This is a genomic window from Brucella sp. TWI432 (genome assembly GCF_039674445.1).
Lineage (GTDB): Bacteria > Pseudomonadota > Alphaproteobacteria > Rhizobiales > Rhizobiaceae > Brucella > Brucella chromiisoli.
Genome location: NZ_JBDJNL010000024.1, coordinates 1 through 41,308, shown reverse-complemented (window position 1 = coordinate 41,308; position 41,308 = coordinate 1). Strand labels below are relative to the sequence as shown.

The window sequence follows — 41,308 nt, the reverse complement described above, 5'->3', positions numbered from 1 at the left end:
TCGCGTTCTGTAAGTTCATAGCGGCGACGTGACATCAAAGACCTCCAAATCCGAGACCTTTGAATCACTAATCCATTCAAATAGCTAGACTATTTATGAGTGCACGACCTAGATAAAATGGCGGAGAGGGTGGGATTCGAACCCACGGTGGAGTTACCCCCACGCCGCATTTCGAGTGCGGTACTTTCGACCACTCAGCCACCTCTCCGCATTGTGCACCACGGTAAAGCAATCTATAAAAACTGCGCCGTTGATAAGCATCTAAAGCGAATGCTAAGTGTGTAGCGGCTCAATAACGAGCCAAATGCAATTAGACAAGACCTAATTTGCATTCTGTTGTGAAAAATCTTGACTTTCCTGCAGCTTTCAACCTATAAGCACCTGACCTTAGGCGTGGGGTGATCCGCGCCTATTGTTTTGATTGCGAAATTTCGGGTTTCCGGAGTCGTTATCAAGGGCACAATGCCCACTCACCAACCGACTGATAAAAAGACGGCCCATCACTTCGGCGCAAATGTCGTGGAAATGAGAGCCGGACCGAACAACCGAAAGGACAACAAATGTTCGCAGTCATTAAGACCGGTGGCAAGCAGTATCGCGTTGCCGCAAATGACGTTATCAAGATTGAAAAAGTTGCTGGCGAAGCTGGCGACATCGTAGAATTCGCAGAAGTTTTGATGGTCGGTTCGACCGTTGGTGCGCCAGTTGTTGCAGGCGCTCTGGTAACGGCCGAAGTCGTTGAACAGGGCCGTGCACGCAAGGTTATCGCGTTCAAGAAGCGTCGCCGTCAGAATTCGAAGCGCACCCGCGGTCATCGTCAGGAACAGACGACGATCCGTATCTCGGAGATCCTTACCGACGGTGCAAAGCCATCGAAGAAGGCCGCTGAGAAGAAGGCTCCTAAGGCAGATGCCGCTGAAGGCGAAGCCGCAAAGCCAAAGAAGGCAGCGCCTAAGAAGGCTGCAGCCAAGGCCGAGTCGGCTGAGTAAGTAGAAGAGATTAAAGGAGAAATCCAATGGCACACAAAAAAGCTGGTGGTTCGTCGCGTAACGGTCGCGATTCAGAGTCGAAGCGCCTTGGCGTGAAGAAGTTCGGCGGCGAAGCTGTCGTTTCTGGCAACATCATCGTGCGCCAGCGCGGCACGAAGTGGCATCCTGGCGCCAATGTTGGCCTCGGTAAAGACCACACTATTTTTGCTACCACCAATGGTTCCGTTGCTTTCCGCACGAAAGCCAACGGCCGCACCTACGTATCGGTTAACCCGATCGCAGAAGCAGCAGAGTAAGCCGGGCACTCATAAATACCGGCGTCCCATTGGACCCGGTATATATGGCGACCAGCCAAAAGATCGAAGGGAAGATGGGACCACCATCTTCCCTTTTTGCATCTGGAGGACAGACAAATGGTCGTCGACGTTTTAGAAGAAGAATATTACGAGAGCTGTAGCGAGCGGGAGGCCAGTTATGCTGATCTCTCGCCCGGTTTAGATTGCCCCGTCCTCGTCACGGACAGGCTGGTTCTCCGCCCGCCACATACCGAAGACGTGGATGCAATTTCCTATCTTGCCAATAACGCCCGCGTCTCTGCTATGCTCGCCCGTATGCCTCATCCATACAGCCGCGAAAATGCCATCGATTTTGTAGAGCGCGTCCGAAAAGGCGAGATGGGCAATTGCATTTACGCGATTACCCAAGCTGAAACCGGAATCTTTATGGGGTGTTGTGGCATCCATCCGCATAGCCATGGCGAAGGTCTGGAGATTGGCTATTGGCTGGGCGAGCCTTATTGGGGGCATGGTTTTGCCACGGAAGCTGCCCACGCATTGATCGATCTTGCCTTTCGGGCCACGCCAATTGAGCGTCTGCATGTCTCATGCCACGCAAGCAATGTCGGTTCGCGTCGCGTGATTCATAAGTGTGGCTTTCAGTTCAGCAGCATGGGCATGGCGGATTCGCTCGCTTCGGGAAATGTCCCTGTCGAGCGCTATGTTCTTGATCGGCGGACCTGGATCGGCCTGAGAAGCTGGCAGGTATAATCAAAAGAGACGGCCCTGCTGAAAAGAGCAGGGCCGATAAACATCGGGGAATATAATGAACGATATTTATGCTGTAACCCGTGAAAGGGTTGTTGTTCGCGCATTGGATAAGGGAGACCTGCACCGGTTCCGCGCGATACGCCTGTCTGCATTGCAGCTGGCGCCGCAGGCTTTCGGGTCGACCTTTGAAGAAGAAAACGCCTATTCCGACAGCGTGTTTGCGCGCCGCTTGGAGCAGGTGAACGGCAATGTCATTTTCGGTGCCTTTGATGGTGAAAACCTGATGGGTATCGCTGGTTTACATCGCCATGAACGTCGATCCGAGCGTCACCGTGGTACGCTGGTCAGCGTCTATGTCGCGCCGGAAGCGCGGGGCTTGCGACTTGGCAGAGCACTTGTTGGGCAGATTATCGAACACGCGGCCCGGCATGTTGTGATATTGGATGCGAAAGTCGTGGCGACCAATGAGCCTGCAAAGCGTATCTATTATGGCCTCGGTTTCAAATCCTATGGTGTTGAGCCAAAGTCGCTTTATGTCAAAGGGCAATATCTGGATCAGGAATTGCTCTATATCGATTTCAGTGATTCCGCATGGAAACTGAATTTAGGCTGAAAACCTTATGCTTCTGCTGTTTGCAGGGCACAGGTTTTGCTGTAATTGCAAATCGGATTGCGCGAGATTGTGCGCAGTCCCAAGGTTTAAGACGCATCCAATCACGTTTCTATTGCGTCGCAAGAGGTAGGGTTCAATGAAATTTCTCGATCAGGCCAAGATCTATATCCGCTCCGGCAATGGTGGGGCGGGGGCCGTGTCGTTCCGCCGCGAGAAGTTTCTTGAATTCGGCGGTCCTGATGGCGGCGATGGCGGACGCGGTGGCGACGTCTGGGTGGAAGCCGTCAATGGCCTCAATACGCTGATTGACTACCGTTATCAGCAGCATTTCCGGGCCAAGACTGGCATGCATGGCATGGGCCGCAATATGACCGGCGGCAAAGGCGATGATGTCGTCCTCAAAGTGCCGGTCGGCACGCAGATTTTTGAAGAAGATGATGAAACGCTGATCTGCGACATCACCGAAATTGGTCAGCGTTATCGTTTGGCCAAGGGCGGCAATGGCGGCTTTGGCAATCTGCATTTCACGACTTCGACCAATCGCGCGCCACGTCGTGCCAATCTGGGGCAGGAAGGTATCGAGCGTACTATTCGGTTGCGGCTCAAGCTGATTGCTGATGCGGGTCTGGTCGGCCTGCCGAATGCGGGTAAATCGACATTCCTCGCAAGTGTGACGGCTGCAAAACCTAAGATTGCCGATTATCCTTTTACCACGTTGCACCCCAATCTCGGTGTTGCGCGCGTCGATGCACGTGAGTTTGTGATTGCGGATATTCCGGGTCTGATTGAAGGTGCAAGCGAAGGCATCGGCCTTGGCGACCGCTTCCTCGGTCACGTCGAGCGTACCCGCGTGCTTCTGCATTTGGTGTCTGCGCAGGAAGACGATGTGGCGAAGGCTTATCAGGTTATTCGCGGTGAGCTGGAGGCCTATGAGCATGGCCTTACCGAGAAACCTGAAATCGTGGCGCTGTCGCAGATCGATACGCTTGATCCGGATGCACGCAAGCAAAAGGTGAAGGCGCTCAAGAAGGCGTGTGGCCGCGATCCGCTGTTGCTTTCGGCCGTTAGCCATGAAGGCTTGAACGATGCGCTTCGCCAGCTGGCTGCCGTCATCGATAAAAGTCGTGCAGTTGAAGCCGGTGCGGCTGAAGAAGAATAACAGTTGAAGATGCGGCGCAGGAACTGAAGACATGCTCAAACAACTCAAAAACTACCGCCGCATCGTTATCAAAATCGGTTCCGCCCTTCTGGTGGACCGCGCGACCGGGCTCAAGCAAAACTGGCTTGAGAGCCTGGGTCAGGACATTGCGGCGCTTCATCATGTGGGCGTCGAAGTTCTGGTGGTTTCGTCCGGTGCTATAGCACTTGGACGTACTGTTCTTGGTTTGCCGAAAAAATCGCTCAAGCTGGAAGAAAGTCAGGCCGCCGCCGCCGCTGGGCAAATTGCGCTCGCAAAAGCCTATGCCGATGTGCTTGGTGGCCATGACATCAAGTCGGGGCAGATTCTGGTGACGCTTTCGGATACAGAAGAGCGTCGCCGTTATCTCAATGCGCGCGCAACGATTGAAACGCTTCTGAAGCTTGGCGCTGTGCCAATCATCAATGAGAATGATACGGTTGCGACAACCGAAATTCGTTATGGCGATAATGATCGCCTTGCAGCCCGTGTTGCCACCATGATGGGGGCTGATCTTCTGATCCTGCTCTCGGATATTGATGGGCTTTATACGGCACCGCCGCATAAGGACCCGAATGCGCAGTTTCTTCCGCTCGTTACAACAATCACACCCCAGATTGAGGCGATGGCAGGTGCTGCTGCTTCCGAGCTTTCGCGCGGTGGCATGAAGACCAAGCTTGACGCCGGCAAGATTGCCAATGCGGCAGGCACCGCGATGATTATCACCTCCGGTACACGGATGGGGCCGCTTTCGGCTATTGATCGTGGTGAGCGGGCGACATTGTTTGAGCCAGCGCGTGCGCCGGTGAATGCTTGGAAGACCTGGATTTCCGGCAATCTTGAGCCAGCTGGTCGTTTGAAAGTTGATGCTGGTGCAGCCAAAGCGCTGAAATCCGGCAAGTCGCTTTTGCCTGCCGGCGTGAGAGAGATTGAAGGCCAGTTTGAACGGGGCGATACGGTTGCGGTTTTCAATGAAGAAGGCCGGGAAATTGCGCGCGGCCTGATTGCTTATGATGCGGAAGATGCGCGAAAAATTGCCGGGCACAAAAGCGATGAGATCAGTGCCATTCTTGGCTATGATGCACGCAGCGCGATGATCCATCGGAATGATCTGGTGGTACGGGGTATGACCACCACCGAGACTGAAGAAGCATAAGGGGAAGAGGATGTTGAACAAAGTGGATGCCGGAACTGACATCGCAGCCATCATGGCAGAGGTTGGTCGTAAAGCCAGACAGGCAGCGGCTCCGCTATCCATCGCTTCGCCTCAACAGAAAAACAAAGCTCTGCTAGCTGCCGCAGATAGCATTCTTGCAAGCAAAGATGCCATTCTGAGAGCCAACAAGCTTGATCTTGCCAGTGCCGCCGAAAGCGGCATGGCGGCTTCGTTTGTTGATCGGCTGACACTGGATGACGGTCGTATTCAGGCGATTGCCGACGGCATTCGCGCTATTGCTGAATTGAATGACCCAGTCGGTGAAGTGATTGCCGAATGGGATCGTCCGAATGGTCTCCATATCGAGCGCGTTCGTACACCATTGGGCGTCATCGGTGTGATTTATGAAAGCCGTCCCAATGTGACGGCAGATGCTGGCGCGCTATGCCTTAAGGCTGGCAATGCGGTTATCCTGCGCGGCGGATCAGACTCCGCGCATTCGTCGGCAGCCATCCACAAGGCACTGGTTGCGGGACTGGAGGCAGCGCAATTGCCTGCCGATGCTATCCAGATCGTGCCGGTTACAGACCGTGCTGCGGTTGGCGAAATGCTCAAAGGTCTGAATGGCGCGATTGACGTGATTGTCCCTCGCGGCGGCAAAAGCCTCGTGGCGCGGGTGCAATCGGAAGCGCGCGTGCCGGTTTTCGCGCATCTTGAAGGCATCTGTCATCTCTATATCGACAAGTCGGCTGATCTCGACATGGCGCGTGCGATTGCGGTGAATGCCAAGATGCGCCGCACCGGCATTTGCGGTGCAACCGAAACCTTGCTTGTGGATCGCGGAGTGGCTCAAACGCATCTGGTGCCGGTTCTTGAAGATCTAGCTGCCAAGGGTTGTGAAATTCGCGGCAGGGACGAAGTGCGAGCACTGTATACAAGTGCCAAGCCTGCCAGCGAAGAAGACTGGTCGACCGAATATCTCGATGCGATTATTTCGGTGGCGCTGGTCGATGGTGTTTCGGGTGCGATTGAGCATATCAACCGTTACTCCTCGCACCACACCGAAGCGGTTGTGGCTGAGGATGCGGATGTCGTTATGCGCTTCTTCAACGAGATCGACTCGGCCATTCTTCTGCACAATGCCTCGACGCAGTTTGCAGATGGTGGTGAGTTCGGCATGGGCGCTGAAATTGGTATCGCAACGGGCAAGATGCACGCGCGTGGTCCGGTTGGGGTCGAACAGCTGACTTCCTTCAAATATCGTGTTCGTGGAAACGGACAGGTCAGAGGCTGATGCGTTTTGGCTTCGGGCTTCCCGCATTAAAAACGCGTTATCCGGGCGTCGATGCGCGTTATTTGCGTATGCCACATGTCGAAAAGGGCATGACGGTCGGCCTGTTTGGCGGCTCGTTCAACCCACCACATGGTGGCCATGCGCTGGTCGCTGAAATCGCTATTCGACGGCTAAAGCTTGATCAGCTTTGGTGGATGGTGACGCCCGGCAATCCGCTGAAGGATAAGCGCGAACTTGCACCGCTTTGTGAACGGTTGGAGCTGAGCGAGCATGTGGCCAGCGATCCGCGCATCAAGGTGACGGCACTGGAAGCAGCGTTTAATGTGCGCTACACAGCCGACACTCTGGCGCTGATTGCCAAGGCCAATCCCGGCGTGCATTTCGTTTGGGTTATGGGCGCAGACAATCTCGCATCGTTTCATCGCTGGCAGCGCTGGCGTGAGATTGCGCAGACGTTTCCGATCGCAGTTATTGACCGACCGGGTTCGACCTTGGCCTATCTGTCATCGCGGATGGCGCAGACCTTTTCCCGCAGCCGGTTGGATGAACATTACGCGCCAATTCTGGCGCGGCGCTCGCCACCGGCATGGACCTTTATTCACGGACCGCGATCATCGCTTTCGTCGACGGCGCTCCGCAAACAAAAACTGAAAAAGTGAATGGGCTTATCACCCCAAAAAGCTTGAAAGAATGCAAGGACTCTGCCTATCTTAGGCATGTGCGGTGCTTATAACTGCCGTACTGCGTTGTTCTTGACAGAAAGGAACTACACTGAGAACAGCAATTGAGAAGAAGGCTCACCACGCGCCTTCAGCGGTCGGGATGAACGAAACAGCTTTCGTGTCCCAGACCTTCGACGCGGCTTTGGCCAGTCTCGAAAACTCCAAAGCAGAATCTATTATTCCCATCGACATTCGCGGAAGATCTTCGATCGGCGATTTTATGATCGTCGCGTCTGGTCGTTCGCATCGTCATGTGACGGCTGTCGCTGACCATCTTTTGCAGGCGCTTCGCGAAATGGGCTGCAAAGATATGCGGGTCGAAGGACTCGAAGGTGGGGATTGGGTTCTCATCGATACTGGTGATATTGTCGTCCATATTTTCCGCCCGGAAATCCGTGATTTCTACAATCTGGAAAAAATCTGGATCAACGACGATTTCGAAGATCAGCGCGCATCGGGAACGGTGCACTGATTGGAGCGCATCCTGAAAAGTGTGAAACGGTTTTCGGATAAAGATGCGCGTTAAAAGAAAGAGTTAGAGCGTTGCTCTCTGTTTTTATGAGATCCAGATGCGCTCTAAGTCGTAAGAGGACGCGATGCGTGTGAGTGTGATGGCCGTGGGCCGGATGAAAGCCGGCCCCGAGCGGGAGTTGGTCGAGCGTTATTTTGACCGTTTTTCCAAGGCGGGCCCACCGCTTGGGCTCGAATTCGCCGGTGTGAGCGAAATTCCCGAAAGTCGCGGACAAACGGCTGAACTGCGCAAGGCCGAAGAAGCACAGCGTATCCATGAAGCACTGGATAATGGTGCTGCTCTTATCCTGCTTGATGAGCGCGGCAAGGCGCTTGGCTCGGAAGCTTTTGCTGAACGCATTGGCCGTATGCGTGATGCTGGTAAGCGTCAGCTGATTGTCGCCATTGGTGGCCCGGATGGACACGATCCCGCTTTGCGTTCGCGTGCCGATCTGGTTTTGGCGCTCGGTGAACTGACTTGGCCGCATCAGATAGCCCGCATTCTGGTTGCTGAACAATTATATCGCGCGGCGACGATTCTTGCGGGTCATCCCTATCATCGGTCCTAATTATTTCACGTTCTTCTAATAGCTAATGCGACGGGTCGGGTTTCGTAACTGCCTCGTGCATCATCTGAAGAATTACATGTCGCTTTCATCGACGAATAAAACGCTGCCGCAGATCGTCTTTGTGACCGATCACGGGTTTCTCAAACCCACACTTGTGGCGATGTGGGGCGTTCTGCGTCACTTGTCTGTCCCCGGCATCATCCATTTCTGGGGTGATGGACTAAGTGAGCAGGATTGGGAAGCTGTGCATCGGGTCGCTTCCACCAATCCGTCAGTTACGTTGAATAGCCTTTCTCTGACGAGCGCTGATCTTGAGGGCGCAAAGGGCCCAACGGCTTATATTTCGGCGGCATCCATGGGGCGTTTGCATATTCCGGCCCGAATTTCAGGGCGCGTTCTTTATATTGATGGCGACACGCAGGTGGTGGGTGATGTCGCCCCACTTTTCGGCCTTGATCTCAAAGGCTGCCCGATTGGCGCGGTGCGCGATTGTGTTGTGGCGAAATGGTCTTCACGTAGCCTCAAGGTGCGCGAAAAATGTTTGCCGCGTGTGCGTGAGTTACAGGAATTGATGCAGCAAAGCGATATATCGCGCTATTTCAATTCCGGCGTTCTGCTGCTTGATACGGATGCCATTCGGGCAGAGCCGGAACTACATCAGGCAATGCAAGATCTTGTTCGTGCGTCCGCGTGTCCATTGGGCGATCAGGACCATCTCAACAATGTTTTTCGGGATCGCGTACATCTGCTCAACCCGGCTTATAATTCTTCATGGAGCCGGGCTGCCAGGCAGCGGCGCCACATTGCCCGACTTGGTGGCGATGTCGAGGAAAGTAAATCTGTGCCGGATATCATTGTTCATTTCCATGGTCCGGAAAAGCCATGGAAGCGGCCACGCCGCGATCTTTGGAAACACCGCGCCCGCGCCGTCTGGCGCTATCGGCGTGAAATGCAACAATATGTGCAGAGTTACCCTGATCTTGCGCCGTAATTGCGCGCAGTTTCACCAGAAATGACGAATAGGACCAATGGCCGAGGCGAAATTTTTACGGATTGCTTATAGCTAACAATTCCTTAATGCTCTGCGGCTAGTTTTGGCCTTCTTTTTTCCTGATATAGCAGATCATGAGTTCTTGTCGCCTTTCAAAAATGCCTTTGCTGCCTGCATTCATGCGGGTGGGCTTTGTTGCGACTGCTCTTATGGCAGGCATGCCGCAGGTTTTCGCACAGGAAGCGCTGCAAGAGCAGCGTGAGAAGGCGGCGAGTGAATATGAGCAGCTTACCACCGAATTGTCGGTTACGGGCGATAAGCTCAAGCAGCTTGAAGGCGAAGTTGCAAACCTCAAAAAAGATCAGGTAACGATAACGGCGGCATTGATCCAGTCTGCCAAGACGGACAAGAAATTGCAGCAGGATATTGCTGATAGTGCTGATAAACTGGTTGCGCTGCGGGAGCAGGAAGAAGGAATTCGCATCTCTTTGCGGGCGCGGCGTAACGTTCTGTCTGAGGTTTTGGCCGCATTGCAGCGCATGGGCCTGAATCCGCCGCCTGCTATCCTCGTGCGGCCCGATGATGCTTTGGCATCGGTGCGTAGTGCTGTTTTGCTTGGCGCGGTGGTGCCGGAAATGCGTGGGCAGGTGGAGGAACTTGCGGGTGATCTCAAAGACATGCAGCGCGTGACTGCTTCTATCCAGCAGGAGCAGGAAAAATTGAAAACCACGCGCACTGCGCAGGCCGAAGAGCAGAAGCGGCAATCACTTCTTCTTGAAGAAAAAAAGAAATTGCAGGCCCAATCCGAGCAGGAAATGGATGCGCAGCGCAAGCGTTCGGAAGAACTTGCCGCAAAAGCGGGCAGCCTCAAGGAGTTGATCGACGGACTGGATAAGCAGATGGCTGGCGTGCGTGATGCAGCCGATGCAGCCCGCAAGGCCGAGGCCGAGCGTCTGGCGAAGGCCCGTGAAAAGGCCGGAGAAACAACGCCTGATGTTGGCCGTCTGGAGGCGCAGCTTGACTTTACATCCTTGCGTGGAAGGCTGATTTTGCCTGCTTCTGGCAAGTTGATCCGCCATTTTGGTGACAAGGATGGTGTCGGCGGCAACATGATGGGGCAGATTGTCGAAACTTTGCCTGCTGCCACGATTACGTCACCTTCCGATGGCGTAGTATTATATGCGGGTACATTCAGATCTTATGGGCAACTCTTGATCCTTGATGCTGGCAATGGCTATCATATCGTGATGGCAGGCATGGGCCGAATCGACGTGGCGCAAGGTCAGTTTGTTCTTGCCGGGGAGCCGGTCGGCGCGATGGGTGAAAAACTTCTCGCAAGTGTTGCACCCATTGAAGTGGGCAATGGCGCGCCATTGCTTTACATTGAGTTTCGAAAAGATGGAAAACCCGTTGATCCGGCCCCGTGGTGGTCCGAGCGGCTTTCTGGAAGGACACAAAATGATACGTAAACTGTCGCTGCTGTTCGCCGGAGCCCTTCTGGGGGCGTCAGCCATGGTGATGGTTCAGGGCGCGCCTGCTTCCACGGCCTTTGCGGCAGCGGGGAAAGACAGCGATGTCTATAAGGACCTGGCTCTCTTCGGTGATATTTTCGAGCGCGTGCGTCAGCAATATGTGACGCCCCCCGATGACAAGAAGCTGACGGAAAGCGCGATCAATGGCATGTTGACGTCGCTTGATCCGCATTCTTCCTATCTCAACCCGGAAGCCGCACAGGACATGCGCGTGCAGACCAAGGGCGAGTTCGGCGGGCTTGGCATCGAAGTCACCATGGATAATGACCTCGTGAAGGTCATCGCGCCCATTGATGATACGCCTGCTTCCAAAGCCGGCGTTCTTGCGGGTGATCTGATCAGCAAGATCGATGGACAGGAAGTCCGTGGTCTCAGCCTCGCTGATGCTGTTGAAAAGATGCGCGGTGAGGTCGGTTCCCCGATTGAACTCACGCTGATCCGTCAGGGTGCGGACAAGCCAATCACGCTTAAGATTGATCGCGCGGTGATCAAGGTGAAGGCTGTTCGTTCGCGTATCGAAAACGATGTCGGCTATCTGCGTGTGATTTCCTTTACCGAACAGACGTCGGATGATCTCAAGAAAGCGATCAAGGATATTCAGGAAAAGGTGCCTGCTGACAAGCTCAAGGGCTATGTGCTTGACTTGCGGCTTAATCCGGGTGGTCTACTTGATCAGGCGGTAGCTGTTTCTGACACCTTCCTTGACAAGGGTGAGATCGTTTCGACCCGTGGGCGTGATCCGCAGGATGTGACGCGCTTTGATGCCCATAAAGGTGATCTTACAAACGGCAAGCCACTGATTGTTTTGATCAATGGCGGCTCGGCCAGTGCGTCCGAAATCGTTGCCGGTGCGTTGCAGGATCATCGCCGTGCGACCGTGCTGGGTACGCAGTCCTTTGGTAAGGGTTCTGTGCAGACCATCATTCCGCTTGGTGAGAATGGCTCGTTGCGTCTGACGACCGCACTCTATTACACACCATCCGGCAAGTCGATTCAGGGCAAGGGTATTACCCCGGACATCAAGGTTGAACAGCCGCTGCCGCCTGAAATGCGTGGCGAAGATGTTGTGCGCGGCGAATCCGAACTGAAAGGCCATATCAAAGGCAATGAAGAAGATGATGCCGGTTCGGGATCTGCTGCTTATGTGCCGCTTGAGCCTAAGGACGATGTTCAGCTCAATGACGCGCTGAAGCTTTTGCGTGGTGAAGTTGCCAATGTAGCCTTCCCGCCAGACCCGAAAAAGAGCGTTCTGAACTAATCAGCAGTCACGCTTGAAGGAGAAATAAAGCGCGGGAGTTCAGGCTTCCGCGTTTTCTTTTTGTCGCAGTTCAATGCCATTGAAACGCTATGAATTGCCGCATAACACTTGATTTAAACGCATGCATACGGAGATACCATGTCGAAGCACAAAGGCCCTGTCGATCCTGAAAGCCTGCCATATCGTCCCTGTGTTGGGTTGATGGTGCTCAATAAAGCGGGTCTTGTCTGGGCCGGGCGACGCATTGTCATTCCGGGTGACGAAATGGATGGTGCAACGCAGCTCTGGCAAATGCCGCAGGGCGGCATTGACAAGGGCGAAGACCCAGCTGTGGCATCGCTGCGTGAGCTTTATGAAGAAACCGGCATGAAGTCTGTGTCACTGCTTGAAGAAGCGCCGAACTGGATCAATTACGACCTGCCAGCGCGTCTCGTTGGGCATGCGCTGAAAGGCAAATATCGCGGACAGACCCAGAAATGGTTTGCCTATCGTTTTGAGGGTGATGAGAGCGAAATCGCGATCAATCCGCCGCCCGGTGGCCATACGGCTGAGTTTGAGGAATGGGCGTGGAAGCCAATGCGGGAACTGCCGGAATTGATCGTGCCGTTCAAGCGCAAGGTTTACGAAGAAGTCGTCAGCGCTTTCCAGCATCTCGCGCCTTAGAATGCAAGCCTCTTGCCAGTAAGCCCGACTCATAGTCAACTCACCGCAAATGCGTCGTGGATGCGTTCTCAGAGGGAGAAATTCTTATGGATGGTATGAGTCTTCTTGTATTCCTGTTCGTTGGTCTTATTGCCGGCTGGCTGGCAGGCAAGGTCGTGCAGGGTGGTGGTTTTGGTGTTATCGGCAATATTATTGTGGGTGTGATCGGCGCCTTTTTTGCGGGTTGGCTGCTGCCGCGTCTTGGCTTTTCGGTTGGCGGCGGCGTGGTTGCCTCAATCGTCAATGCCTTTATCGGCGCTGCCATCCTTCTGATAATCCTGCGGATCGTCAAGCGCGTCTGACGACCTCGGATCACTGCGGTCGGATTGCGCTCTCTACCAATCATCATAATGGCCCGGTTTTAAGGACCGGCCAGCATCTTTCAAAGCTTAAGAAGAATGACACCGAATTCGAAGCTATCGCTTGGCTTGGCTCTGACTGCATCCGCTGGTTTCGTTGATGCAATTGCCTTCCTGCAACTGGGCGGTTTCTTTGCATCGTTCATGAGTGGCAACACCACGCAACTTGGGACTGCGATTGCCGGGCAGCCGGGCGTGCAGGGCGAGGTCCTGATCTGGTTTCCCGCTATCCTGATTGTCCTGTTTTTCCTGGGCGCTTTCTTCGGAACACTTGTCGTTCGCGCTTACGGTCGTGCGGGTAGTCTTTATGTGATGGCCAGTGTGGTAGCGATTTTATTGTTGGTTGGCGTTTTGCGGCGCGAAGGCGCAATGTTTATCCAGCCGGTCCTGCTGCTTGCCGCCGCAATGGGCGCGCAAAACGCGGCCGTGCAACCGATTGGCGCTGCCCGTCTGGGTGTAACTTACGTGACGGGCACGCTTTTTAATGCTGCTGCCGATCTTGCCTGTTCGCTGCGCGGTGAAACACCGAAGTGGCGGTGGTTGCAGCATGTCGCGGTTTGGCTGGCCTTGATGCTTGGCGCTGTCGGCGGTGGCCTCGGCCATTATTTTATTGGTCTTGATGCCTTGTTCGTACCCGCCGCGATGATTGTCGGGGCCATGGTTGTCTATATGAAGGTTAGCTAAAAAGCGATTTTTCGTTTTCGACCAGTTCTGAAATCAGCGCGGAAACTGCCGTTACGCGGCGAAGCGTGCGTGCGGATTCGTGATAGGTCAGCCAATAGGCGCGGCGGATGGTGCGATCAGGAAATAGCGGCACGAGATCGGAATCAGCACGTGCGATAAATGCATGAAGAATGCCGATACCTGCACCGGCCCGCACGGCTTCCACCTGACCCAGTGCGCTCGACACTTCAAAATCTGGTTTCCAGTCGCGGCAAATCTCCGATGCGTAGGCAAGTGATGGATTAACCACAAGGTCTTCAACATAACCGATCAGTCTGTGACCGCTCAACTCATCCGTGCTCTGCGGTGTCCCATGCTCTTCGAGATAGCTGCGATGGGCATAAAGACCAAGCGTATAATCCACCAGCCTGCGGGCAATCAGCCTGCCTTGCTCAGGTCTTTCAACGGTAATCGCGATATCGGCTTCACGCCGCGACAGCGAGAACGAACGCGGCACTGGAACCAGCTGAATGGTGAGATCGGGATATTGCTGCGTCAGGCGCGCAAGCCGGGGCGCAAGAAAATTGACCCCAAAGCCATCCGGCGCGCCAATCCGCACCGTGCCGGACACGGCAACATCGGCATTGCCAACCTGCGCGCGGGCGGAAAGCATCTCTGCTTCCATGCGTTCGGCTGCTAAGAGAAATTCTTCGCCTGCCTGTGTGAGTGTGGAGCCGTTGGTGCGGCGTGTCAGAAGGGTCGTTGAAAGTGCAGTTTCAAGAGCGGTCAGACGGCGTGCAACCGTGGTGTGGTTAAGGCCCAATCTTTTGGCCGCACCCAGAATCTGCCCCGAGCGTGCAACGGCGAGAAAAATACGAATATCATCCCAGTTCATGGCATTTTGCCTCCCTATGATTTTGTACTATAAAAAATGCACAACGGATACGCTTTTCAGTGCCTTGCAATCATGAATTTGCAGAGTCAGGATAGGCCTTAAGAAGGCGGTCTTTTGCCGCCTCAAGGGATAAACATAAGGGAGGCGTTTTCATGCGCACTGTAGGACATTTCATCGGCGGCAAGCATGTTGCTGGCAAAAGCGGTCGCACGGCTGATATTTATCAGCCGCTGGATGGCACGGTTCAGGGTACTGTGGCGCTGGCCACCAAAGATGAAGTGCGTGCGGCGGTCGAAAATGCCAAGGCAGCGCAACCAGCATGGGCTGCCACCAATCCGCAGCGCCGCGTGCGCATTCTGCGCAAGTTCCTCGAACTCGTTGAAGCAGAATATGACAGCCTTGCTGAATTGCTGGCGCGTGAACATGGCAAGACGATTGCTGACGCGAAGGGCGACATTCAGCGCGGTCTCGAAGTGGTGGAAGTCTGCCTCGGTTCCGCGCACATGCTCAAAGGCGAATTCACTGACAATGCAGGCACGGGCATCGACACCTATTCGATGCGTCAGCCGCTCGGTGTTGTAGCCGGTATCACGCCGTTCAACTTCCCGGCCATGATCCCACTGTGGAAAGCTGGCCCGGCGATTGCCTGCGGCAATGCTTTCGTGCTCAAGCCATCGGAACGTGATCCGGGTGTGCCGATGCGTCTGGCTGAACTGTTCATGGAAGCTGGCCTTCCGGCAGGCATTTTCAACGTCGTCAATGGCGACAAGGATGCGGTCGATGCGCTGCTCGACGATAAGGATGTTCAGGCCATCGGTTTCGTTGGTTCGACACCGATTGCACAATATATCTATGGTCGTGGCTGCTCAAACGGCAAGCGCGTTCAGTGCTTTGGCGGTGCCAAGAACCACATGCTGATCATGCCGGATGCCGATATCGATCAGACGGTCGATGCGCTGATTGGCGCTGGTTACGGTTCAGCAGGCGAACGCTGCATGGCGATCTCTGTTGCGGTTCCGGTTGGTGAAGACACTGCAAACCGTCTTATGGAAAAGCTGATTCCACGCGTTGAAGCGCTGAAAATTGGCCCATCAACGGACAATTCCGCCGATTTTGGTCCGGTTGTTACCAAGGCAGCACTTGAGCGCATTCGTGGCTATGTCGATCTCGGCGTTGAGGAAGGCGCAAAGCTCGTCGTTGATGGCCGTGGCTTCAAGATGCAGGGTTATGAGAACGGCTTCTATATGGGCGGCTGTCTGTTTGATCATGTAACGCCGGATATGCGCATCTATAAGGAAGAAATCTTCGGCCCGGTTCTTTCGGTTGTTCGCGCCAAGAACTACGAAGAAGCGCTCGCTCTGCCAAATGAACATGAATATGGCAATGGCGTTGCCATCTTCACCCGCGACGGTGATGCAGCGCGTGATTTTGCCAGCCGTGTTCAGGTCGGCATGGTCGGCATCAACGTGCCGATTCCGGTTCCGATTGCCTACTACACCTTTGGTGGCTGGAAGGCTTCGGGCTTCGGCGATCTCAACCAGCACGGCCCGGATGCATTCCGCTTCTACACCAAGACCAAGACAGTTACCTCGCGCTGGCCTTCCGGCGTGAAGGATGGTGCAGAGTTTGTCATCCCGACGATGAAATAACTCATTCTGTTTTCAAGTGAGAAAGCCCCGCCCATGACTTCTTTTCATGGGCGGGGTTTTCTTTTGTTGCGCAATCTTTGTGTCATGACATCCACTTTTCGCTTTTACGCGCTAATTAAAGGCATAGAGTTGTAGCGATTATCAGGAGTGAGATTTATGAGTGCAAAAACCAACCATCGTATTGTCCTTGCATCGCGTCCCGAAGGACGACCGACTGCGGAACACTTTCGACTTGAAACGGCAGAGATTCCTGCGTTGGGCGAAGGTCAGGTGTTGCTCAAAATCCGCTATCTCTCGCTTGATCCGTATATGCGTGGGCGCATGAGTGCGGCAAAATCCTATGCAGCGCCCGTTGAGATCGGTGCTGTCATGGAAGGCGGAACCGTTGGCGAAGTGGTAGAAAGTAAAAGCGCAGGCTTTGTTCCGGGCGATTTCGTTCTCTCTTATTCCGGTTGGCAGAGCTATGCGGTTGCCGAGGCATCCACATTGCGTAAACTCGATCCAAAGCAAGTGCCTGTCACGACGGCGCTCGGTGTTATGGGCATGCCAGGCTTCACCGCTTATTCCGGCCTGTTGACGATCGGGCAGCCGAAAGAGGGTGAAACAGTTGTGGTTGCAGCTGCGACCGGACCCGTCGGTTCTGCCGTGGGCCAGATTGCCAAGCTCAAAGGTGCGCGCGCAGTCGGTATCGCCGGTGGGCCGGACAAGTGCAAAGCACTGATTGATGATTTCGGCTTTGATGCAGCGCTTGATCATCGTTCCGATAATTTTGCGCAGGAACTGGCGTTGGCTTGCCCGAAAGGCATTGATGTTTACTTCGAGAATGTCGGCGGTAAGGTTTTTGATGCTGTGCTGCCGCTACTTAATCCCTTTGCACGTGTTCCGGTGTGTGGACTGATTGCACAATATAATCAGAGCGGCGCTTTTGACGGGCCGGACCGGCTGCCATTGCTCATGCGTGACATTCTCACCAAAAGCATGACAATTCGCGGCTTTATCGTGCGGGATTTTGCCGACCAAGGGCCAGCATTCCAGCGCGACATGGCAAAGTGGGTTGCTGATGGTCAAGTGCGTTACCGTGAGGATATTGTGGTCGGGCTTGAAAATGCGCCCAAAGCTTTCATTTCCATGCTGGAAGGCGGCAATTTTGGTAAGCTGATCGTAAAACTGAATTGATCAGACAATATTCTGCTTGCAGAACAGCAATCAGGACGTGATGTTGCATAGTGTGTCCACGATACGAGTCTTTTCTTGAGGGCAGGCAGATTATGGGTGAGCGCCAGCAGGCGGGCATAGGTGAGGGTGGCAGTCCGGGACGCGAGCGTCAGGACGAGGCGCAGCGCATTCTTGAACGTCTGGAGCGCGAGCAAACCGGCGCTGGAGGTATTGTTCGGCGCGGGTTTGCCCGTACCGCAAGCCATCTTGCTGCCAATGATGCCCCGGAGGATGACAAAATCGAACTCTGGGCTACCCGCGTCGGGCGCGGGCTGGGCCTTATCATCACGCTGGCGATTATCGTCTGGCTCATTTCTTACCTCATGCAAAGCCAGGTTTAACATGACGCTTTCTGCGCCTTCGGACGCGACAACCGTTCTTGTCATCTCAAGCCATGTCGTGCGCGGTTCTGTTGGAAACCGCGCTGCCGTTTTCGCTTTGGAAACGCTCGGATTTCCCGTCTGGGCGGTGCCCACAGTCGTGTTGCCGTGGCATCCCGGCCATGGTCCTGCCGGGCGTATCGTGCCGCCTGCCCAAGAGTTTGCAACACTGATGCAGGATCTTGAACGCGCGCCGTGGCTTGGTGAAGTGGGCGCGATCCTCACCGGTTATCTTGGCCATCCCGAACAGGCGGCAGCCGTGGCGGGGCTGGTAAAAAAGGTCAAAGAGCGCAATCCCAACGCGCTTTATCTTTGCGATCCGGTCATTGGCGATCAGAAAGGGCTGTATGTTCCGGAAGCGACAGCCGTCGGTATTCGCGATCACTTGATACCCCTTGCCGATATTGCAACGCCCAATCGCTTCGAGTTGTCATGGCTGACGGGTGTTGAACTTGAAGACAACAAAGCATTGATGGAAGCGGCCCTTGATACGGGGCCAGCAACCATGCTGGTGACATCGGCTTTTCCATTGATGAGTGGCAGTATCGGCAATATTCTGCTCACACCAACCCTTGCGCTGATGGCGGAGCATCGATGCGTCGATGGGCCGACCAATGGTCTGGGCGATCTGACATCAGCGGTGTTTCTCGCGCGCAGGCTTGCGGGCTTTTCAGAAGAAAAAACACTGCAAAGCACAACGGCGGCGGTGTTTGAGATCATGGCCCGTTCAGCAAAACGCGGCGCTGATGAATTGATGCTTGAAGCGGATGCTTCCAGTCTCGCAACGCCTATGGCAATGGTACAGATGAGGCGGCTCGTCCATCCGACCAAGGGATTGCGTGCATAGAACGGTTCAAATTTTGATTGCTCTGTGTTTTCGATAGGGATAATGGAAAGCCATGGCTGATATTCCAGATTCACTCCTCGCCGGTTACCAGACCTTTATGAGCGAGCATTTCGCGTCTGAAACGGCACGTTATAAAGAACTCGCTGAAAAAGGTCAGGCACCACAGACCCTTGTCATTGCCTGCTGCGATTCCCGTGCCGCTCCAGAAACAATTTTCAATACGGCACCGGGCGAAATTTTCGTTCTTCGGAATGTTGCCAATCTTATTCCGCCTTACGAGCCGGATGGTGAATTTCATGCGGCGTCTGCTGCACTCGAATTTGCAGTACAGAGCCTCAAGGTGAAGAACATCGTTGTCATGGGGCATGGCCGATGCGGCGGCATCAAGGCGGCCCTTGATACGCAAAGCGCACCACTTTCACCGAGTGATTTTATCGGAAAATGGATGAGCTTGATTGCGCCTGCGGCGGAAACGGTCAATGGCAATGATCTGATGACGCAGAGCGAGCGTCAGACAGCGCTTGAGCGTATTTCGATCCGCTATTCGCTCAATAATCTGCGCACATTTCCATGTGTCGATATTCTTGAGAAGAAGGGCAAGCTCACCCTTTATGGCGTATGGTTCGATATTTCGACCGGCGAGCTGTGGGTAATGGATCAGCAGTCCGGTGACTTCAAAAGACCAGAAGTTTCGCTCGAAAAGGCACCGGAAACGGCAGCATAAAAAAAGCCCCGAAAATCGGGGCTTTTCTCTATTCAGACTATGGCAAACAGCGCGTTGTTTCACCATAGATATGATTATTTATCGATTGCCTTACCCATTTCAGCAATGGCACGCTGGTAGACCTGTGCAGCATTCCAGCCTTGAATTGCACCATAGTTTGGTTCGCCCGGCTGATAACCGGCACCGCGCTTCCAGCCATGACCGACGAGGAAGTTGGCGGTCGAATAAAGGGCGTCAGCTTTCGAGCGCGCCATGTCGATATGACCGCTGCCATCACCGTCTACGCCGTATTTCAGCACGTTGACCGGCAGGAACTGGGTCTGGCCGATTTCGCCATGCATGGCACCGACCGCATTCGGATCAAGATCCTGATTGTCGATGAGCTTGAGTGCTGCATAAAGCTGGTTGGTGAAGTAGTCGCTGCGGCGGCAATCATAAGCAAGCGTTGCAACTGCGGAAAGCGTGTGCTGCTTGCCGAGATAGGCGCCGAACCCGGTTTCCATGCCCCAGATCGCGATCAACGGGCCAGCAGGAACGCCATAACGCTTTTCAATGGCTGCGAAGAGAGCTGCATTCTGCTTTTTGATCGATCTGCCGCGCTGGATGATGGTGTTTGCACCGCGCTTCTGCATAAACTGATCAAAAGAAAGCTTGAAGCTCTTCTGATTGCGATCGGCATTGATGGTTGCCTGCGCATATTTCGTCTTGGCCAGAGCATCAAGCGAACGCTTGCCAAGGCCGCGTGACTGCGCTTCCTTGATCGTCTGCTGAAGCCAGGCATTGTAGCCGGCACCATTGTTGCCGCACTGGGCTGCTTCAACGATGCTGGTTCCAGCCATCATACCCACTGCAAAAACTGCTGCTGCCGTCCAAATCCGGCCCTTGGCAAACAATGCCATTCGTTTCTCCTTTGGAGTTGATTCTACCTCGGCGCGAATTTGCCATTCTTTACACCGAATGTCATGCCGCAATGACGCGTAAGGCTTATGGCACGGCGGCGCGCTTATAGTCCTTTTTTCACGTATTCTTCAAATTTTGGTAAATTGGAACCAAATCACTTGCTTTGATGTGCAATTTGTTGGTTACACATTGCCGTTTTCCGCCTTTTGCTTGACATTACGGGCTGAAGCCCCTAAAGCCTCACCCAATCTATCCGCGATCTTCAGAACGCGAGCCACCGACCGGGACCCATTTGGTATAAAGAGATCCCGGAGGTCCACATCCGACAGCGCGATGCGCCCTCGGGTGCTGTATCGCTTTGGTCGGTTCTTGAACTGCCTGGATCAAAGGACAAGGAAACACAATGTTTGAATCACTTCAGGAGCGTCTTGGCTCCATTTTGAACGGCCTGACTGGACGCGGCGCTCTTTCTGAAAGCGACGTGACGGCTGCGCTGCGCGAAGTGCGGCGTGCGCTGATTGAAGCCGACGTTTCGCTGGAAGTGGTTCGTTCATTCACCGATCGCGTTCGTGAGAAGGCGGTTGGTGCTGAAATTCTCAAAAGTATCAAGCCCGGCCAGATGGTCGTTAAGATCGTTCATGACGAGCTTATCGAAATGCTGGGCACAGAAGGTGTCACGGTTGATCTGAATGCACCGGCACCTGTCGTCATTATGATGGTCGGCCTTCAGGGTTCGGGTAAGACGACCACCACGGGTAAGCTCTCCAAGCGTCTGACAGAGCGTCAACGCAAAAAGGTGTTGATGGCGTCGCTTGATACGCGTCGTCCGGCAGCACAGGAACAGCTTCGTCAGCTTGGTATCCAGACCTCTGTCGATACATTGCCAATCATCGCTGGCCATTCGCCGGTCGAAATCGCTAAGCGCGCCGTTCAGGCTGCAAAGCTCGGCGGTCATGATGTGGTTATTCTCGATACCGCTGGTCGCACGCATATCGACGAGCCGCTGATGGTGGAAATGGCGGATATCCGCAAAGCCGCCAATCCGCATGAAATTTTGCTTGTGGCAGACAGCCTCACCGGCCAGGACGCCGTTAATCTCGCGCGCAACTTCGATGAACGCGTCGGCATTACCGGTATCGTTCTCACCCGTATGGATGGCGATGGCCGTGGCGGTGCAGCCCTTTCGATGCGCGCCATCACCGGCAAGCCGATCAAGCTGATCGCCACCGGTGAAAAGATGGATGCGCTTGAGGAGTTCTATCCCAAGCGTATTGCCGACCGTATTCTTGGCATGGGCGACATCGTTTCACTCGTTGAAAAAGCTGCTGAAAACATCGACGCGGAAAAAGCCGCTGCGATGGCCAAGAAGATGCAGTCGGGCAAGTTCGATCTCAACGATCTTGCCGATCAGCTGGGCCAGATGAAAAAGCTCGGTGGTATGGGCAGCATTATGGGCATGATGCCCGGCATGGGCGGAATGAAGGACAAGGCTGCGGCAGCCGGTCTTGACGACAAGGTCTTTGATCGTCAGCTCGCCATTATCGGCTCGATGACCAAGGCTGAGCGCGCCAATCCCGACCTTCTCAAGCACAGCCGCAAGCAGCGCATTGCCAAAGGTTCCGGAACCAGTGCTGCCGACATCAACAAGCTTCTCAAGATGCACCGCCAGATGGCCGACATGATGAAAGTTATGGGTAAGGGCAAGGGCGGAATGATGAAGCAGATGATGGGCGGCCTTGCCAACAAGATGGGCCTTGGTGGTCTGGGCGGCGGCATGCCTGATCTCTCCAAGATGGACCCAAAGCAGCTTGAAGCGCTGGCCAAGCAGGCAGAAGCAGCCGGTCTTACCAAGGGCGGCGGTTTACCGGGGCTTCCTGGTGGCGGTTTGCCTGGTTTGGGTGGACCTAAGCTTCCGGGGCTTGGCGGTGGTCTGCCCGGTTTGCCGAAGAAGAAGTGAGTAAGATGGCTGACGAACAGAACACTGTACCTGCTGAACTTCTCGCATTACGCGCATCCATCGATAATATCGATGCGGCGCTCATCCACATGCTTGCGGAGCGCTTTCGCTGCACCAAGGCTGTGGGTGTCCTGAAAGCCGAGCGCGGCCTCGCTGCTGCTGACCCGGCCCGTGAGAAGCGTCAGGTCGAGCGCCTTCGTGGCCTCGCAGTTGATGCCCATCTCGATCCAGATTTTGCCGAAAAATTCCTGAACTTCATCGTGAAGGAAGTCATTCGGCACCATGAGCATGCCGCTGCCAATCACAGCGGAAACTAAATACCCTAAAACGGTTTAACCTATCGCCCATCAAGGGCAGAATTATTGTCTAAAGGAAAGAAAAAATGGCTCTTAAGATCCGTCTCGCCCGCGCTGGCTCCAAGAAGCGTCCTTACTACCACGTTGTTGTTGCGGATGCTCGCAGCCCGCGTGATGGCCGCTTCATCGAAGCCGTTGGTGCATGGAACCCAATGCTTGCAAAAGACGCTGAACGCGTAAAGCTCGACGCTGACCGTATCCAGCATTGGATTGCACAGGGCGCACAGCCAACCGATCGCGTTCTTCGCTTCCTCGACCAGGCCGGTCTTGCAAAGCGTGAAGCACGCAGCAACCTGACCAAGGGTCTGCCAGGCAAGAAGGCTCAGGAACGTCTCGCTCTTGCCAAGCAGGCTGAAGAAGAAGCTGCTGCAAAAGCTGCTGAAGCTGCAGCCGCCGCTGCTGCTCCTGCTGAAGAAGCTGCAAGCGAATAATTTTTCGCTATTTGCGAACATAAAAAGCGGCGGAGCAATCCGTCGCTTTTTTGTTTGTCTTCTTGCATTGGATTAAACAACTGGACGAAAAGCGATTTTTCTCTATCCTGTTGATATAGTGTTTGTATTTGCGACCTGCTGCATATGCGATATAAAATAAGTCTTCAGGCACTGTTTGTGCGCCCTGTTCAGGAGAACACCATGTCGGCTGTGATGGCTATCCGTTCTTTGTCTTTCCGTCGTTTGTTTATTGTCCTTGGGCTAGCCGCTCTTGTGCCGCTGCTGTCGGCCTGTGGTTTCAACACCATTCCAACCAATGATGAAAAGGCGAAAGCTGCATGGAGTGAAGTGCAGAACCAGTACCAGCGCCGGGCTGATCTGGTGCCTAATCTGGTTGAGACGGTGAAGGGCTATGCCGCGCATGAAAAGGACACGCTTCAGGCGGTAATCGATGCACGTGCCAAGGCGACGCAAGTGCAGATCACGCCGGAGACACTTAACAATCCAGAATTGTTCAAGCAATTTCAGGATAATCAGGCCAACCTTACCAGTGCGCTTTCGCGTCTGATGGTCGTCGTGGAGCGTTATCCGGACCTTAAGGCCAATCAGAACTTCCTGGCGCTTCAATCCCAGCTTGAGGGTACGGAAAACCGTATTGCTGTGGCACGCCGCGATTATATTGAGGCTGTGCGCGTTTATAATACGTCGATCCGCACCATGCCGACGATGATCTGGACATGGATATGGTATCGTGATGCTAAGCCAATGCAGACATTCAGCGCGGATGCTGCAAGCCAGAGCGCACCTCAGGTCAACTTTAACAACTGATCGGGCATCTCGTGGCAGCTTTGCTTCCCTTTCGCGCGGCGGCCTTACGTGGCCTGAATGGGCCACGGTTGCTTGCGGCTGTTCTGCTTTTCCTGTTTGCGAGTTTTGTGGCCGTTGGCGCGAATGCGCAGGATGCGACAAAGCCGGCACAGGCATTGACGGGGCGCGTGGTGGATGCAGCGGGGATTATCGATCCCGCTCAGTTGCAGCAACTCACGCAGAAGCTTGCAGACTTTGAAGCAAAGTCCTCCGATCAGGTGGTTGTGGTGACTGTCCCGAGCCTGAATGGCGAGGATATTGAGAGCTATTCCAATCGCTTGTTCCGCGCCTGGGCGCTGGGGCAGAAACAGGAAAATAACGGTATTCTGCTGGTCGTTGCCCCCAATGATCGCAAGGTGCGTATTGAGGTTGGTTACGGGCTTGAAGGCACGATGACGGATGCGCTTTCGAGCGTTATCATCAATGGTACAATCATCCCAGAATTCCGCAGCGGTAATTACTCAGAAGGCATCGTGCAGGGGGTGGATGGCATTCTGTCGGTTTTGTCTGGCGATGCTGCCGAGCTTGAAGCGCGCGCCAAACGGAATGCTCAGACGAGTTCGGGCTCCGGTGATGTCGATTGGGTGTTCGTTATTTTCATCACATTCTGGGTATTGATCTTCTTTGGCGGCTTCGGCATGGCGATCTTGACACCGATTTTTGGACGCAAGATTGGCCCCGGAAAATATCGCTGGCTTGGTATGGTGGTGGATTTTAATTCCCGTGGCGGTTCCGGCGGCGGTGGCTTTTCTGGCGGCGGTGGCGGCTGGTCATCAGGTGGCAGTGGTGGCGGCGGGTTTTCCGGCGGTGGCGGATCGTCCGGGGGCGGTGGCGCTTCGGGTAGCTGGTAAGGGAGAATTTTGTGCGCGCTAAAAACCTTATCAGTGATCAGGATCACAAGCGTATTGCCGAGGCGATCCGTGCTGCTGAAACCAATACAAGTGGTGAAATCTACGCAGTTCTCGCCCGCACCAGTGATGATTATTTCTTCGCGGCCGGTTTTGTTGCGACCTGTGGCATTCTGATCGCTTCGGTGGTCGCGGCGTTCCTTGCGCATTGGTACTGGTTTGACATCAGCCTTCCCATGTTCGGCCTCGCGGTGCTTGCGGCCTTTGCAACGGCTATGTTTTTGCTTTGGCTGGTGCCCTCAATCCGTATTTTACTGGTGCCGCGCCGTATTCGCTATAAGCGCGCACATTTGAACGCGTTACAGCAATTTCTGGCGCGCAATGTCCATATCACGGAACACCGGACCGGCATTTTGCTGTTCGTTTCCATGGCCGAACATTATGCGGAAGTGATTGCTGATGCCGGTATTGATGCGCGTGTTGAGCAGGAAGAGTGGAATGGCATCGTTGCAACACTGATACATCATGCTTCGCGTTTGGAAGTTGCAGACGGTTTTGTACTGGCGATTGGGCAGGCGGGGGTGTTGCTGGAAAAACATTTTCCTGCGGGCGAGCACACGATCAACGAGTTGGATGATCACTTGATCGAACTTTAAGTCTGTCTGACAGATTCGGATTCGCCGCTCATTTGTGGCAGAATTGCGCTTTTATGACGTTTACGTAAACCTGGCATGTCCATCCATGGAAAAGCTGGGCGGCATATTTCGAAATTTCTTAAAGCGTTTTCGAAGCTTTGTTCCAAATTAAATGGATTAGATACGAATTTTCTGGCGTTCACTGATTTTTTTGGTTGTTTTCAGCGATTTGTCATCGAAACGCATGTTCAATCTGCTAGTTTGGCGCGCATTGCCATCATGACAGGAGTATCCGACGTGACTGCAAAGCAGGATCGGTCGAGCAAAATTAAGGGTTCCAAGGCAGGCAAGGAGGAGAAGAAGGGAGGAAAGTCGAAGGCGCTTGATGCCTTTTCGCAGCTTCTCTTTGAATGGGCGCCGCCCGAAGATCTTGCGGCCTATGATGCCGCCGCGCTCGATAAGTCTGCCCAGTATGGCTACGAAGCGCTCGAATCCTACCGCAAGGGTAAAAGCATCATCAGCGTCGATAACAGCATCGAACGCCAAGGTCGCGCCGTCAGCGTTATTACCATCGTCAACGACAACATGCCGTTCCTGCTCGACTCGATTATGGGTGAGCTGAACGATCATGTCAGCCAGATTTTCATGGTTGTTCACCCGGTTCTCGACATTGAGCGGGAAAAGGACAGCCTTACAATTTTAGGCGAAGCTTCGCAGCTTGCACCTGCCAAGGGTGTTGAGCGCGTCAGCCTTGTGCAGATTCATCTTCCAGCCCTTGACAAGCAGGCCAAGACTGATCTCACCGCTGCTATCAAGCGTGTGCTCGGACAGGTTCGTTCTGCTGTCAGCGATTGGAAGCCAATGCTCAAGCGTCTTGATGACGCTATCGCCGATTATAAGCGCGTTCAGGAACTGACCCTTGATCCGGCTATGCCTGAGGCAATCGCGTTTCTTGAATGGCTGCGTGATGATCGTTTTATTTTCCTTGGAATGCGCGAACTGACCTTCAAGGGCAAGGGCGACAAGCGTGAGCTCGTGCCGGTCAAGGAGACGCTTGGCATTCTCAATGACAGTGAAGTCCGCGTTCTGCGTAAGGACGACGACGACAAGGCCACGCCGCGCGAGATCACCGACTTCCTTGATAGCAGTGAACCATTGATCGTCACGAAAGCAAATTCGCTGTCGCTGGTGCATCGCAGATCGTATCTTGATTATGTCGGTGTGAAGATCTTTGGTGACAAGGGCGAGGCTATTGGTGAGCTTCGTCTCGTTGGTTTGTTCACCTCTGTTGCTTATGTAAGCTCCGTTGCCAGCATTCCATTTATTCGATCAAAGGCAGATGCAGTTATCCGGCATCTTGGCTTTAACCGCGAAGACCATTCCGGCAAGGCGCTTGTCAATGTGCTGGAAGAATATCCGCGTGATGAGCTGTTCCAGATCGATGTGGAAAGCCTGACGGCCAATGCCGAACTGATTCTGGCACTTGGTGAGCGCCCACGCGTTCGTGCGATCCCGCGTCTGGACCGTTTTGGCCGTTTTGCCACCGTGCTGGTCTATATTCCGCGTGACCGTTACGATTCTGTCGTGCGTGAGAAGATCGGCCATTATCTTGTCGAGATTTATGGCGGCGACAGTTTTGAGTTCCATCCGGTCTTTTTGCAAAATGGTCTGACGCGCGTTCAGTTCGTCATCCGCCGTCATGAACGTTCCACGCCGCATGTGGATCGTGATGCGCTGGAAGAAGAAGTGCGTTCGATCGTTCGTACTTGGGAAGACGCGGTGCGTGAAAGCGCGGACAGCGTGGATGCAAAGACTATTGCTCTGGCTTCGAGCTTCCCGCAATCCTATCGCGAAATCTTCACCGCTCCTGAAGCGCTTGTCGATGCAGAGCGCATCGCAGGCCTTAATGCAGAAGCTCCGCTCTTTGTGGACTTCTATCGCTATCGTACCGATGGTCCGGATGCGGTTTCGCTCAAGCTTTATCATCATGGCGCGCCGGTTGCGCTGTCGCAGCGTGTGCCGCTTCTCGAAAATATGGGGTTCCGCGTGGTCAGCGAGCAGACCCTTGACCTTCCGCAAGCGGGTGAGGACGGTGCCGCAGTTTACGTGCATGACATGCAGCTCGTAAACGCCTATGGCGCTCCGGTTGATCTGTCTGATGATGGCGAGATGCTGGAAGATGTGTTCCGCACGGTCTGGGATGGTCTTGCCGACAATGATGGCTATAACGCGCTGGTGCAGACTGCACGTCTCACGGCACGTCAGATCATGATCCTGCGCTCTTATGGCCGTTATCTGCAGCAGGCAGGTATTGCCTATTCGCAAGGTTTCATTGCAGCCGCACTCAACCGCTATCCGGAAATTGCCAGCGATCTTTATTCGCTGTTCGATCTGCGCTTTAACCCGTCGGCCAAGCGTCGTGACGCCGCTGAAAAGAAGCTGGTTGATGCTATCGAAACGGCGCTTCTCGGTGTGCCGAGTGCGGATGATGATCAGATTTTGCGCCGCTTCCGCAATCTGATCGAAGCAACCTTGCGCACCAATGCTTTCCAGCCAAATGATGAAGGCAAGCCGCGTGTGACCTTTGCGTTCAAGCTCAATCCACGGCTTGTCGAAGGTCTGCCCGATCCGCGCCCATATCGCGAAATTTTCGTCTATGGCCCCGAAGTGGAAGGTGTGCATTTGCGCTTCGGCGCTGTTGCGCGTGGTGGTCTGCGCTGGTCGGACCGCGCACAGGATTACCGCACGGAAGTTTTGGGCCTCGTCAAGGCACAGCAGGTCAAGAATGCGGTGATTGTGCCGGTTGGTGCCAAAGGCGGCTTCTATCCGAAGCGTTTGCCTGTCGGTGGCGATCGCAATGCTGTGTTTGAAGCCGGTCGTGATGCCTACAAGGTTTTCATCTCCACGCTTCTGTCGGTCACTGACAATATTCATGACAATGATGTTGTGCCGCCTGCGGACGTGGTGCGTCACGACAATGACGATCCTTATTTCGTTGTCGCTGCCGACAAGGGCACGGCAACTTTTTCCGATACGGCCAATGCGATCAGCCAGGCGCATGACTTCTGGCTCGATGATGCTTTCGCATCGGGTGGCTCTGCCGGTTACGACCACAAGGGCATGGGCATCACCGCGCGCGGTGCATGGGAAGCCGTGAAGCGGCATTTCCGTGAGTTCAACAAGGATATCCAGACCGAACCGTTCACGGTTGCAGGTGTTGGCGATATGTCGGGCGATGTATTCGGCAACGGTATGCTTTTGTCGGAGCAGATCAGGCTGGTTGCAGCCTTTGATCATCGTGACATCTTCATCGATCCGAACCCGGTTCCGGCTGACGGCTATGCAGAGCGCAAGCGTCTGTTCGAACTGCCGCGTTCAAGCTGGCAGGATTATGATCGCTCGAAGATTTCGTCAGGTGGCGGTGTCTATAGCCGCAGCCAGAAGACGATCACGCTGTCAGCTGAAGCTGCAAAGGCCATTGGCCTTGGCAAAACTACCGCTTCGCCGCAGGAAGTCATGACGGCGATCCTGAAAGCGGAGGTCGATCTTCTGTGGTTCGGTGGTATCGGCACCTATATTCGAGCAGGCAACGAAACGGATGCGCAGGTTGGTGATCGAGCCAATGATGCCATTCGTATCACGGGTTCGGATGTTCGGGCGAAGGTGATCGGCGAGGGTGCAAATCTTGGTGTCACGCAACGCGGACGCATTGAATATGCGCTCAACGGCGGTCGCGGCAATACCGATGCCATCGACAACTCGGCAGGCGTCAACTGCTCCGACGTTGAGGTCAATATCAAGATTGCGCTGGCTGCTGCCATGCGTTCGGGCAAGCTTAAGCGTCCGGCACGCAACAAGCTGCTGGTGAGCATGACCGATGACGTGTCTGAACTGGTGCTGCGCAACAATTATCTGCAGCCACTCGCACTTTCATTGAGCGAACGTCAGGGTCTCACGGAGCTGCCTTATCAGGCTCGCTTCATGGCCGAGCTTGAAGCGCGCAAGCTGCTGGATCGCAAGGTCGAGTATCTGCCATCGGATGCGGTGCTGAATGATCGCCAGAAGTCGGGACAGCCGCTGACGCGTCCGGAACTTGCAGTTCTGCTTGCTTATGCCAAGCTGTCACTGTCGGATGATCTGGTCGCAAGCAAACTGCCTGATGAGCCGTACTTCGAAGAGTTGCTGTTTAGCTATTTCCCGAAGCGTATGGTGAAAACCTATGCCGAGGAAATTTCCAATCACCGTCTGAAGCGCGAAATCGTCGCTACTTTGCTGGCGAACGATATTATCAATCGTGGCGGCATCACCTTCATCAGCCGTCTGGCCGATACGACGGGCAAGTCGCCTGCCGATATTGTCCGCGCTTATGTGGCGGTGCGCGATGGCTTTGAGATCAATGCGATCTATGACGCGATCGATGCGCTCGATAACAAGGTGACGGGTGATGTGCAGAACCAGTTCTATCACCTGGTTGGCGAGATGTTGCTTGCAACGACCGCCTGGGTTCTGCGCAACGACACCACGCGTGCAAACCTGACAGAGCTGGTGAACACCATCACCACAGCACGTGCGGCGCTTGAGCCACGCTTTGATGGTCTGATGCCGGATTACCTGATCGATGCGGTGCAGGCAGACAAGGCAGCCTTTGTTGAAAAGGGTGCGCCTGAAAAGCTTGCTCAGCGTCTGGCCAATCTGCAACTTGCAGGCATCATGCCGGACATCGCGTTGATCGCACATCTGGCTTCTGCCGATCTGGTTGCAACCGCCAAGACCTATTTCGGCGTATCGGAAGCCTTCCGCATTGGCCGTATCGAAGAAGCCGCGCGCACAATTCCGGTTACGGATTATTATGACGGTCTGGCACTGTCGCGTGCAAGCGATACGATCACCCAGGCAGCGCGTGGCATTACGATTGCTGCACTGAAAAAGCACGGCAAGGAAAAAGATCCGGCGGCAGCATGGTTTGCGGAAGATGCAGCACGCATCGACCAGATCAGAAGCCGCATGGTTGCGCTGACAGAAGGCGGTGATCTGACCGTGTCACGTCTGGCTGTTGCTGCGGGGCTTATGTCGGATCTGACGCAATAATTGTGAAACTACGAATAGAATTAAAAAGGGCGGCTTCGGTCGCCTTTTTTGCTTTGTTGTGGTGAGTCTATTAGCAGTGTACCTTCGCAATGCTTTACGGGCGTGGCAGGCGTAACATATGACGGAACAGGCAATGGTAGCAGACGGCTATTCTTCACGCCGCGGTGTGTGGGGCTGGATATTTTTCGACTGGGCGGCTCAGCCATTTTTCACAGTCGTTACCACTTTCATTTTTGGGCCTTATTTCATCTCGCGAATGGCCGAAAGTCCGGAGGCTGGTCAGATTGCATGGGGCTATGGTTTTGCGGCAGCGGGGCTTGCCGTTGCAATCCTGTCTCCCTTTCTTGGTGCTGTTTCCGACAGGACCGGTGCACGCAAGCCGTGGATCGCCTTCTTTGCCATCATTCAGATTGTTTGTCTGTCGCTGCTCTGGTTTGCAGTGCCAGGCGCCAATATCTACTGGGTTTTGCTGGCCTTTGCGCTGGCCATGATTGCGGCTGAGTTTTCCATTGTTTTCAATGATTCGATGATGCCTCGACTGGTTCCACGCAACGATATTGGCCGGGTGTCCAATATTGCCTGGGGGCTAGGCTATATGGGCGGCATGATTGTTTTGATTTTCATTGTGTTTTGCCTTGCAGCATCGCCTGAGACCGGAAAAACGATCATCGGTATTGATCCTCTGTTCGGGCTTGATCCGGCTAAAGGGGAGGATGGGCGAATCGCCGGGCCGATTGCGGCGCTTTGGTATCTGGTTTTCATTCTCCCGATGTTTTTCTTCACACCGGACGTTGCCAAAGGAGAGCCGCTCGGGCGTGCTTTGCGTTCAGGCCTGTCCGAGCTTAAAGCGACGTTGAGGGAGGTTCGTAAGCGTCCGGGAATTGTCCGCTTCCTGATTGCACGGATGATTTACCAGGATGGCGTCAATGCTTTGCTCGCACTGGGCGCCGGTTATGCGGCCGTATTGTTTGGCTGGTCGATCACTGAAATCGGTTTGTTCGGCATGATTCTCAATGTGATGGCAATTTTCAGCTGTCTGCTGGCCAGTAAATTTGATACGCGATTCGGCTCAAAGGTCGTGGTGCTGGGATCTATTGTGCTGTTGCTGATTGCTTCGCTTGGAATCGTATCGACAGATCATCAATCCACTTTGTTTGGCTTCCTGATGTTTGCACCAACGGATGCAAAAGGGTTATTCGCCACGCCTGCCGAACACGCTTATCTGATTTACGGGCTGATGATCGGAGCAGCCTTTGGCCCCGTTCAGGCGTCTTCGCGATCATGGTTCGCGCGTAGCATTAAGCCGGAGGAATCAGGCCGTTATTTTGGCATTTATGCTTTGGCTGGTCGGGCAACAAGCTTTATCGGTCCGTTTCTGGTTGCGACTGTTACGGCACTCAGCGGGTCGGCAGCGCTTGGCATGTCGGTGCTTGTTGTTTTGTTTGCCGCGGGTCTTTTGCTTGCGAAGGCAACGCCTTATCCGGCGGAAGCTATATAGGTGACTGGCGCAGTGCTCTTGCTGCGCCAGTCTTTTTTCTACATCATGCCTGCTGCTTTGGCGCAGGCAATCGCAATCAAGCCGCCAACAATTGGCGCTATCACGGGCACCCAGGCATAAGCCCAGTCTGAACCGCCTTTGCCGGGAATAGGCAGCAATGCATGGGCGATACGTGGTCCGAGATCGCGTGCCGGATTGATTGCATAGCCGGTAGGTCCACCCAGTGAAACACCAAGCGCCCAGACAAGCAGCCCGACCATCAGAGGTCCAAGAACGCCAGTTGCACCAACGGCCTTTGCGCCAATTGCAATGACCACAAAGACCAGAACAAATGTGCCAATCACTTCTGTTATGAAGTTGGCCGGAATGTTGCGGATCGCCGGGCCTGTGCAGAAAACACCGAGCTTTAATCCCTTATCGGTTGTTGGGCGCCAGTGAGCCAGATAGGCAAGATAAACGAGAACGGCACCGGTAAAGGCGCCGAGCATTTGCGCTGCAATGTATGGGGCAACATCGGCAGCCGGAAATGTGCCTGCTGCGTAAAAAGCAAGGGTCACAGCCGGATTGAGATGGCCTGCACTGCCTGCTGCAACCGCAACCATCACACCACACAAGACGGCAAAGCCCCAGCCCGCGGTGATGACGATCCAACCGGAATTCTGACCTTTGGAATTGGCCAGAAGCACGTTGGCTACCACACCATCACCCAACAGAACGAGCATCATCGTGCCAAGAAATTCCCCGATAAAACCGCTAGTCATTATCTGCTCCGAGAAAATAATTTAGGTTAAAAGAAATCATCCGATGCGCAGATGCGCTCATCGGCCGTTTGTATTGATTGTGTATTTTCAAGTTCTGGACTGTTTAGTCAGGCCGAAACAGCGCCTTAATCAATCCAGTTAAGGGACCGTTGGACAGCCTTTTCCCACGAATTGAACAGGCGGGTTCTTTCCTTCGTTGTCATCTTCGGATGCCAGCGCTGGCCGACCTGCCAGTTCTCAATAATGTCATTCGTTGATTTCCAGTATCCCACAGCAAGACCGGCTGCATAGGCCGCACCAAGCGCTGTGGTTTCGATGATCTTCGGACGCACAACCGGCACATCAAGAATGTCAGACTGGAATTGCATCAGCAGTTCATTGACGGTCATACCGCCATCGGCACGCAGTTCTGTAATTTCTACGCCTGAATCCTTGACCATGGCTTCAAGCACTTCGCGCACCTGATAGGCACTTGCTTCGAGTGCCGCACGCGCGATGTGGCCTTTGTTTGCGAAGCGGGTTAGCCCGGCGATAATACCACGCGCGGAATCTTCCCAATGCGGGGCGTAAAGACCTGAGAAGGCGGGGACGAAATAGACGTCTCCATTATCTTCGACCGTGCGTGCCAGTGTTTCGATATCACCGCTGTTTTTGATGATGCCAAGATTGTCGCGCAGCCATTGCACCAGTGCGCCGGTGATCGCAATGGAGCCTTCCAGTGCATAGACGGGCTTTTTATCACCAAGCTGATATGCAACAGTTGTCAGCAGGCCATAGGTGGATGGAACCAGCTTTTCGCCGGTATTCATGAGCATGAAGCAGCCGGTGCCATAGGTGTTCTTGGCTTCACCCGGTTCAAGGCAAGCCTGACCGAAAAGAGCTGCCTGCTGATCCCCCAGAATGCCTGCAAGCTTGGCGCCACCAAGCGCGGGTAGGGTAATCTCGCCATAGACTTCACTGGAGGAGCGAATCTCTGGCAGGCAAGCCGCAGGAATATCGAAAAGGCTCAGAATCTCCTCGTCCCATTTCAGCGTTGCAAGGTCCATGAGCTGGGTGCGCGAAGCATTGGTCACATCGGTGATGTGAATTCCACCCTGTGTGCCGCCGGTGAGGTTCCAGACAAGCCAGCTGTCCATCGTGCCGAACAGGGCCTCACCCGTTTCGGCTTTTTCGCGTGCACCGGGTACATTATCGAGGATCCAGCGTAGTTTGAGACCAGAGAAATAGGTTGAGATCGGCAGCCCGGTTTTATCGCGCAGGCGGTCCGCACCACCGTCCTTTACAAACTGATCGACCAGTTGGTCGGTGCGTGTGTCCATCCAGACAATGGCGTTGTAAAGTGGCGCGCCGGTCTTCCTGTCCCACAGCAACGTGGTTTCGCGCTGGTTGGTGATGCCAACAGACGCAATATCGGAAGCCTTGAGCTTGGCCTTTTTCAGTGTTTCAGCGATGACATGCTGTGTGTTGCGCCAGATTTCATTGGCATTGTGCTCAACCCAGCCGGCCTTTGGATAAATTTGTTCGTGTTCGCGTTGATCCATGGCGATAATGTCGCCGTGGCGGTCAAAAATAATGAAGCGTGAACTGGTGGTTCCCTGATCGATGGAACCGATGAACTGAGTCATTGCTTATGCTCCTCCCATGTGGGCGTCATGTTGTGAGACGAAAATCGCATGCCTCACCGCATGACAAATCAACTTAATACAGTCACGCGTTTCAGGCATTCCCAATAATTCTGAAACAAGCGTGACTTTCACAAAATTTCGACATCAACAAAAAACGAATTAATATGAAAGTCAAACGAAAGCAATTGAAATTATTGCCAGTAAAAAAGCCGAGGAAGATCGCTTCCTCGGCTTTGTCCTTGATATGGGACTATTCTAATATGTCGGACCCGAAATTCGTATCACTCTAATGCAGTCATCTGAACGAATTTCGGGATCAAAGCCACACTAGTGACGGAAGTGACGCATACCGGTCATCACCATTGCAATGCCGTGCTCGTCAGCTGCGGCAATGACTTCATCATCACGCATTGAGCCGCCCGGCTGGATAACCGCCGTTGCACCTGCCTGAACAGCCGAAAGCAGGCCATCAGCAAATGGGAAGAACGCATCGGATGCAACAACACAGCCCTTGGTCAGCGGCTCGGCAAGACCGGCTGCTTCAGCTGCGTCTTCTGCCTTGCGGGCAGCGATGCGGGCCGAATCAACACGACTCATCTGACCTGCGCCGATGCCAACCGTTGCGCCGTCCTTGACGTAAACAATCGCATTCGACTTCACATGTTTGCCGACGCGGAAAGCGAACTTCATATCGTTGAGCTCGGCTTCCGTTGGCGAACGTTTGGTGACCACTTTCAGATCAAGATCATCAACAACGCCGTTGTCGCGTGACTGAACCAGAAGGCCGCCTGCAACGGTTTTCGCTGCAATGCCCTTGGCACGTGGATCAGGCAGGCCGCCCGTTACCAAGAGACGCAGGTTCTTCTTGGCCGCAACGATGGCCTGTGCACCTTCGGTGGCGTCCGGTGCGATAATGACTTCGGTAAAGATTTTGACGATTTCTTCAGCGGCGGCTTCATCAAGTGTCTTGTTGAGCGCAACAATGCCACCAAAAGCCGAAACCGGATCGCAGGCGAGGGCCTTGAGATAGGCTTCCTTGATGGTGGCAGCTTCTGCAACGCCGCAAGGATTGGCGTGCTTGATGATGGCAACGGCTGCGGTGCGCGCCGGGTCAAACTCGGCTACGAGTTCGAAAGCTGCATCGGTGTCGTTGATGTTGTTATAGGAAAGTTGCTTGCCCTGAAGCTGCGTTGCTGTGGCAACGCCCGGACGCTGTTCGCCGGTCAGGTAGAAGCCAGCCGTCTGATGCGGGTTTTCACCATAACGCATGACAGAATGCAGCTTGCCTGCGATCGAACGATAGGTCGGTGTTTCCTCATTGATTGCTTCGGCAAACCAGTTGGAAATGGCTGCATCATAAGCGGCCGTGCGCGAGAACGCCTTGGCTGCAAGCTTTTTGCGGAAGGAAATCGGCAGCGAGCCTTTGTTCTTTTCGAGCTCAGAGACAACCTCTTCATAGTCAGCGGGATCGACAACGGTTGCGACATAAGCATGGTTCTTTGCCGAAGCGCGGATCATGGCCGGGCCGCCAATGTCGATATTTTCAACCGTGGTGTCATAATCGCCACCCTTGAAGCGAACTTCTTCAAACGGGTAGAGATTGATGACAGCCAGATCAATGCCGCCAATGCCATGGGCTTCCATGGCTGCAACATGTTCAGGATCGTTGCGTACAGCAAGCAGCCCGCCGTGGACCGATGGATGCAACGTCTTCACGCGCCCATCCATGATTTCCGGGAAGCCGGTGACTTCCGAAACGTCTTTTACAGGAATGCCTTCTGCGGCAATCGACTTTGCGGTGCCGCCGGTCGAAAGGATTTCAACGCCATGGGCATGAAGTGCCTTGGCAAAATCGATGAGATCGGTCTTGTCGGAAACGGAAAGAAGGGCGCGGCGCACCCGATGAAGATCGGGAGCGGGAATATGCTTGGAGCTGACAGCCATAGGAAATGGTCTCTTCGTTGCTGAAGCGTTTTGCGTTCAGGAAGGGTGGGACGGTTTGCGGGTTAGCACAGACGAGACGCGAATCATACCTTAAAAGCGTCCTGGTCAAGCTTTTGAGGTTAAGCGTAGCTTCCAATGGCAACGCGGCTGAATTGCCAGTTTACTTCCGGCAGATCAGAAGCCGGAAAAGACAGCACGATCTGCTTTGATGTCACAGGACCACGGAACCCGGCAAAGAAGATGCTGTCTTCAAGCTGCGGGGCCACTTCGAAACAGGAGAACGCCCATCTATCGTCATGAGGAGCGCTCAAATTGATCAGGCCATTTTCATCAAGCGAGATGTCCACCGATGGGTGGATGTGAAAACGCACGGCAATATTATCACGCCCGTTGGCTTTCAACGCCTTGGCATCGCCGCGATAAAAGCGGTCCGCACCTTGTATGACACTGCCCTGATGCGACAGCACGACGCGACGCTCATGAAAGATGCCAAAAAGGCGGACATAACCATCATGATTTGCAACAAAACCTTGCCGTCCTGTGTCTTCGATCCGGTCGCGCTGCACGCGTGTGGGACCGGCGATGATCGGCGTGCCAATCATGTTGGAAAGGCCTGCATTGCGGCTGAAACGGCACGACGATGTATCGTTGATGGTGGCGGTTGAATGCGCAGCCGTTGAGCGTCCCAACGGACGAAATTCTGGCGGGCCGTAGCGGTCAACACCGGAATTGACGATATAGCGCTGGCGGCCTGAGGACATTTCAAAGGCAAGACAACCCGCATGGGCATCGCGCGACGCCGTTACAGGCGGGGGAAGGCCCGTATCGGCGATGATGGTTGTCGCCCCCATCGACAGGCGTTCATAGCCGGAATAGGGGGCGTGGGTTAGTGGCGCGCCTGCGGTTTCGTCATGACGCAGCACCGAAATAATCCGCTCGGAAAGAGTTGGACCAACACCGTTGAACAGCGCGAGACTGCCATCCTGATGCCGGAAAAAACGCAGCGCAGGCAGCATGCGCTCGACAGCTTCGATCAATGCTTTTGGCGGTGATTCGGTGCCATTGGCATAGGTCTGGCGCAGTGGCAGAAGATCGGCCAGCAGTTCAAGGATCGTAACCGGATTGCGCGAAATATGCCCACCATCGGGCAGGATCTGGCGCTTCAGCTCATATTCGAGATTGCGTCGTGCTGCACGCGCGGTCGGCGGCGAAACCGGCAAAGCGAGTGCCGCAAAAGCCAGCGCAATACGCGCACGCAGGCGTTCTTCGCCGTCATCCATAGCGGAAGCGACAGTGCGCAGGTAACGCACCTGCATGGCAAGCGAGCGCATGAATTTGCGATATGCAGGCAATTCTGCGCCAGAAAGAATGAGGTTGGAATGTTGCAACCATGCGATGATGCGCTGTGCTGTAACTTCCGGTGACCAGGCAAGACCACCGATGCGCTTGCCATAAAGGCGCATCCAATCGTCAACGAGCGCGCGCGCATTGGCGGTCGCAAGCTCGCTGTTGGCGCTTTTCAGATGGCGCAGCCAGCCAAAGCCCTGAAGGGCCGCTTCCCATTCCGGCGTCGGTGGTTCAACGGCAAAAGGCGACATGCCACCGGTTTCGACGAGGCGACCAGCCAGAGCAAAACGACCGTGGTAGAATTCTTGCGCCAGTTGCGGGTCAGCGACGCGGAGATCCGGTGGCGCAATGAGGATGCGGTCCGGCGTGAAGCCGCTGAACCGCCAGCGAAAAAGCGGACCCATGCGCAGACGGCGGCTGAACTTGCGCCAAGCCTGTGCAACGGCCAGTCCCCAAAGATGCGGGGTTTCGCTCAACGCGACTGCCACCCTCTCGTTCTCCGTATTATAATTCATTCGCATCGGACCCGATAAGGCAGGTCCATCCTTTCATGGCATGATGAATCGAAATGCCGGTTTCTCGATTTCGGAATCATGCATTCTTAGAATCGTCGATAATGGTGAATCGAGTGTTAACCATAACGGGTGCAGTGCGCCCGTTATGGAAAATTCACCGACTTTAATCAGCCTTAGCTAACGGATCAGGCCTTGCGTCTGAAGCGGGCAGCGAAAAAGCCATCCATGCCCGCCATATTTGAATTGCCATCAAACGTGTCAGCAGCCAAATCGGCAGGGGTCGAACGCAGGAAGCCTTCACCCGTGATCAGACCTTCAAGACCCGGACAATCATCGAGCGTGATCGGATAAGCTTCAAGTGCTGGATTTTCGAGCGCCTTGCGGGCCAGCTCTTCGCCTTCTATTGGATGCAGCGAGCAATTGGAGAAGACAATGGTGCCGCCGGGTTTCACCAAATTTACTGCATGGGCGAGCAGCTTTGCCTGAAGCGTGGCAAGCTTTGCAATATCCTGCGGTGTTTTGGTCCATGGCACGTCCGGGTGGCGGCGCACCGTGCCGGTGGATGAGCAGGGTGCATCAAGAAGAACTGCGTCAAACAATTCGTCGGGCGTGTAATCCATCAGGTTGGTGGCGACAGTGCGTGCCTTGCAGCCAAGACGCTCCAGATTGCCTTGAAGACGCTTGAGCCGGTTTTCCGACATGTCGAGCGCTGTCACATCCGCCCCCTGCAACACAAGCTGCGCGGTCTTGCCGCCGGGCGCTGCGCAAAGATCGGCAACGCGTTTGCCCTTGATGTCGCCCATCAGCCGTGCTGGCAAGCTTGCCGCCGCATCCTGTACCCACCAGTCGCCCTCTGCAAAGCCGGGCAGTTCGGTGAGATTGCCCTCAACAGTCTCAAGGCGTACCGAGCCGTTCGGCAGGGCTGTGCCGCCGAGCTTTTCCGCCCATTCCTTCGGATCGCCTTTTACGGTGAAATCGATCGGTGGTTCATAAGCGTGCATGGCGAGAATGGCTGCTGCCTTTTCCGCGCCATAAGCGTCTTTAATACTGTTTGCAAACCATTCCGGCACGTTGGTTTCCGGCTGCAATGTATGGGCGAGAGCGCGTTCCTTGTTGCGCGACAGACGGCGCAGAAGTGCGTTCACAAGACCTGCATATTTGCGATTGCGCGGATCGGCATTGGCCGCTTCAACGGCCAGATCAACGGCCGAATGATCCGGAAGGTTGAGGTAGAAAATCTGTGCGACGGCCACATGCAGAAGGTGTTTGAGCGCATGCGCATTTTCCGGCAAAGGCCGGTCGAGGCGCTTGTTGATGGCACGTTCAATGCTGCCGCGATTGCGCAGCGCGGAGCCCAGAATAGCGCGAACCAGTGCGCGGTCGCGTGGTTCAAGCGCCAGATATTGCGGATGACCGTGGCTGTTGTCGGTCAGACCGTCGAGCGATGTGTTCTTTTCAATCACCGCGCCAAGCAGGCGAGCCGCAGTCAGACGTGCAGCAAGACCGGGGCGCAACTGTTCAGCGCGGTCTGCGGCATGCTTATGGGATTGCGGCTTTTTATTTCCACGCTTTGGCGCAGCTTTTTTATCGTTCACGCTGTTCTACTTTATCTGACGCGGTTCTTTTAGGGGCCCGCTTTTATGACCAAGGACCCCGATAGCCGGAGCCGCCACTGTTGTTTCCGCCTGCATTACCCCATGGACCACTGTTTTGGGAAGGGGGGGAGCTGCGCTGCGCCATTGCCGTCGAGCGAATCCCCATTTCAGCCGCCATCTGTTCCAGCGCCTGAATACGGTTATCCGTGTCTGGATGTGTCGAAAAAAGGTTGTCAGCACCGCGTCCGCTCAGCGGATTGATAATGAACATATGGGCGGTTGCCGGGTTATGTTCGGCTTCTTCATTAACAACTGACTTAGCGCCACGGGCGATCTTGCCAAGGGCGGATGAGAGCCAGAGCGGGTTGCCGCAGATTTCGGCGCCTCTGCGGTCGGCGGCATATTCGCGGGTACGGCTTACCGCTATCTGCACGATCATCGCCGCAAAAGGAGCCACGATCATTGCAAGGATCGTACCGACTACGCCAATGATGCCATTGCCGTTTTCGCGATTGCCGCCGAGGAAGAATGCAAAATTGCCGAGCATGGAGATTGCACCCGCGAGCGTGGCGACGATTGTCATGGTCAGCGTATCGCGGTTCTGAACATGCGCCAGCTCATGCGCCATCACGCCCGCAACTTCTTCCGGTGTCAGGCGATTGAGAAGGCCGGTTGTGGCTGCAACAGCTGCATTTTCGGGATTTCGGCCCGTCGCAAAGGCATTGGGCTGGTCTTCATGGATGATATACACCTTTGGCATTGGCAGGCCCGCATTGGCTGCAAGGCCGCTGACCATGCGGTAATAGTCGGGGGCTGAGCGCGCATCGACTTCCTGCGCATTATACATACGCAGGACCATCTTGTCGGAATTCCAGTAGCCAAACAGGTTCATGGCAACAGCAATCACCAGTGCGATCATCATGCCGCCGCCGCCGCCCAGCAAATAGCCGATGCTCATGAACATGACTGTCATGAGAGCAATCAGCATGGCAGTTTTCGTCATATTCATGCGTGTAGGTCTCCGGTTCAGTAACAGTTTACACAATCGGGGTTTTGCTTCCCCGTCAGGTTTAACTATATGATGGGTATCAAACGCCCGATCTTCAATAATGGGCTCTAATAACGGATTTCAAACGGATGACCGATACATTCAACGAACCCGCCAGCAACGATAATGCCGAACCGCCCAAGTTTGACGATTTGCCGCCAGCAGCCCAGCGTGCGCTGAAAGAAGCCGAAGAACGCCGGGCCGCTGAAAAAGCCGAAAAGCTGCCACGAGAAATTGGCGGTCGCGGCGGCAAGGATCCCGCCCGCTTTGGCGACTGGGAAATCAAAGGCCGGACCATAGATTTCTAATCTGGGATGTTTCCATGCTTCCATCAAACGTGGAAGAACACGACTTATCTCCCTCTCTCTATATATGTGCGAAGGGATGGGCTGCATTAAGTGCTGTTTTGATTTGGTATAGAGTTGGGATGTTTTAAATTGTTTCTGTTTGGTAAAAATGGATTGTTTTGCCTGTGGAAAGAAAAGTTATCATTTTTGCGGATTATGCGTTGACAGTTTTGTTGAGTGGGGTCTATATGGCGCCACAACGAGGGCGGCGACGCTGCTAGCGGCAGACTGGTTCGTCCCTTGAGTTGGCAGATT

Annotated in this window: 38 protein-coding genes and 1 tRNA gene; 30 read left to right on the top strand and 9 right to left on the bottom strand. The window is 54.5% G+C overall.

Features of this window, described 5'->3' with window-relative positions:
* Window positions 1-118: 118 nt before the first annotated feature.
* Window positions 119-208 (bottom strand) — tRNA-Ser (locus tag ABE527_RS19620).
* 352 nt (window positions 209-560) lie between these two features.
* On the opposite strand from ABE527_RS19620, the gene rplU reads away from it, so the two are divergent.
* From rplU to ABE527_RS19540, 16 genes are all read left to right on the top strand, one after another.
* Window positions 561-989, top strand: a complete 429-nt coding sequence (gene rplU / locus ABE527_RS19615; protein WP_265985166.1) for a 50S ribosomal protein L21 — start codon at window positions 561-563, stop codon at window positions 987-989.
* A gap of 26 nt (window positions 990-1,015) precedes the next feature.
* Window positions 1,016-1,285 carry a 50S ribosomal protein L27 gene (gene rpmA, locus ABE527_RS19610; RefSeq protein ID WP_007876947.1) on the top strand — a complete coding sequence of 90 codons (270 nt, stop codon included), beginning with the start codon at window positions 1,016-1,018 and terminating at the stop codon, window positions 1,283-1,285.
* Window positions 1,286-1,402: 117 nt separating this feature from the next.
* The gene (locus tag ABE527_RS19605) at window positions 1,403-2,035 is read left to right on the top strand and encodes a GNAT family N-acetyltransferase (RefSeq protein WP_265985168.1); all 633 of its coding nucleotides are present in this window, start codon (window positions 1,403-1,405) and stop codon (window positions 2,033-2,035) included.
* Window positions 2,036-2,090: 55 nt separating this feature from the next.
* Complete coding sequence (locus ABE527_RS19600; RefSeq protein WP_265985169.1) at window positions 2,091-2,648, top strand: GNAT family N-acetyltransferase; 558 nt, start codon at window positions 2,091-2,093, stop codon at window positions 2,646-2,648.
* A gap of 136 nt (window positions 2,649-2,784) precedes the next feature.
* Window positions 2,785-3,807: a GTPase ObgE gene (gene obgE, locus ABE527_RS19595; protein ID WP_499698023.1), complete on the top strand. Its 1,023-nt coding sequence runs from the start codon at window positions 2,785-2,787 to the stop codon at window positions 3,805-3,807.
* Window positions 3,808-3,838: 31 nt separating this feature from the next.
* On the top strand, window positions 3,839-4,981 hold the full coding sequence (gene proB / locus ABE527_RS19590; protein WP_265985171.1) for a glutamate 5-kinase: 1,143 nt from the start codon (window positions 3,839-3,841) through the stop codon (window positions 4,979-4,981).
* A gap of 10 nt (window positions 4,982-4,991) precedes the next feature.
* Window positions 4,992-6,275, top strand: a complete 1,284-nt coding sequence (locus ABE527_RS19585; protein ID WP_499698022.1) for a glutamate-5-semialdehyde dehydrogenase — start codon at window positions 4,992-4,994, stop codon at window positions 6,273-6,275.
* Window positions 6,275-6,934, top strand: coding sequence for a nicotinate-nucleotide adenylyltransferase (locus ABE527_RS19580; RefSeq protein ID WP_499698021.1), 660 nt, complete (start codon window positions 6,275-6,277; stop codon window positions 6,932-6,934). Before ABE527_RS19585 ends, ABE527_RS19580 begins: the two co-directional genes overlap by 1 nt.
* A 163-nt stretch (window positions 6,935-7,097) precedes the next feature.
* A complete protein-coding gene (gene rsfS, locus ABE527_RS19575; protein ID WP_265985176.1) occupies window positions 7,098-7,469 on the top strand; it encodes a ribosome silencing factor in 372 nt (123 codons plus the stop codon).
* A gap of 124 nt (window positions 7,470-7,593) precedes the next feature.
* On the top strand, window positions 7,594-8,076 hold the full coding sequence (gene rlmH / locus ABE527_RS19570; RefSeq protein ID WP_499695328.1) for a 23S rRNA (pseudouridine(1915)-N(3))-methyltransferase RlmH: 483 nt from the start codon (window positions 7,594-7,596) through the stop codon (window positions 8,074-8,076).
* Between the two features lie 76 nt (window positions 8,077-8,152).
* Window positions 8,153-9,067, top strand: coding sequence for a glycosyltransferase family 8 protein (locus ABE527_RS19565; RefSeq protein ID WP_499698020.1), 915 nt, complete (start codon window positions 8,153-8,155; stop codon window positions 9,065-9,067).
* A gap of 179 nt (window positions 9,068-9,246) precedes the next feature.
* Window positions 9,247-10,536, top strand: a complete 1,290-nt coding sequence (locus ABE527_RS19560) for a murein hydrolase activator EnvC family protein (protein WP_499698025.1) — start codon at window positions 9,247-9,249, stop codon at window positions 10,534-10,536.
* The gene (locus ABE527_RS19555) at window positions 10,526-11,857 is read left to right on the top strand and encodes a S41 family peptidase (RefSeq protein ID WP_499698019.1); all 1,332 of its coding nucleotides are present in this window, start codon (window positions 10,526-10,528) and stop codon (window positions 11,855-11,857) included. Before ABE527_RS19560 ends, ABE527_RS19555 begins: the two co-directional genes overlap by 11 nt.
* A gap of 138 nt (window positions 11,858-11,995) precedes the next feature.
* A complete protein-coding gene (locus tag ABE527_RS19550; protein WP_265985181.1) occupies window positions 11,996-12,520 on the top strand; it encodes an RNA pyrophosphohydrolase in 525 nt (174 codons plus the stop codon).
* Between the two features lie 86 nt (window positions 12,521-12,606).
* Window positions 12,607-12,861: a GlsB/YeaQ/YmgE family stress response membrane protein gene (locus tag ABE527_RS19545; protein WP_265985182.1), complete on the top strand. Its 255-nt coding sequence runs from the start codon at window positions 12,607-12,609 to the stop codon at window positions 12,859-12,861.
* Between the two features lie 96 nt (window positions 12,862-12,957).
* Entirely contained in the window at window positions 12,958-13,602 is a 645-nt protein-coding gene (locus ABE527_RS19540) for a YoaK family protein (RefSeq protein WP_265985183.1), read from the top strand.
* Here the strand turns inward: ABE527_RS19540 and ABE527_RS19535 are convergent.
* Window positions 13,595-14,476, bottom strand: a complete 882-nt coding sequence (locus ABE527_RS19535) for a LysR family transcriptional regulator (protein ID WP_265985184.1) — start codon at window positions 14,474-14,476, stop codon at window positions 13,595-13,597. The genes ABE527_RS19540 and ABE527_RS19535 overlap by 8 nt on opposite strands.
* 152 nt (window positions 14,477-14,628) lie before the next feature.
* Between ABE527_RS19535 and ABE527_RS19530 the strand changes: the two genes are divergently transcribed.
* The 5 genes from ABE527_RS19530 to ABE527_RS19510 all read left to right on the top strand — a co-directional run bounded on the left by ABE527_RS19530 (window position 14,629) and on the right by ABE527_RS19510 (window position 19,291).
* Complete coding sequence (locus ABE527_RS19530) at window positions 14,629-16,125, top strand: CoA-acylating methylmalonate-semialdehyde dehydrogenase (protein WP_265985185.1); 1,497 nt, start codon at window positions 14,629-14,631, stop codon at window positions 16,123-16,125.
* Window positions 16,126-16,281: 156 nt separating this feature from the next.
* On the top strand, window positions 16,282-17,301 hold the full coding sequence (curA, locus tag ABE527_RS19525) for an NADPH-dependent curcumin/dihydrocurcumin reductase (RefSeq protein WP_499698018.1): 1,020 nt from the start codon (window positions 16,282-16,284) through the stop codon (window positions 17,299-17,301).
* Window positions 17,302-17,393: 92 nt separating this feature from the next.
* Window positions 17,394-17,681, top strand: a complete 288-nt coding sequence (locus ABE527_RS19520) for a hypothetical protein (RefSeq protein ID WP_265985188.1) — start codon at window positions 17,394-17,396, stop codon at window positions 17,679-17,681.
* A gap of 1 nt (window position 17,682) precedes the next feature.
* Window positions 17,683-18,567, top strand: coding sequence for a pyridoxal kinase PdxY (gene pdxY, locus ABE527_RS19515; RefSeq protein WP_499695325.1), 885 nt, complete (start codon window positions 17,683-17,685; stop codon window positions 18,565-18,567).
* A 52-nt stretch (window positions 18,568-18,619) separates the two neighbouring features.
* A complete protein-coding gene (locus tag ABE527_RS19510; RefSeq protein WP_265985190.1) occupies window positions 18,620-19,291 on the top strand; it encodes a carbonic anhydrase in 672 nt (223 codons plus the stop codon).
* Between the two features lie 74 nt (window positions 19,292-19,365).
* Here ABE527_RS19510 and ABE527_RS19505 read toward each other — a convergent pair whose 3' ends face one another.
* Complete coding sequence (locus ABE527_RS19505) at window positions 19,366-20,190, bottom strand: lytic murein transglycosylase (protein ID WP_265985191.1); 825 nt, start codon at window positions 20,188-20,190, stop codon at window positions 19,366-19,368.
* A gap of 404 nt (window positions 20,191-20,594) precedes the next feature.
* On the opposite strand from ABE527_RS19505, the gene ffh reads away from it, so the two are divergent.
* From ffh to ABE527_RS19465, 8 genes are all read left to right on the top strand, one after another.
* Complete coding sequence (ffh, locus tag ABE527_RS19500) at window positions 20,595-22,148, top strand: signal recognition particle protein (RefSeq protein ID WP_499698017.1); 1,554 nt, start codon at window positions 20,595-20,597, stop codon at window positions 22,146-22,148.
* 5 nt (window positions 22,149-22,153) lie between these two features.
* Window positions 22,154-22,465 (top strand): chorismate mutase, encoded by a 312-nt coding sequence (locus ABE527_RS19495; RefSeq protein WP_007876888.1) that lies wholly within the window; start codon window positions 22,154-22,156, stop codon window positions 22,463-22,465.
* Between the two features lie 65 nt (window positions 22,466-22,530).
* The gene (rpsP, locus tag ABE527_RS19490; protein WP_265985193.1) at window positions 22,531-22,935 is read left to right on the top strand and encodes a 30S ribosomal protein S16; all 405 of its coding nucleotides are present in this window, start codon (window positions 22,531-22,533) and stop codon (window positions 22,933-22,935) included.
* Between the two features lie 201 nt (window positions 22,936-23,136).
* A complete protein-coding gene (locus ABE527_RS19485) occupies window positions 23,137-23,763 on the top strand; it encodes a LemA family protein (protein WP_499695322.1) in 627 nt (208 codons plus the stop codon).
* A gap of 83 nt (window positions 23,764-23,846) precedes the next feature.
* Window positions 23,847-24,653, top strand: coding sequence for a TPM domain-containing protein (locus tag ABE527_RS19480; RefSeq protein WP_265985226.1), 807 nt, complete (start codon window positions 23,847-23,849; stop codon window positions 24,651-24,653).
* Between the two features lie 11 nt (window positions 24,654-24,664).
* Window positions 24,665-25,306: a TPM domain-containing protein gene (locus tag ABE527_RS19475; protein ID WP_499695321.1), complete on the top strand. Its 642-nt coding sequence runs from the start codon at window positions 24,665-24,667 to the stop codon at window positions 25,304-25,306.
* 276 nt (window positions 25,307-25,582) lie between these two features.
* Window positions 25,583-30,373 (top strand): NAD-glutamate dehydrogenase, encoded by a 4,791-nt coding sequence (locus tag ABE527_RS19470; protein ID WP_499698024.1) that lies wholly within the window; start codon window positions 25,583-25,585, stop codon window positions 30,371-30,373.
* A 118-nt stretch (window positions 30,374-30,491) separates the two neighbouring features.
* Window positions 30,492-31,871 carry an MFS transporter gene (locus ABE527_RS19465; RefSeq protein ID WP_265985196.1) on the top strand — a complete coding sequence of 460 codons (1,380 nt, stop codon included), beginning with the start codon at window positions 30,492-30,494 and terminating at the stop codon, window positions 31,869-31,871.
* Between the two features lie 38 nt (window positions 31,872-31,909).
* On the opposite strand, the gene ABE527_RS19460 is transcribed toward ABE527_RS19465, so the two are convergent.
* The 6 genes from ABE527_RS19460 to htpX all read right to left on the bottom strand — a co-directional run bounded on the left by ABE527_RS19460 (window position 31,910) and on the right by htpX (window position 40,667).
* The gene (locus tag ABE527_RS19460) at window positions 31,910-32,632 is read right to left on the bottom strand and encodes an MIP/aquaporin family protein (RefSeq protein ID WP_499698016.1); all 723 of its coding nucleotides are present in this window, start codon (window positions 32,630-32,632) and stop codon (window positions 31,910-31,912) included.
* 125 nt (window positions 32,633-32,757) lie between these two features.
* Window positions 32,758-34,257 carry a glycerol kinase GlpK gene (gene glpK / locus ABE527_RS19455; RefSeq protein WP_499695318.1) on the bottom strand — a complete coding sequence of 500 codons (1,500 nt, stop codon included), beginning with the start codon at window positions 34,255-34,257 and terminating at the stop codon, window positions 32,758-32,760.
* A 327-nt stretch (window positions 34,258-34,584) separates the two neighbouring features.
* Window positions 34,585-36,201 (bottom strand): bifunctional phosphoribosylaminoimidazolecarboxamide formyltransferase/IMP cyclohydrolase, encoded by a 1,617-nt coding sequence (purH, locus tag ABE527_RS19450; RefSeq protein WP_499698015.1) that lies wholly within the window; start codon window positions 36,199-36,201, stop codon window positions 34,585-34,587.
* A gap of 119 nt (window positions 36,202-36,320) precedes the next feature.
* A complete protein-coding gene (locus tag ABE527_RS19445) occupies window positions 36,321-38,063 on the bottom strand; it encodes a heparinase II/III family protein (RefSeq protein WP_499698014.1) in 1,743 nt (580 codons plus the stop codon).
* Between the two features lie 185 nt (window positions 38,064-38,248).
* A complete protein-coding gene (locus ABE527_RS19440; protein ID WP_499698013.1) occupies window positions 38,249-39,658 on the bottom strand; it encodes an RsmB/NOP family class I SAM-dependent RNA methyltransferase in 1,410 nt (469 codons plus the stop codon).
* 43 nt (window positions 39,659-39,701) lie between these two features.
* Window positions 39,702-40,667 carry a zinc metalloprotease HtpX gene (htpX, locus tag ABE527_RS19435; RefSeq protein WP_499698012.1) on the bottom strand — a complete coding sequence of 322 codons (966 nt, stop codon included), beginning with the start codon at window positions 40,665-40,667 and terminating at the stop codon, window positions 39,702-39,704.
* A 128-nt stretch (window positions 40,668-40,795) separates the two neighbouring features.
* Here htpX and ABE527_RS19430 point away from each other — a divergent pair, with 128 nt between their 5' ends.
* Window positions 40,796-41,014, top strand: coding sequence for a DUF1674 domain-containing protein (locus ABE527_RS19430; protein ID WP_499698011.1), 219 nt, complete (start codon window positions 40,796-40,798; stop codon window positions 41,012-41,014).
* Window positions 41,015-41,308 lie beyond the last annotated feature (294 nt).

Excerpts from the sequence above, each read along its gene's own strand:
- rplU (WP_265985166.1), top strand. The coding sequence starts at position 561 with ATGTTCGCAGTCATTAAGACCGGTGGCAAGCAGTATCGCGTTGCCGCA.
- rpmA (WP_007876947.1), top strand. The coding sequence starts at position 1,016 with ATGGCACACAAAAAAGCTGGTGGTTCGTCGCGTAACGGTCGCGATTCA.
- ABE527_RS19605 (WP_265985168.1), top strand. The coding sequence starts at position 1,403 with ATGGTCGTCGACGTTTTAGAAGAAGAATATTACGAGAGCTGTAGCGAG.
- ABE527_RS19600 (WP_265985169.1), top strand. The coding sequence starts at position 2,091 with ATGAACGATATTTATGCTGTAACCCGTGAAAGGGTTGTTGTTCGCGCA.
- obgE (WP_499698023.1), top strand. The coding sequence starts at position 2,785 with ATGAAATTTCTCGATCAGGCCAAGATCTATATCCGCTCCGGCAATGGT.
- proB (WP_265985171.1), top strand. The coding sequence starts at position 3,839 with ATGCTCAAACAACTCAAAAACTACCGCCGCATCGTTATCAAAATCGGT.
- ABE527_RS19585 (WP_499698022.1), top strand. The coding sequence starts at position 4,992 with ATGTTGAACAAAGTGGATGCCGGAACTGACATCGCAGCCATCATGGCA.
- ABE527_RS19580 (WP_499698021.1), top strand. The coding sequence starts at position 6,275 with ATGCGTTTTGGCTTCGGGCTTCCCGCATTAAAAACGCGTTATCCGGGC.
- rsfS (WP_265985176.1), top strand. The coding sequence starts at position 7,098 with ATGAACGAAACAGCTTTCGTGTCCCAGACCTTCGACGCGGCTTTGGCC.
- rlmH (WP_499695328.1), top strand. The coding sequence starts at position 7,594 with ATGCGTGTGAGTGTGATGGCCGTGGGCCGGATGAAAGCCGGCCCCGAG.
- ABE527_RS19565 (WP_499698020.1), top strand. The coding sequence starts at position 8,153 with ATGTCGCTTTCATCGACGAATAAAACGCTGCCGCAGATCGTCTTTGTG.
- ABE527_RS19560 (WP_499698025.1), top strand. The coding sequence starts at position 9,247 with ATGCGGGTGGGCTTTGTTGCGACTGCTCTTATGGCAGGCATGCCGCAG.
- ABE527_RS19555 (WP_499698019.1), top strand. The coding sequence starts at position 10,526 with ATGATACGTAAACTGTCGCTGCTGTTCGCCGGAGCCCTTCTGGGGGCG.
- ABE527_RS19550 (WP_265985181.1), top strand. The coding sequence starts at position 11,996 with ATGTCGAAGCACAAAGGCCCTGTCGATCCTGAAAGCCTGCCATATCGT.
- ABE527_RS19545 (WP_265985182.1), top strand. The coding sequence starts at position 12,607 with ATGGATGGTATGAGTCTTCTTGTATTCCTGTTCGTTGGTCTTATTGCC.
- ABE527_RS19540 (WP_265985183.1), top strand. The coding sequence starts at position 12,958 with ATGACACCGAATTCGAAGCTATCGCTTGGCTTGGCTCTGACTGCATCC.
- ABE527_RS19535 (WP_265985184.1), bottom strand. The coding sequence starts at position 14,476 with ATGAACTGGGATGATATTCGTATTTTTCTCGCCGTTGCACGCTCGGGG.
- ABE527_RS19530 (WP_265985185.1), top strand. The coding sequence starts at position 14,629 with ATGCGCACTGTAGGACATTTCATCGGCGGCAAGCATGTTGCTGGCAAA.
- curA (WP_499698018.1), top strand. The coding sequence starts at position 16,282 with ATGAGTGCAAAAACCAACCATCGTATTGTCCTTGCATCGCGTCCCGAA.
- ABE527_RS19520 (WP_265985188.1), top strand. The coding sequence starts at position 17,394 with ATGGGTGAGCGCCAGCAGGCGGGCATAGGTGAGGGTGGCAGTCCGGGA.
- pdxY (WP_499695325.1), top strand. The coding sequence starts at position 17,683 with ATGACGCTTTCTGCGCCTTCGGACGCGACAACCGTTCTTGTCATCTCA.
- ABE527_RS19510 (WP_265985190.1), top strand. The coding sequence starts at position 18,620 with ATGGCTGATATTCCAGATTCACTCCTCGCCGGTTACCAGACCTTTATG.
- ABE527_RS19505 (WP_265985191.1), bottom strand. The coding sequence starts at position 20,190 with ATGGCATTGTTTGCCAAGGGCCGGATTTGGACGGCAGCAGCAGTTTTT.
- ffh (WP_499698017.1), top strand. The coding sequence starts at position 20,595 with ATGTTTGAATCACTTCAGGAGCGTCTTGGCTCCATTTTGAACGGCCTG.
- ABE527_RS19495 (WP_007876888.1), top strand. The coding sequence starts at position 22,154 with ATGGCTGACGAACAGAACACTGTACCTGCTGAACTTCTCGCATTACGC.
- rpsP (WP_265985193.1), top strand. The coding sequence starts at position 22,531 with ATGGCTCTTAAGATCCGTCTCGCCCGCGCTGGCTCCAAGAAGCGTCCT.
- ABE527_RS19485 (WP_499695322.1), top strand. The coding sequence starts at position 23,137 with ATGTCGGCTGTGATGGCTATCCGTTCTTTGTCTTTCCGTCGTTTGTTT.
- ABE527_RS19465 (WP_265985196.1), top strand. The coding sequence starts at position 30,492 with ATGACGGAACAGGCAATGGTAGCAGACGGCTATTCTTCACGCCGCGGT.
- ABE527_RS19460 (WP_499698016.1), bottom strand. The coding sequence starts at position 32,632 with ATGACTAGCGGTTTTATCGGGGAATTTCTTGGCACGATGATGCTCGTT.
- glpK (WP_499695318.1), bottom strand. The coding sequence starts at position 34,257 with ATGACTCAGTTCATCGGTTCCATCGATCAGGGAACCACCAGTTCACGC.
- purH (WP_499698015.1), bottom strand. The coding sequence starts at position 36,201 with ATGGCTGTCAGCTCCAAGCATATTCCCGCTCCCGATCTTCATCGGGTG.
- ABE527_RS19445 (WP_499698014.1), bottom strand. The coding sequence starts at position 38,063 with ATGAATTATAATACGGAGAACGAGAGGGTGGCAGTCGCGTTGAGCGAA.
- htpX (WP_499698012.1), bottom strand. The coding sequence starts at position 40,667 with ATGAATATGACGAAAACTGCCATGCTGATTGCTCTCATGACAGTCATG.
- ABE527_RS19430 (WP_499698011.1), top strand. The coding sequence starts at position 40,796 with ATGACCGATACATTCAACGAACCCGCCAGCAACGATAATGCCGAACCG.